Annotated in this window: 47 protein-coding genes and 2 pseudogenes (1 of these 49 running past the window's edge); 24 read left to right on the forward strand and 25 right to left on the reverse strand. The window is 72.6% G+C overall.

The genetic code is table 11. From position 1 onward, the window contains the following. The 3 genes from ACWGN5_RS10780 to ACWGN5_RS10790 all read left to right on the forward strand — a co-directional run. On the forward strand, positions 1-204 hold a 204-nt coding region (locus ACWGN5_RS10780), incomplete at its 5' end, for an acyl-CoA dehydrogenase family protein (protein WP_363292842.1). Between the two features lie 28 nt (positions 205-232). Next, positions 233-1,018, forward strand: coding sequence for an electron transfer flavoprotein subunit beta/FixA family protein (locus tag ACWGN5_RS10785; protein ID WP_453513384.1), 786 nt, complete (start codon positions 233-235; stop codon positions 1,016-1,018). A gap of 33 nt (positions 1,019-1,051) precedes the next feature. Further along, complete coding sequence (locus ACWGN5_RS10790) at positions 1,052-2,008, forward strand: electron transfer flavoprotein subunit alpha/FixB family protein (RefSeq protein WP_453513385.1); 957 nt, start codon at positions 1,052-1,054, stop codon at positions 2,006-2,008. A gap of 82 nt (positions 2,009-2,090) precedes the next feature. Here ACWGN5_RS10790 and ACWGN5_RS10795 read toward each other — a convergent pair whose 3' ends face one another. The 3 genes from ACWGN5_RS10795 to ACWGN5_RS10805 all read right to left on the reverse strand — a co-directional run bounded on the left by ACWGN5_RS10795 (position 2,091) and on the right by ACWGN5_RS10805 (position 4,162). Further along, positions 2,091-2,474: a zinc ribbon domain-containing protein gene (locus ACWGN5_RS10795; RefSeq protein WP_453513386.1), complete on the reverse strand. Its 384-nt coding sequence runs from the start codon at positions 2,472-2,474 to the stop codon at positions 2,091-2,093. A gap of 130 nt (positions 2,475-2,604) precedes the next feature. Then, positions 2,605-3,312, reverse strand: coding sequence for a TetR/AcrR family transcriptional regulator (locus tag ACWGN5_RS10800; protein ID WP_453513388.1), 708 nt, complete (start codon positions 3,310-3,312; stop codon positions 2,605-2,607). A gap of 88 nt (positions 3,313-3,400) precedes the next feature. Continuing rightward, on the reverse strand, positions 3,401-4,162 hold the full coding sequence (locus ACWGN5_RS10805) for an SDR family NAD(P)-dependent oxidoreductase (protein WP_123456073.1): 762 nt from the start codon (positions 4,160-4,162) through the stop codon (positions 3,401-3,403). Positions 4,163-4,354: 192 nt separating this feature from the next. Between ACWGN5_RS10805 and ACWGN5_RS10810 the strand changes: the two genes are divergently transcribed. Beyond that, the gene (locus tag ACWGN5_RS10810; protein ID WP_453513389.1) at positions 4,355-4,972 is read left to right on the forward strand and encodes a TetR/AcrR family transcriptional regulator; all 618 of its coding nucleotides are present in this window, start codon (positions 4,355-4,357) and stop codon (positions 4,970-4,972) included. A gap of 8 nt (positions 4,973-4,980) precedes the next feature. On the opposite strand, the gene cynS is transcribed toward ACWGN5_RS10810, so the two are convergent. Both cynS and ACWGN5_RS10820 read right to left on the reverse strand, forming a co-directional pair. Then, positions 4,981-5,451 carry a cyanase gene (gene cynS / locus ACWGN5_RS10815; protein WP_453513392.1) on the reverse strand — a complete coding sequence of 157 codons (471 nt, stop codon included), beginning with the start codon at positions 5,449-5,451 and terminating at the stop codon, positions 4,981-4,983. Between the two features lie 40 nt (positions 5,452-5,491). Continuing rightward, positions 5,492-6,118 (reverse strand): carbonic anhydrase, encoded by a 627-nt coding sequence (locus ACWGN5_RS10820; protein WP_453513395.1) that lies wholly within the window; start codon positions 6,116-6,118, stop codon positions 5,492-5,494. Between ACWGN5_RS10820 and ACWGN5_RS10825 the strand changes: the two are divergent. The 5 genes and pseudogenes from ACWGN5_RS10825 to ACWGN5_RS10845 form a co-directional block, all read left to right on the forward strand. Beyond that, positions 6,014-6,451, forward strand: a pseudogene (locus tag ACWGN5_RS10825) (LysR substrate-binding domain-containing protein); the annotation flags it as partial. The gene ACWGN5_RS10820 and the pseudogene ACWGN5_RS10825 overlap by 105 nt on opposite strands. 152 nt (positions 6,452-6,603) lie before the next feature. Beyond that, complete coding sequence (locus tag ACWGN5_RS10830; protein WP_453513575.1) at positions 6,604-7,170, forward strand: GlcG/HbpS family heme-binding protein; 567 nt, start codon at positions 6,604-6,606, stop codon at positions 7,168-7,170. Positions 7,171-7,657: 487 nt separating this feature from the next. Then, positions 7,658-8,641 carry a cyanobactin maturation protease PatG family protein gene (locus tag ACWGN5_RS10835; RefSeq protein WP_453513398.1) on the forward strand — a complete coding sequence of 328 codons (984 nt, stop codon included), beginning with the start codon at positions 7,658-7,660 and terminating at the stop codon, positions 8,639-8,641. A gap of 60 nt (positions 8,642-8,701) precedes the next feature. Then, positions 8,702-8,896 carry a hypothetical protein gene (locus ACWGN5_RS10840; RefSeq protein ID WP_453513399.1) on the forward strand — a complete coding sequence of 65 codons (195 nt, stop codon included), beginning with the start codon at positions 8,702-8,704 and terminating at the stop codon, positions 8,894-8,896. A gap of 136 nt (positions 8,897-9,032) precedes the next feature. After that, complete coding sequence (locus tag ACWGN5_RS10845; RefSeq protein ID WP_453513401.1) at positions 9,033-9,965, forward strand: S8 family peptidase; 933 nt, start codon at positions 9,033-9,035, stop codon at positions 9,963-9,965. On the opposite strand, the gene ACWGN5_RS10850 is transcribed toward ACWGN5_RS10845, so the two are convergent. After that, complete coding sequence (locus tag ACWGN5_RS10850) at positions 9,925-11,088, reverse strand: acyl-CoA dehydrogenase family protein (protein WP_453513403.1); 1,164 nt, start codon at positions 11,086-11,088, stop codon at positions 9,925-9,927. The two genes, ACWGN5_RS10845 and ACWGN5_RS10850, sit on opposite strands and share 41 nt — an antisense overlap. Positions 11,089-11,203: 115 nt before the next feature. Between ACWGN5_RS10850 and ACWGN5_RS10855 the strand changes: the two genes are divergently transcribed. From ACWGN5_RS10855 to ACWGN5_RS10865, 3 genes are all read left to right on the forward strand, one after another. Further along, positions 11,204-11,809, forward strand: coding sequence for a TetR/AcrR family transcriptional regulator (locus tag ACWGN5_RS10855; RefSeq protein WP_369147281.1), 606 nt, complete (start codon positions 11,204-11,206; stop codon positions 11,807-11,809). Between the two features lie 205 nt (positions 11,810-12,014). After that, positions 12,015-12,650, forward strand: coding sequence for a TNT domain-containing protein (locus ACWGN5_RS10860; RefSeq protein ID WP_453513576.1), 636 nt, complete (start codon positions 12,015-12,017; stop codon positions 12,648-12,650). Then, a complete protein-coding gene (locus ACWGN5_RS10865) occupies positions 12,647-12,889 on the forward strand; it encodes a hypothetical protein (RefSeq protein ID WP_453513405.1) in 243 nt (80 codons plus the stop codon). The genes ACWGN5_RS10860 and ACWGN5_RS10865 overlap by 4 nt, the downstream gene beginning before the upstream one ends. On the opposite strand, the gene ACWGN5_RS10870 is transcribed toward ACWGN5_RS10865, so the two are convergent. The 6 genes from ACWGN5_RS10870 to ACWGN5_RS10895 form a co-directional block, all read right to left on the reverse strand. After that, positions 12,886-15,213, reverse strand: a complete 2,328-nt coding sequence (locus ACWGN5_RS10870; RefSeq protein ID WP_453513407.1) for a bifunctional serine/threonine protein kinase/MFS transporter — start codon at positions 15,211-15,213, stop codon at positions 12,886-12,888. The two genes, ACWGN5_RS10865 and ACWGN5_RS10870, sit on opposite strands and share 4 nt — an antisense overlap. Before the next feature lie 45 nt (positions 15,214-15,258). Continuing rightward, positions 15,259-16,395 (reverse strand): XdhC family protein, encoded by a 1,137-nt coding sequence (locus tag ACWGN5_RS10875; RefSeq protein ID WP_453513409.1) that lies wholly within the window; start codon positions 16,393-16,395, stop codon positions 15,259-15,261. Between the two features lie 41 nt (positions 16,396-16,436). After that, positions 16,437-17,909 carry an NCS2 family permease gene (locus ACWGN5_RS10880; RefSeq protein WP_453513411.1) on the reverse strand — a complete coding sequence of 491 codons (1,473 nt, stop codon included), beginning with the start codon at positions 17,907-17,909 and terminating at the stop codon, positions 16,437-16,439. Between the two features lie 251 nt (positions 17,910-18,160). Continuing rightward, on the reverse strand, positions 18,161-20,554 hold the full coding sequence (gene pucD, locus ACWGN5_RS10885; protein ID WP_453513413.1) for a xanthine dehydrogenase subunit D: 2,394 nt from the start codon (positions 20,552-20,554) through the stop codon (positions 18,161-18,163). 2 nt (positions 20,555-20,556) lie between these two features. Further along, positions 20,557-21,150 (reverse strand): (2Fe-2S)-binding protein, encoded by a 594-nt coding sequence (locus ACWGN5_RS10890; protein ID WP_453513415.1) that lies wholly within the window; start codon positions 21,148-21,150, stop codon positions 20,557-20,559. A 2-nt stretch (positions 21,151-21,152) separates the two neighbouring features. Then, a complete protein-coding gene (locus ACWGN5_RS10895; RefSeq protein ID WP_453513417.1) occupies positions 21,153-22,043 on the reverse strand; it encodes an FAD binding domain-containing protein in 891 nt (296 codons plus the stop codon). 305 nt (positions 22,044-22,348) lie between these two features. On the opposite strand from ACWGN5_RS10895, the gene ACWGN5_RS10900 reads away from it, so the two are divergent. Next, positions 22,349-24,043, forward strand: coding sequence for a PucR family transcriptional regulator (locus ACWGN5_RS10900; protein ID WP_453513418.1), 1,695 nt, complete (start codon positions 22,349-22,351; stop codon positions 24,041-24,043). A gap of 309 nt (positions 24,044-24,352) precedes the next feature. Then, positions 24,353-25,156: a hypothetical protein gene (locus tag ACWGN5_RS10905; RefSeq protein WP_453513420.1), complete on the forward strand. Its 804-nt coding sequence runs from the start codon at positions 24,353-24,355 to the stop codon at positions 25,154-25,156. Between the two features lie 33 nt (positions 25,157-25,189). Here the strand turns inward: ACWGN5_RS10905 and ACWGN5_RS10910 are convergent, their stop codons facing one another. Beyond that, positions 25,190-26,845 carry a WD40 repeat domain-containing protein gene (locus ACWGN5_RS10910; RefSeq protein ID WP_453513422.1) on the reverse strand — a complete coding sequence of 552 codons (1,656 nt, stop codon included), beginning with the start codon at positions 26,843-26,845 and terminating at the stop codon, positions 25,190-25,192. A 243-nt stretch (positions 26,846-27,088) separates the two neighbouring features. Continuing rightward, entirely contained in the window at positions 27,089-27,880 is a 792-nt protein-coding gene (locus tag ACWGN5_RS10915; RefSeq protein WP_453513423.1) for a GntR family transcriptional regulator, read from the reverse strand. Between the two features lie 193 nt (positions 27,881-28,073). Here ACWGN5_RS10915 and ACWGN5_RS10920 point away from each other — a divergent pair, with 193 nt between their 5' ends. Further along, a complete protein-coding gene (locus ACWGN5_RS10920) occupies positions 28,074-28,940 on the forward strand; it encodes a (2Fe-2S)-binding protein (protein WP_453513425.1) in 867 nt (288 codons plus the stop codon). 204 nt (positions 28,941-29,144) lie between these two features. Further along, positions 29,145-30,257 (forward strand): DUF2637 domain-containing protein, encoded by a 1,113-nt coding sequence (locus ACWGN5_RS10925; RefSeq protein ID WP_453513427.1) that lies wholly within the window; start codon positions 29,145-29,147, stop codon positions 30,255-30,257. Positions 30,258-30,291: 34 nt separating this feature from the next. Here the strand turns inward: ACWGN5_RS10925 and ACWGN5_RS10930 are convergent, their stop codons facing one another. The 4 genes from ACWGN5_RS10930 to ACWGN5_RS10945 form a co-directional block, all read right to left on the reverse strand. Beyond that, entirely contained in the window at positions 30,292-30,696 is a 405-nt protein-coding gene (locus ACWGN5_RS10930; protein WP_453513429.1) for an ATP-binding protein, read from the reverse strand. An 87-nt stretch (positions 30,697-30,783) separates the two neighbouring features. Beyond that, the gene (locus ACWGN5_RS10935; RefSeq protein ID WP_453513430.1) at positions 30,784-32,526 is read right to left on the reverse strand and encodes a pyruvate dehydrogenase; all 1,743 of its coding nucleotides are present in this window, start codon (positions 32,524-32,526) and stop codon (positions 30,784-30,786) included. A gap of 27 nt (positions 32,527-32,553) precedes the next feature. After that, positions 32,554-34,065 carry a protein phosphatase 2C domain-containing protein gene (locus tag ACWGN5_RS10940; protein WP_453513431.1) on the reverse strand — a complete coding sequence of 504 codons (1,512 nt, stop codon included), beginning with the start codon at positions 34,063-34,065 and terminating at the stop codon, positions 32,554-32,556. Between the two features lie 81 nt (positions 34,066-34,146). Next, complete coding sequence (locus ACWGN5_RS10945) at positions 34,147-37,914, reverse strand: S8 family peptidase (protein ID WP_453513433.1); 3,768 nt, start codon at positions 37,912-37,914, stop codon at positions 34,147-34,149. Between the two features lie 232 nt (positions 37,915-38,146). Between ACWGN5_RS10945 and ACWGN5_RS10950 the strand changes: the two genes are divergently transcribed. The 4 genes from ACWGN5_RS10950 to ACWGN5_RS10965 all read left to right on the forward strand — a co-directional run bounded on the left by ACWGN5_RS10950 (position 38,147) and on the right by ACWGN5_RS10965 (position 40,794). Further along, positions 38,147-39,130: a helix-turn-helix domain-containing protein gene (locus tag ACWGN5_RS10950; RefSeq protein ID WP_453513434.1), complete on the forward strand. Its 984-nt coding sequence runs from the start codon at positions 38,147-38,149 to the stop codon at positions 39,128-39,130. A gap of 149 nt (positions 39,131-39,279) precedes the next feature. Then, on the forward strand, positions 39,280-39,714 hold the full coding sequence (locus ACWGN5_RS10955) for a hypothetical protein (RefSeq protein ID WP_453513436.1): 435 nt from the start codon (positions 39,280-39,282) through the stop codon (positions 39,712-39,714). A gap of 87 nt (positions 39,715-39,801) precedes the next feature. After that, entirely contained in the window at positions 39,802-40,284 is a 483-nt protein-coding gene (locus ACWGN5_RS10960) for a DUF456 domain-containing protein (RefSeq protein ID WP_453513438.1), read from the forward strand. A 102-nt stretch (positions 40,285-40,386) separates the two neighbouring features. After that, positions 40,387-40,794, forward strand: a complete 408-nt coding sequence (locus ACWGN5_RS10965) for a PPOX class F420-dependent oxidoreductase (RefSeq protein WP_453513439.1) — start codon at positions 40,387-40,389, stop codon at positions 40,792-40,794. On the opposite strand, the gene ACWGN5_RS10970 is transcribed toward ACWGN5_RS10965, so the two are convergent. Next, the gene (locus ACWGN5_RS10970) at positions 40,764-42,116 is read right to left on the reverse strand and encodes a DNA-3-methyladenine glycosylase 2 family protein (protein ID WP_453513441.1); all 1,353 of its coding nucleotides are present in this window, start codon (positions 42,114-42,116) and stop codon (positions 40,764-40,766) included. The genes ACWGN5_RS10965 and ACWGN5_RS10970 overlap by 31 nt on opposite strands. Positions 42,117-42,205: 89 nt before the next feature. Beyond that, positions 42,206-43,330, reverse strand: a complete 1,125-nt coding sequence (gene rsgA, locus ACWGN5_RS10975; protein ID WP_453513443.1) for a ribosome small subunit-dependent GTPase A — start codon at positions 43,328-43,330, stop codon at positions 42,206-42,208. A 425-nt stretch (positions 43,331-43,755) separates the two neighbouring features. On the opposite strand from rsgA (ACWGN5_RS10975), the gene ACWGN5_RS10980 reads away from it, so the two are divergent. The 3 genes from ACWGN5_RS10980 to ACWGN5_RS10990 are packed head-to-tail and all read left to right on the forward strand — an operon-like array spanning position 43,756 to position 46,215. After that, a complete protein-coding gene (locus ACWGN5_RS10980; RefSeq protein ID WP_453513445.1) occupies positions 43,756-44,226 on the forward strand; it encodes a hypothetical protein in 471 nt (156 codons plus the stop codon). 13 nt (positions 44,227-44,239) lie between these two features. Further along, positions 44,240-45,685 (forward strand): hypothetical protein, encoded by a 1,446-nt coding sequence (locus tag ACWGN5_RS10985; protein ID WP_453513447.1) that lies wholly within the window; start codon positions 44,240-44,242, stop codon positions 45,683-45,685. Positions 45,686-45,729: 44 nt separating this feature from the next. Beyond that, positions 45,730-46,215 carry a hypothetical protein gene (locus tag ACWGN5_RS10990; protein WP_453513449.1) on the forward strand — a complete coding sequence of 162 codons (486 nt, stop codon included), beginning with the start codon at positions 45,730-45,732 and terminating at the stop codon, positions 46,213-46,215. Between the two features lie 300 nt (positions 46,216-46,515). On the opposite strand, the pseudogene rsgA (ACWGN5_RS10995) reads toward ACWGN5_RS10990, so the two are convergent. The 4 genes and pseudogenes from rsgA (ACWGN5_RS10995) to ACWGN5_RS11010 all read right to left on the reverse strand — a co-directional run. Further along, a pseudogene (gene rsgA / locus ACWGN5_RS10995) lies at positions 46,516-46,973 on the reverse strand (GTPase RsgA); the annotation flags it as partial. Positions 46,974-47,260: 287 nt separating this feature from the next. Then, the gene (locus ACWGN5_RS11000) at positions 47,261-49,204 is read right to left on the reverse strand and encodes a pentapeptide repeat-containing protein (RefSeq protein WP_453513451.1); all 1,944 of its coding nucleotides are present in this window, start codon (positions 49,202-49,204) and stop codon (positions 47,261-47,263) included. Between the two features lie 13 nt (positions 49,205-49,217). After that, positions 49,218-50,597 (reverse strand): esterase/lipase family protein, encoded by a 1,380-nt coding sequence (locus ACWGN5_RS11005; protein ID WP_453513452.1) that lies wholly within the window; start codon positions 50,595-50,597, stop codon positions 49,218-49,220. Continuing rightward, a complete protein-coding gene (locus ACWGN5_RS11010; protein ID WP_453513454.1) occupies positions 50,598-55,100 on the reverse strand; it encodes a peptidase C14 caspase catalytic subunit p20 in 4,503 nt (1,500 codons plus the stop codon). A gap of 58 nt (positions 55,101-55,158) precedes the next feature. On the opposite strand from ACWGN5_RS11010, the gene ACWGN5_RS11015 reads away from it, so the two are divergent. Continuing rightward, positions 55,159-56,151, forward strand: coding sequence for a translation initiation factor 2 (locus ACWGN5_RS11015; protein ID WP_453513455.1), 993 nt, complete (start codon positions 55,159-55,161; stop codon positions 56,149-56,151). Here ACWGN5_RS11015 and ACWGN5_RS11020 read toward each other — a convergent pair. Beyond that, positions 56,129-56,702 carry the 3' portion of an acetyltransferase gene (locus tag ACWGN5_RS11020; RefSeq protein ID WP_453513456.1) on the reverse strand. 203 nt of this gene lie beyond the right edge of the window, so the window shows 574 of its 777 coding nt (coding positions 204-777); its start codon lies beyond the right edge, outside the window; it ends in the stop codon at positions 56,129-56,131. The genes ACWGN5_RS11015 and ACWGN5_RS11020 overlap by 23 nt on opposite strands.

Here is a 56,702-nt window from a genome sequence, read left to right on the forward strand (position 1 = left end):
CTCACCTTCTTCGGCGCCGCCGCCAAGTGCTTCGCCTCCGACGTCGCCATGGAGGTCACCACCGACGCCGTCCAGCTCCTCGGCGGCTACGGCTACACCCGCGACTACCCCGTCGAGCGCATGATGCGCGACGCCAAGATCACCCAGATCTACGAGGGCACCAACCAGGTCCAGCGCATCGTCATGGCCCGCAACCTCCCGTAACCACCAGCCTCTCGAAAGGAGACAGGCCGTGACCCTGAAGATCGCTGTCTGTGTGAAGTACGTCCCCGACGCGACCGGCGACCGCGGTTTCGCCGACGACCTGACGACCGACCGCGAGGCCGTCGACGGTCTGCTGTCGGAGCTCGACGAGTACGCCGTCGAGCAGGCGCTCCGCATCTCCGAGGAGTCCGACGACGCCGAGGTCACCGTCGTCACCGTCGGCCCGGACGACGCCAAGGACGCCCTGCGCAAGGCGCTGTCCATGGGCGCCGACAAGGCCGTCCACGTCAACGACGAGGACATCCACGGCTCGGACGTCATCGCCACCTCCGCGATCCTGGCCAAGGCCCTGGAGAAGACCGGCTTCGACCTGGTCGTCTGCGGCATGGCCTCCACCGACGGCACGATGGGCGTGCTGCCCGCGCTGCTCGCCGAGCGCCTGGGCCTCCCGCAGGCCACCCTGCTCTCGGAGCTCTCCGTCGAGGACGGTCTCGTGAAGGGCCGCCGTGACGGCGACGCCGCCACCGAGCACCTGGAGGCCCCGCTGCCGGCCGTCGTCTCGGTCACCGACCAGTCCGGCGAGGCCCGTTACCCCTCCTTCAAGGGGATCATGGCCGCCAAGAAGAAGCCGGTGCAGGAGCTCGACCTGGACGACCTGGACATCGACGCCGACGAGGTCGGCCTCGCCGGCTCGTGGACCCTGGTCGACTCGGCGGCCGCCCGCCCGGCCCGTACGCAGGGCACGATCGTCACGGACGAGGGCGACGGCGGCAAGCAGCTCGCCGCGTTCCTCGCCGGCCAGAAGTTCATCTGACCCACCGTCACACCACCTCAGGAGCAAGGAATCATGGCTGAGATCCTGGTTCTCGTGGACCACGCCGACGGTGCGGTCCGCAAGCCGGCCCTCGAACTGCTGACCCTGGCCCGCCGTATCGGCGAGCCCACGGCCGTCGTCCTCGGCGCCGGCGAGGCCGCCGCCTCGATCGCCGCCACGGCCGGCGAGTACGGCGCGGCCACCGTGTACGTCGCGGACGGCGCCGAGTTCGCCGAGCAGCTCGTCGTCCCGAAGGTCGACGCGCTCACCCAGATCGCGCAGGACAAGGGGGTGGCCGCCGTCCTGGTGACCTCCTCCGGCGAGGGCAAGGAGATCGCGGCCCGCGTCGCGCTCCGCCTCGGCTCCGGTCTGATCACCGACGCGGTGGAGCTGGAGGCCGGCGAGAACGGCCCGGTCGCCACGCAGTCCGTCTTCGCCGCCTCGTACCAGGTGAAGTCGACGGTCTCGCACGGCGTCCCGGTCATCACCGTCAAGCCGAACTCCGCCGCCCCGGAGGCCGCCCCGGCCGCCGGCACGGTCGAGAACGTCACCGTCGCCTTCACCGGCAACGCCGCCAAGGTCGTCTCGCGCACCCCGCGCGTCTCCACCGGCCGCCCCGAGCTGACCGAGTCCGCGATCGTGGTCTCCGGCGGTCGCGGTGTCGGCGCGGCCGAGGGCTTCGCGGTCGTCGAGAAGCTGGCCGACTCGCTCGGCGCGGCCGTCGGCGCCTCCCGCGCCGCCGTCGACGCCGGCTGGTACCCGCACTCCAACCAGGTCGGCCAGACCGGCAAGCAGGTCTCGCCGCAGCTGTACGTGGCGGCGGGCATCTCCGGCGCGATCCAGCACCGGGCCGGCATGCAGACCTCGAAGACGATCGTCGCGGTCAACAAGGACCCCGAGGCCCCGATCTTCGACCTGGTCGACTACGGCGTGGTCGGCGACCTCTTCGAGGTGCTGCCGCAGCTGACGGACGAGATCGGCGCGCGCTGACCTCACCCCGCACGAAGGGGCGGGTGGCACTCTGTGCCACCCGCCCCTTCGTCGTGCTCGCGCCCGATAATGGTCGTCGCGCTCAGTACCAGCCGTCGAGCGGGACCTCCTCGCAGAGCCGGACGACCGGCCTGCGCCCGGAGACGGAGGTGCCGGAGACCTTGACCCGGACGCCGGGGCGCACCGCGTGCGGCGGTCCGTCGACGCGGCAGCGGACCACGAAGCCCTCGGTCATGTGGACCGGCCAGAGGTCGGCATCGGCGGCGGCGACCCCGCGGCGTACGGAGATCACGCCCTCGCCGTCGCTGAGTTCGGGCGCCAGGTCGGTCGACCCGCAGGTCGGACAGAGCAGGCGCTGGAAGGTGGTGGTGTGGCACCAGCGGCAGCGCTGGAAGTACAGCTCGGAGTCGGGGGCCGATTCCTCGGCCTGGACGGCGGTCCCGCTCCTCAGTCCCGTGTGGAACACGATGCCTTCTCCTTGCACTCGGCGGCTCGACCGTGCATGGAGCAAAGATATGGCACTGAGTGCCATCAAATAAAGACCTGAGTTCCCTCAATTCGAGATACTGAGAACCCTGTGGCCCTTCCGTGATCCCTCAGCCCTCACCGAGGCTCGACTCCACCTCGCGCACCACGCGCCACATGGGGGTGGACCGCTTGGTGATCACCACGACGACGTCCTCGTTCTCCTCGGCCGGCGCCTCCGCGACCTGCCCGCCGCCCCAGGTGCCGCGCACGAACTCCAGGGCCCCGTCGACCTCGGCCAGCGGGTCGCCCTCGCCGCCCGAGCGCAGCCAGTGCCGCAGGGCGTGGTTGTGGGCGGCGACCACGGCCGCCGCGACGACGTTGGCGCGCAGGGTGCCGTCCTTGCGGTCGGCCCAGCGGGTGCGCAGGTAGTCGCCGAGGGTCTTCTCGTACCGCCAGACCACCGACAGCTCGTAGGTGCGCAGTCCGGTCACCTCGCGGGTGAGCCGGTAGCGCTGCACGGAGAAGGTGGGGTTCTCGGCGTACATGCGCATGACGAGCCGGGCGGCGTCGCAGACGCGGACGACGGGGTCGTCGGAGTCGGCGCTCGCGGCGAGGAAGCGGGTCATGTCGGCGAGGCACTGCTCGTGGTCGGGGAAGACCACGTCCTCCTTCGACGGGAAGTAGCGGAAGAAGGACCGCCGGCCGACGCCCGCGAGCGTGACGATGTCGTCGACGGTGGTCTGCTCGTAGCCCCGCTCCAGGAAGAGCTGGAAGGCCGCGGCGATGAGGGAGTCCCGCATCGCGGGCTTCGTGGAGTTCGTCGACGCTGTTCCCATGGCCCGAACCTAACACCCGTACGTGCCGGGCGTGGAACTCGGTGCCGGAAGAATCCGGCACCGAGTGCTGTCACGGGGGTACGGAGGCTCAGCGGGCCGACATGCGGAGGGCGCCGTCCATACGGATCGTCTCGCCGTTGAGGTAGTCGTGCTCGGCGATCATCGTCACGAGCCGGGCGTACTCCTCCGGGCGCGCGAGGCGCTGCGGGAAGGTGACGCTCGCGGCGAGACCGGCCCGGACGTCCTCACCGAACCCGGCCATCATCGGGGTGTCGACGATGCCCGGGGCGATGGTGACGACCCGGATGCCGAACTGCGCGAGGTCGCGCGCTGCGGTGACGGTCATCCCGGCGACGCCCGCCTTGGAGGCGGCGTACGCGATCTGCCCGACCTGGCCCTCGAAGGCCGCGATGGAGGCGGTGTTGACGACGAGGCCGCGCTGCCCGTGCTCGTCGGGCTCGTGGCGGGCGATGGCCTCGGCGGCGAGCCGCATCACGTTGAAGGTGCCGAGCAGGTTGACGTTGAGCACCGTACGGAAAAGGTCGAGGTCGTGCGGTCCCTTGCGGCCCAGGATGCGGGCGGAGGGGGCGATGCCGGCGCAGTTCACGGCGAGCCGCAGCTCGGCGCCGTCGGCGTCGATCGCGGCGAGCGCCTCGCGGACCTGGTCCTCGTCGGTGACGTCCGCGGCGAGCAGCCTGACGCCCTCGGGCAGCGGGCCCGCTGCGGCCACCGCCTTGTCCAGGTCCAGGCCGTAGACGGTGGCGCCGCGGGCGGCGAGCGCGGCGGCCGTGGCGGCGCCGAGGCCGGAGGCGGCGCCGGTGACGAGAGCGGCGGAGCCGGCGATGTCCATGGAACTCCTCGTTCGTGTCGTGCGGGTGCGACCCTGCCGCCGGGTTGGCCGCCGGATCGGGCGCGTGCCCGCGGAGGACCGCGCGGTCCGCGCGATCTGCGCCGCCCACCATAGAACCGTGTGCGGTGCCCCCGGAAGCGGAGGCCGAGCGCGGTCCGGAGGGAAGTAGTCGACCGGTCGTACACTCTGGCCATGGGGCGAACGAGTGACGCGCGCGAGCGCATCCTGACCGCCGCGCGGACGCTGATGCTGTCGCGCGGTTACTCCGCCCTGGGCGTGGCCGAGATCTGCGCGGCGGCCGGCGTGCCGAAGGGCAGCTTCTACTACTTCTTCGCGTCGAAGGAGGAGCTGGCCCTCGCCGTCGTCGAGGAGCACTGGGCCGGGCAGCGCGCCGAGTGGACGGCCGCGCTGGCCGGGGACGTCCCTCCGCTGCGGCGGCTGCGGCGCCTGTACGAGTCGACGGAGGCCGAGCTGCGGGCCGGCCGGGAGAGCTGCGGCACGGTCACGGGCTGTCTCCTCGGGAACCTGGCGCTGGAGCTGAGCACCCGGACGGAGAGCGTCCGCGGGCGGCTGCGGGAGATCTTCGACGAGCAGGTCGCCCTGGTCGCCCAGACCGTCGCGGAGGCCCGCGCGCGCGGCGAGGTCGGGGTGACCGACACCGACGCGGCCGCGCGGGCCCTGGTCGCCCTCCTGGAGGGCCGGGTGCTGTTCGCCAAGCTGTACGACGACCCGGGCCGCCTCGACGCCCTGTGGGCCGATTCCCTGGCTCTCCTCGGCGCCGAGGAGAGCCGGGCGGGAATCACCGGCTGAGCGGTCCGTCAGAACGGCTTCGTCGGCAGGTACTTGCCGTCCAGGGTGATGACGGCGCGCTCGCCGCCCTCCGGGTCGGCGACCTTCTTCACGTCCAGCCTGAAGTTGATCGCGGAGATGATGCCGTCGCCGAACTGCTCGTGGACGAGCTCCTTCAGCGTGGTGCCGTAGACCTGGAGCATCTCGTAGAACCGGTAGATGGTCGGGTCGGTGGGGACGGCACCGTCGAGGGAGCCGCGGGTGGGGATCGTCCGGAGCAGGCGCACCGCGTCCTCGTCGAGGCCGAGGAGCTCGGCGACGGCCTGCGCGGCCTCCTCCGGCAGGGCGTGCTGGCCGAGGACGGCGGCGGTGGTGAAGGCGACGGAGAGGCCGGCGGCGTCCGCGATCTGCTGCCAGCTCAGGTCCTTGCGGATCTTGGCGTCGACCGCGGCGATCGAAAGGGCGCGGCGGGCGGTGGGGTCGAACTGGGCGTGCACCATGAGAGGTACGTCCTTTCTGAGGGGTTCGTGCGGAGGGGGGTCAGGCGGCGAGCGCGGGGCGCGCGGTGGCGGGGAGCTCCTCGACGGTGCCGTCGGCGATGTCGAAGACCCAGCCGTGCAGCCGTACGTCGCCCGTGGCGAGGGCGCGGGCGACCGAGGGGTGGGTGGTCAGGTTCGCCAGCTGTGCGGCGACGTTCTCCCGGACCAGGGCGGCCACGTCGACCGTCCCGCCGGCGGCGGCGCGGGCGAGGGAGGCGTCTGCGTGCCGCAGCCAGGCGGCGACGGCGGGCGCGGCGCTCAGGTCGTGGCCCTCGGCGAGCGCGGTCATCGCGCCGCAGGCGGAGTGCCCGCAGACGACGATGTCCCGCACTCCCAGGACGGCGACGGCGTACTCGACACCGGCGGTGACGCCGTCGGTGCCCGGGGTGTGGGCGGGGACGAGGTTGCCGGCGGTGCGGATGACGAAGAGTTCGCCGGGATCGGTCTGGGTGATCAGTTCGGGTACGACGCGGGCGTCCGAGCAGCCGATGAACAGCGCCACGGGGAGCACCTTCCGGGCGTCGGGGCCACGGAGCTGTTCACGGAGACCCTCGGCCTCGTGGTGGGCCCGGCGCATCCCTTCGCGGGCCGGACGGAGCCGGTACGGGCCGGGGAGCTGAACGACCATCACCTGGCGCTTCTCAGCGCGGACTTCGCCACCCGGCTGCACATCGACGCGTACGTCTCCGAGCACCGCGTCCGTCCTGCGATCGCGGTGGAGGCCAATTCGGTGACCGCGCTCACCGAGATCGTCCGGCGCACCGCGCTGGCGACCGTCCTGCCCGACGCCGTCACCCGGGACCACCCCTGGCTGAGCCCGGTCCCGCTCTCCCCCGCCCTGCCGTCCCGCGGGGTCGCCCTGCTGCGGCGCGCGGCCGGCTACCGGAGCGCGGCGGCGGGGGCGTTCGCCGAGCTGGCGGCTGCATGGGGAGCCGAGGCACAGGGTCAACCGATCGGATGACCCCGGGGTCCACCGTTGCGGAAGCCGGGTGCAGCCGGGACGCCGACGGGCGGCGGCAAGGTACGGCACCAGGATGGGGAGCAGTACGGGCCACGGCATCCCGACAGCCCCCGCGGTTCCCCGAGTTCACTGGAGCAGATCCCATGAAGCACGTGAAGAAGGCCTCCTCGCGCACCCGTGTCGTGACCGGTGGCGCGATCGTCGCCGCCCTCGCCCTCGGCGGCTTCGGGGCCTACTCCGCGAGCGCCACCGGCGAGGAGACGGCTGCCGCGCCGGCCGCCGCCACCGCCAAGGCGGACGCCAAGAACAAGAACACGAACCGTTCGACGCACCTGACGATCGAGGCCGCCACGAAGGCCGCGCAGGCGACCCTGGACGCCGCAGAGAAGGAGAACCAGCGGGTCTCCGTCGCGGTCGTCGACCGCAACGGCAACACCCTCGTGACCCTGCGCGGCGACGGCGCGGGCCCGCAGTCCTACGAGTCGGCCGTCAAGAAGGCGTACACCGCCGTCTCCTGGAACGCCCCGACCTCCGAGCTCGCCAAGCGCCTCACCAACGCCCCGACCCTGCGCGACATCCCCGGCACCCTCTTCCTCGCCGGTGCCGCCCCCGTCACCGCCAAGGGCGCCCCCATCGCGGGCATCGGTGTCGCGGGTGCCCCCTCGGGCGACCTCGACGAGAAGTTCGCCCGGGCCGGCGTCGACGCCCTCGCCAAGTAGCCCGGGAGGAGCGGGGCCCGGCCCGCGTGCGGGCGGCGCCGTTCGGGAGGAGCATGGAAGGGGGTGGGAGTGCGCCGTCGGCGCCAACGGCCCAAGTCCGGGATGTGAGCAGGATGGTTGACCGCGCAACGAGCAGTCGGGGTGAGGCCCGGAAGGGAACGGCCCGCGACTCCCGTGGCAGCCGTCGCCACGACGACCCCCGGCATCGGGTCCGCATCCCCGGCTTCGCGCGTCCCGGCGGTGAGGGTACGGAGATCGGGCTGGGCGACGCCGTCGCCCGGGTGACCTCGGCGGTGGGGATCCGTCCCTGCGGTGGCTGCGGCCGCCGGGCCGAGGCGCTGAACCGGTGGATGACGATCGGTGGCGGGCCGGACCGCTGAACCGCCGTGCCAGGTACCCCCGGCGCCCTGAACAGAGCCCGCCGGCCGGTCCCCTGAACGCGCTCCCGCTTCTGACGGCCCGACAGAGTCCCTGTGAGGAGTGACTGATGAACCCCGAGATCATCGACACCGCCCCCGCCGCGGGACTCTCGCCGGAGACCGACGCCCAGCCCGCTCCGCCCGACCCCGTGCTCGCGGCGGAGGATCCCGGGCCCGTGCGCGATCCCGGCCCCGCGCACGCCGACGAGGCGACCGTCGTCCCGTCGTCCTGCGGCTGTACCGCGCCCGCCTCCTCCGGCGGCGGAGGCGACAACGACGACGGGGGCTACGTCTACGTGCTCGGCCGCGTCCGCGCCGTCTTCCCCAACGTCTCGATCCAGCACGAGTTCTTCCAGGTGGCGGGGGCCGGCGGGCAGACCGACAGCACCGACGCCGACGCGATGTACCGCGTGCTCTCCGCCCCGGAGAACCGCTATCTCGCCCGGCAGATGTGCTTCGTCCTGTCCGTCCAGGGCGTCGACACCTACATCCTCGAAGCCACGGACCCCACCGGCCTCGACGAACTGGTGGAGGCGCTGCGTCCGGTGGACGACGGGCGCGACCTCGCCGTGGTGGTGGGCGCGCTCGGCCCGGTCGCGCCCCCGAGCGCCTGCCAGGGGCTCTCCGTCCCCGTCGTCGGCGTGGTGAAGACCTGGGGCTTCGACCGCAAGGAGCTCATCGGCGCGATCGAGCGCCCCCAGGGCACCTCCCGCAAGGAGTTCGAGAAGGTCGTCGGCGCCCTGCTCGACCGGCTGCTCCAGCTCAGCGACAACGCCGGCACCGACCCGGTCGGCCGGGTCCTCAACTACCTGACGGTGCGCTGCCAGGAGATGTACCAGAAGACCAACGAGAAGCGCGCGGAGGGCTCCGTCCTCACCTCGGTGGAGGCCGGTCCCTCCCGGCTCAGCAGCCGGTCGCAGACCGTCATCACGGTCGTGTTCTCCTACACCAACCTCCAGACCAACGTGGTCGAGAAGTACTTCGTCCGCGTGGGTCTCGCCGGGTACTTCCCGTTCCCGGTGACACCGTTCCAGGAGTACTTCGCCCGCTGACCCGGGCAACGCCGGCCCGGGCGACAGAGAGAAGGAAGAGAGAAGGAGGCGAACGGACACATGAGCATCCCCGGATTCGCCGTCGAGGCGCCGACGCGCGACACACGGACCGGCGATCTGATCCGCCCTCAGGACGCACTCTGCGAGCTGGAGTTGGGACCGGTCTGCCGCAACAACTGCAAGGGAAGCCATGACTTCCGCACGTGCGTGAGGAAGTGCCTGAAGGCATTCTGCTCGGAGGACCCGTGGTGGTGACGCCCTGAGGGGCGTCCACGGATCCGGACCCGCGCACGAGAGTGCCCACGAGAACGCTCGCCCGGCCCTGGCAACGCCGGGCGACCGGCTCCCGCTCCGCAGCGGGCGACCGCCCGCTCCCCCTGAAGAGGTACGCATGGACCCCCTGGACCTGGTCGGCCTCACGCCGCTCATGGCGCGCACCTCCGGCCGGTCCTCGGTCGTGGTCGCGGTCATCGACGGCCGTGTGGCCCCGAACCACCCCGCCTTCGCGGGCCGTCCGGTCCGGGAACTGCGTCCGGACGCCGAGGCGGCCGCCGGAACGGGGTCCTGTGCCCACGCGGACGTGTGCTGTGCCCACGGCACCGCCGTCGCCGCGCTCCTCGCCGGGGACCGGGGCGTCTGCCCGCGCTGCACACTGCTGTCCCGGCCCCTCTTCGCGGATCATCCGGCCGACGGCGGCCCCGCGACCTGTCTGGCCGGCGTCCGCGTCGCGGAGCTGGCGGAGGCGATCACGGAGGCCGTCGACGCGGGCGCCCACGTCCTGAACCTGAGCCTGGCCCAGCCCGCGCCCTCCGGTGTCCGCGACCGCGCGCTGGACGCGGCGCTCGGTCACGCCGCCGACCGGGGCGTGATCGTCGTGGTGGCCGCCGGGAACCAGGGCCGGACGGGCTCCTCCCCGCTCACCGACCACCCGTGGGTCATCCCGGTGGTCGCGTACGACCACGCCGGACGCCCCCTGGCCCACTCCAATCGGGGCATCTCGATCGGCCGCAACGGAGTCGGCGCTCCCGGCGACCGCGTCCCCGGTGTGGGCCTCGACGGCCGCCCCGTCCTCCTGAACGGTACGAGCGCCGCCGCGCCCTTCGTCACGGGGGCGGTCGCCCTGCTCCGCTCGGCGTTCCCGGACGCCACCCCGGCGGCCGTGCGGTACGCGGTGACGCACGGGCCCGGACGCCGGCGGTCGGCGATGCCGCCGCTGCTCGACGCCTGGGCCGCGTACACGGCGCTGCGTGCGGCGGCCCCGGCCGTGATCCGCCGGACAGGCCCTACCGCACGCCCTTCTCGGCCGTCGCCAGGCCACGGCTGATGACGAGCCGCTGGATCTGGTTGGTGCCCTCGAAGATCTGCATGATCTTCGCCTCGCGCATGTAGCGCTCGACCGGGAAGTCGCGGGTGTAGCCGTAGCCGCCGAAGACCTGCACGGCGTCCGTGGTCACCTTCATCGCCGTGTCCGTGGCGATGAGCTTGGCCGCGCTGGCCTGGCGGCTGAACGGGCGGCCGAGGTCGCGGCGGCGTGCCGCGTCCAGGTAGGTGGCGCGGGCCGCGTCGACGGCGGCGGCCATGTCGGCGAGGAGGAAGCCGAGGCCCTGGTGGTCGACGATCCGGCGGCCGAAGGTGGTGCGCTCGTTGGCGTACGCCACGGCCGCGTCGAGCGCGGCCTGGGCGAGGCCGGTGGCGCAGGCGGCGATGCCGAGGCGGCCGCTGTCGAGCGCGCTGAAGGCGATCTGGAGGCCCTGGCCCTCCTGGCCGATGAGCCGGTCCTCCTCGATGAGGGCGCCGTCCCAGTACGCGGCCGTCGTCGGCACGGCCTGGAGGCCCATCTTGCGCTCGGGCGCGCCGAAGCTCAGGCCTTCGGTGGCGCCGGGGGCGAGGAAGCAGGAGATGCCGTGGCTGCCGGGGGCGGTGCGGGCGAAGAGGGCGTAGAAATCGGCCTTGCCGCCGTGCGTGATCCAGGCCTTCGTGCCGGTGACGCGGTAGCCGCTGCCGTCGTCCTGGCGCTCGGCCTTGCAGCTGAGGGCGGCGGCGTCGGAGCCGGCCTGCGGCTCGGAGAGGCTGTAGCCGCCGATGGTCCGGCCCTCCAGCATCGCGGGCAGCCGGCGCTCCTTCTGCTCCTGGGTGCCGAAGGTGTGGAGGGGGTGGCAGGCGAGGGTGTGGACGCTGGTGGCGACGGCGACGGCGGCCCAGCGCGCGGCGAGCTCCTCCAGGACCTGGAGGTAGACCTCGTAGGGCTGGCCTCCGCCGCCGAACTCCTCCGGGTACGGAAGGCCGAGGAGCCCGGCCTCGCCGAGGGTCGCGAAGAGCCCTTCGGGATAGGTCTCGGCGGCCTCGTGCTCGTCCACCCGCGGAGAGAGCTCCTTGTCGGCGATCTCCCGGGTGAGGGCGATGAGGTCCGCTGCCTCGGGGGTGGGAAGCAGGCGGTCGACATCCATGGCGACTCCAGCGGCGCGCAAAGTGGTACTGAGGAAGGTACTGCAGTACCGCTGAGAGTAGCGCAGAAGGGTGCCGCCGTAACCCCCCGAAGGGGCGGCCTGGAATACTGGCGGGGTGATCGAGACCTCCGCCGCCGACGCCCCCAAGCTGACGGGCCGCGGAGCGGCGCGCCGCTCCGCCCTCTTCGAGGAGCTCGTCGCCCTGCTCGTCGGCGAGGGCTTCGCCCGGCTGACGCTCGACGACCTCGCCGCGCGGCTGCGCTGCTCGAAGCGGACCCTGTACGGCCTGGCGGGCAGCAAGGAGCAGCTCGTCCGGGCGGCGGTCGTGCACTTCTTCCGGCGCGCGACCGCCCGGGTCGAGGCGGTGCTCGCCGCCGCGACGGACCCGGCCGAGCGGCTCGCCGCCTATCTGCGGGCGGTTTCGGCCGAGCTGGCGCCGGTCTCCCCGGCCTTCTTCGACGACGTGGCGGCCTTCGAGCCGGCGGCCGAGGTGTACGAGCGGAACACCCGCGCGGCGGCGGGCCGGGTGCAGCAGCTCATCGAGGAGGGCGTGCGGGCGGGGGTGTTCCGCGAGGTGCACGTGACCTTCGCGGCCGACGTCATCTCCTCGGTGATGGTCCGCATCCAGCGCCGCCAGGTCGCCGCCGCGACCGGTCTCGCCGACGCCGAGGCGTACGAACAGCTGGCCGAACTGCTGCTCAGCGGCCTCCGCAAGGCCTGAACGACCCCCGGACCGCGCCCGAGCGGCCCCCCGGGGCCCTGACGCTCGCCGGGTGAAGCGCGTCTGGCCGGATTCCGTCCCGCGTTCGATCACTCTGCGCAGATGATCCACTACTGTGTGCCGCGCCACTGACCACCCCACCCCAGGGAGCCTCCGCGTGGAGCGCAGCCGTACCGTCCTCAGGATCCGTGCCGTCCTCGCCGCCATGGGCGTCACCGCCGCCCTCGCCGCGGCCCCGGCGGCGCAGGCCGCCCCCGCCGAGAAGCCAATCGCCGCTCCCCCGGCCCCCTGCACCGGGGAGTTCGAGGGCGACAAGCGGCTCGGCCCGAAGTTCCTGCCGAAGAAGTGGCAGGAGCCGGTCGGCCCGCTCCTCAACCGCTACCACCGGACCGGGCAGCTCTCCTCCGCCGACTTCCTCAAGAAGTACTGGGAGGGCCCGGCCGACACCGGCAGCTGGAAGTACCCGCCGAACGACGGCTTCGCCGAGGTCAACGGCACCGTCGACAAGGCGCCGGATCTCCTGGAGGAGGGCGAGCGCCTGGACCGCTTCGGCTCGGAGTACGGCGGCTACCTGGCCCCGGCCGGCGACGCCTACGCGAAGCGGGCGCTGCCCCCGCAGAACCTCAACACCCGGGACGCGGCCTTCCCCTGCGACTACCACCTGTACGAGGTGACGAAGAGCTTCGTCGTCTGGGAGGGCTCCATCGCACCCTGGTTCGAGCAGCCGGGCGGCGGCCGCCAGATCAAGCTGGACGCGGCGTTCCTGAACCCGGGCGAGGGCCAGCGCCTCAACGTCAAGTGGCTGCTGGACAACGGCTACCTGGTGCGCGTCCCCGCGTGACCGACCGCCACGCGCTGGAGCGGGCACTCCGGGAGGCCGGGGTGCCCGCCGCGTACTACTGGATCGAGGGCGTCCACGAACCGGCGCCCACCCCGCCCGACTTCGTCTATCTCCGGACGAGGCCGGGCGGGCCCGGCTGGGAGACCGGGGTGTACGAGCGGGGCGCGTACGAGCCGGTCGCCACGCACGAGTCGGAGGCGGCGGCCTGCGCCCACCTCCGGGGCCTCCTGGGCCTCTAGGCAGCCCTGGTCGTCACCATCAGGCCCGCGACGAGCCCCGCGAGCAGCAGGAGGACGACCGACGGCCACGGCGGCCCGCCGTAACCGAAGCCGAGTGCCGCGCCGAAGCCCGTGCCCAGCGTCTGGGCCGTGACGACCGCGGCGGCGGCCGCGCCGGTGTGCCGGCCGAGGCCGGCGGCGACCACGGTGGCGAAGAGCGGCATGAAGGCCAGGCCGATCCCGAGACCCGCGAGGACCGTGGCCGGGAGCAGGACCGCGTATCCGGCACCGTTCTCGATCCCGACGATGGTCAGGGCCACGCCCAGCGGGGTGAGTACCAGGCCCGCGACCGCGAGGACGCGGGGCGCCACGCCCCGGCGCAGCAGCCGCGGGGCGATCTGGACCGCGGCGACGGCGAGCGCGGCGACCATGGGCAGCAGGGCGAGACCGGTCTGGGACAGGGAGTACCCGAGGTCCCACGTCAGGATCGACATCAGAGGCGGCAGCAGGGCGAGGCCGCCCGCGCCGGCGAGGAGCACGGCGAGGAGGCCGCCGAGCCGGTTGCGGTCCTTGAGGACGTACGGGGGCAGCAGCGGGTGCGCCGCGATGCTCTGCCACCCCAGGAAGGCCGCGAGCAGGACCGCGCCTCCCGAGAGCAGGCCCGTGGCCAGGGGGGTGCCCCAGCCGTGCGTCAACTTGACGGTGCCGTACAGGAGCAGGGCGATCGCGAGGGCGCCGAGCAGGGCCCCGGGCAGGTCGAGGCGGGTGCCGGTGCGGTCCGGACGGTGCTGCGGCAGGACGCGTGCCCCGGCCAGGGCGATCAGGGCGAGGACGGCGGCGATGCCCAGGACCGGGCCCCAGGCCAGCTCCGCGAACTGGAGCGCGACGACGGGCGCGCCGATGCCGGCGGTGGCGTAGACGCCGAAGGCCCTGGCCCGTGCACCCGGTTCGGGGAAGGCGGTGGCCACCAGGGTCAGCGCCGCCGCCGTCACGAGGGCGCCGAACCCGCCCTGGAGGGCGCGGGCCGTGATCAGCGCGGCGGGGGTGGGGGCGATCGCGTCGGCCGAGCCGCCCAGCACACAGGCCGCCGCGAGGCCCGACAGGCCGACGACCAGGGTCCGCCTGCCGCCCAGCCGGTCGGCGAGGTGCCCGCCGAGCAGCAGGAAGGCCGCGAAGGGGACGGCGAAGGAGTACAGCTCCGGGTTCTCCCGGTCGAGGCCGAAGGGGTCCTGCGTCACCGCCCCGAACAGCACCGCCAGTTGAGCGAGCACGATCACCGCCAGGCCCCGGCCGCGGCCGGTCGACGGGGCGGGGACCTCGTGGGCCGGAGCGGTCGGGGTGTAGGCGGGTGCGGGTGCCGGTGCGGGTGCCGAGTCGCGGGGCGCCGTCTCCGTGACGGGCTGTACGGACGGCCGGTCGACCGCCGCCTCCGCCCGCGCCGCCGGTACGTAGTCCAGCAACTGCGCCGCGTGCCGCCCCAGTTGGACCAGGACCTCGCCCGGCAGCCAGACCCCGTCGCCGTCCCCGGCGGTCAGGGCGGCGATCCGCTCGGGCGTGGGGCGAGCGGCCGGGTCCTTCTCCAGGCAGGCGCGGACGAGGCCGAGCAGGGATTCCGGGACGCCCGTGAGGTCGGGTTCCTCCTCGGCGACCCGGAAGAGGTGGGCGTTCAGACCGGTGTCGGTGGCGCCGAAGAGGAGGCGGCCGGTGGCGGCGTACACGAGGACGGCACCGAGGCAGAACACATCGCTGGCGGGGGTGAGTTCGAGTCCGCGGACCTGCTCGGGGGACATGAAGCCGGGCGAGCCGATCAGCATGCCGGTGCGGGTGTGCAGGCTGTCCCCGGCCAGGCTGTCCATGGCGCGGGCGATGCCGAAGTCGATGACGCGGGGCCCGTCCACCGTGACCAGGACGTTGGACGGCTTGAGGTCGCGGTGGATCAGGCCGGCGTCGTGCACGACCCGCAGCGCGAGGGCGAGGCGGTTGGCGAGGACGCGGACGGAGTGCTCGGGCAGCGGGCCGAAGTCCCGGGCGACGACGGTGGTCAGGTCGGGCCCGGCGATGTACTGGGTGGCGACCCAGGGCACCGCGACTCCGGTGTCGGTGTCCGCGTCGAGGACGTCCGCGGTCCAGCTGCCGCCCACTCTTCGCGCGGCCGCCACCTCGCGGGCGAAGCGTCTGCGGAACTCCGGCTGGGCGGCGTACTCGGACTGGACGACCTTGACGGCGACCGTACGGCCGACGTCGTCGCGACCGAGATAGACGAGGCCCATACCGCCCGCCCCGAGGCGGGCGATGAGACGGTACGGGCCTACGTGTGTCGGGTCTTCGGCAGTCAGCTGGTCCACGTCGAGAATCTATCCGTCGGTACCGGCGCGGTCCGGGAAACGGAGCTATGCGACCGAACCTATGCGTCCGTCCGGTTCGCGGGGTCCGTCGTGGTGGATGGGGGTGTGGGCGCCGGTGAGGGAGACGCCGCTGCCGCCGCGGCGGTTGGCGACGATCTCTGCGCCGATCGACAGGGCGGTCTCCTCGGGCGTGCGCGCGCCGAGGTCGAGGCCGATCGGGGAGCGGAGGCGGGCGAGTTCGAGCTCGGTGACGCCGACCTCGCGGAGGCGCTCGTTGCGGTCCTCGTGGGTGCGGCGGGAGCCCATCGCGCCGATGTAGGCGACGGGAAGCTTCAGGGCGGCCTGGAGGAGGGGCACGTCGAACTTGGCGTCGTGCGTGAGGACGCAGAGCACGGTCCGGCCGTCGACCTCGGTCGACTCCAGGTAGCGGTGGGGCCAGTCGACGACGATCTCGTCGGCCTCGGGGAAACGGGCGGGGGTCGCGAAGACCGGCCGGGCGTCGCAGACGGTGACGTGGTAGCCGAGGAACTTGCCGACCCGGACGAGGGCGGAGGCGAAGTCGATGGCGCCGAAGACGATCATGCGGGGGGCGGGGACGGAGGACTCGACGAGGAGGGTCAGCGGCTGTCCGCAGCGGCTGCCGTCCTCGCCGATCTCCACGGTGCCGGTGCGGCCGGCGTCGAGCATGGCCCCGGCCTCGGCGGCCGCGGTGCGGTCCAGCTCGGGGTGGCCGCCGAGCTTCCCCTCGTACGAGCCGTCGGGCCGGACGAGGAGGGCCTGCCCCAACAGGTCCTCCGGTCCGTCCACGATCCTCGCCAGGGCCGCCGCCTCCCCCGAGACGGCGGCGGCCAGCGCGGCGGGGAAGACCCCGCCGCGGACCGGGGTGACGAGGATGTCGATGATGCCGCCGCAGGTCAGGCCGACCGCGAAGGCGTCCTCGTCGCTGTAGCCGAAGCGCTCGACGACGGTCCTGCCGTCTTCGAGGGCCTGGACGCACAGGTCGTAGACCGCGCCCTCCACACACCCGCCGGAGACCGACCCGATCGCCGTGCCGTCACTGTCGACGGCGAGTGCGGCTCCCGGCTGCCGGGGCGCGCTGCCGCCGACGGCCACCACGGTGGCGACGGCGAAGGTGCGTCCCTGCTCGACCCACCGGTGCAGCTCTTCGGCGATGTCCAGCATGTCGGTCTCCTTGGGGGTGTACGGAGGGTGATTGTCGGACGTCAGCTGACGCCCAGCCAACCCTCGATCGGGTGAAGGGCGAAGAACACGATGAAGATCGCGGTCAGGGCCCACATGAAGGCGCCGACCTCACGGGCCTTGCCCTGCGCCACCTTGATGACGGTGTAGGCGATGACGCCGGCCGCGACACCCGGGGTGATGCTGTAGGTGAAGGGCATCAGGACCACGGTCAGGAAGACCGGGATCGCGACGGAGCTGTCGCCCCAGTTCACGTGCTTGGCGTTCATCATCATCATCGCGCCGATGACGACCAGGGCGGCGGAGCCGACCTCACGGGGCACGATCTGGGTGATCGGCGTGAAGAAGAGGCAGGCCGCGAAGAACAGACCGGTGATCACCGAGGAGAAGCCCGTGCGGGCACCCTCTCCGACGCCGGTGGCGGACTCGACGAAGACGGTCTGGCCGGAGGCGCCGGAGACGCCGCCGATCGCGCCGCCCGCGCCGTCGATGAACAGCGCCTTGGAGAGGCCGGGCATGCGGCCCTTGTCGTCGGCGAGGTTGGCCTCGGTGCCGACGCCGATGATGGTGGCCATCGCGTCGAAGAAGCCGGCGAGGACGAGGGTGAAGACGATGACGCCGACGGTGATGAAGCCGACGTCGCCCCAGCCGCCGAAGGAGACGTCGCCGAAGAGCGAGAAGTCCGGCTTGGAGACCGCGCTGCCCTTGAGCTCGGGAGCGCCGTTGGCCCAGGCGCCCGGGCCCTTGGCCGGGACGTCCGCGACCGCGTTGACGATCAGCGAGATGACGGTGCCGGCGACGATGCCGATGAGGATCGCGCCCGGGACCTTGCGGGCCTGGAGGGCGAAGATCGCGAGCAGGGTGACCGCGAAGATCAGGACGGGCCAGCCGACGAGTTCACCGCCGGAGCCCATGGTGACGGGCGGGCCGAACTGGGGCCCGGCGCCGACGAAGCCGGCCTTGTTGAAGCCGATCAGCGCGATGAAGAGGCCGATGCCGATGGTGATGCCGTGCTTGAGCGGCAGCGGGATGGCGTTCATGATCATCTCGCGGAGGCCGGTGACCACCAGGAGACAGATCACCACGCCGTAGACGACGCACATGCCCATGGCCTGCGGCCAGGTCATCTGCGGCACGACCTGGGTCGCGAGCACACCGGAGACGCTGAGTCCCGCCGCGAGGACGAGCGGGACCTTGCCGACGAAGCCCATCAGCAGGGTGGTCACCGCCGCCGCGAAGGCGGTCGCCGTGATGACGGCGGAGGAGGCGAGGACGTGCTTGTCGACGTCCGGGCCGCCCAGGAGGATCGGGTTGAGCAGGAGAATGTACGCCATCGCCATGAAGGTGGTGACGCCGCCGCGGATCTCCGTCGCGACGGTGGATCCTCTCTCCGAGATGTGAAAGTACCGGTCGAGCCAAGAGCGCCCGGCGGGGGTGCGCGAGCCGGAGCCCGCGTCCTCAGCGGTGGTCTTGGGCTCCACAGACGACTGGGTCATGGGGCCTACTCCCAAGGTTCAAAGGGGCACCCGCATCAGACTTCTCAAGCTCTGACGTGAAGCTGCGGGATTTGGGATATTGAGTTGGCTGCACGACCCGGGGGACGGCCCGAGACGAACGGGGTACTGCCGTGGTACGGGGGTACTGCTGGTACTGCCGGTGATGCGGGTACTCCGTCGAGGGAGTGCTCCGGGCGGTGCGGGCGGTGGAAGTGTGACGTTCCTGGGAGGCACGCACCGCCCGGAGAGTCCTACAGGGTGCCGGTGAGCGCCTCGGGGCGGACCGGCGTCTTGTTGAGCTCCAGGCCCGTCGCCGCCCGGATCGCCGCGAGGACGGCCGGGGTGGACGACAGGGTCGGGGCCTCGCCGATGCCCCGGACGCCGTACGGCGCGTTGGGGTCGGCCAGCTCGAGGTAGTCGACCGGGATGGTCGGCGTGTCGAGGATCGTCGGGATCAGGTAGTCCGTGAAGGAGGGGTTGCGCACCTTCGCGGTCTTCGGGTCGACGATGATCTCCTCCATCACCGCGACGCCCAGGCCCTGGGTGGTGCCACCCTGGATCTGGCCGACCACGGAGAGCGGGTTGACCGCCTTGCCGACGTCCTGCGCGCAGGCCAGCTCGATGACCTTGACGAGACCGAGCTCGGTGTCCACCTCGACGACCGCGCGGTGCGCGGCGAAGGCGTACTGGACGTGGCCGTCGCCCTGGCCGGTGACGAGGTCGAAGGCCTGGGTCGGACGGTGCCGCCACTCCTCCTCGACCTCCACGGCCTGGTCCTCCAGGACGTCCGCGATGGACGCGAGGGCCTCGCCGCCGTCGGTGACGACCTTGCCGCCCTCCAGCAGGAGTTCGGCGTTGGCCCAGGCCGGGTGGTACGAGCCGAACTTGCGCCGGCCGATCTCCAGGACCTTCTCGCGGACGATCTCGCAGGAGTTCTTGATGGCGCCGCCGGTCATGTACGTCTGGCGGCCCGCGGAGGTCGAACCGGCCGAGCCCACCTGCGTGTCGGCGGGGTGGATGGTGACCTGCTGGACACCGAGCTCGGTACGGGCGATCTGCGCGTGGATGGTGACGCCGCCCTGGCCGACCTCCGCCATGGCGGTGTGGACCGTGGCGACGGCCTCGCCGTTGATGACCTCGATGCGGATCTTGGCGGTCGAGTAGTCGTCGAAGCCCTCGGAGAAGCCGACGTTCTTGATGCCGACGGCGTAGCCGATGCCCCGGACGACGCCCTCGCCGTGCGAGGTGTTGGACAGGCCGCCCGGCAGCGCGCGGACGTCCGCGCCCTCGCCGGCGGTCTCCCACTGGCGCTCCGGCGGGAGCGGGCGGGCCTTGACCCGGCGGAGGAGCTCGGCGACCGGGGCCGGGGAGTCCACGACCTGGCCGGTCGGCATGATCGTGCCCTGCTCCATGGCGTTGAGCTGGCGCAGCTCCACCGGGTCCATGCCCAGCTTGGCCGCGAGCTTGTCCATCTGCGCCTCGTAGGCGAAGCAGGCCTGGACCGCGCCGAAGCCGCGCATGGCGCCGCAGGGCGGGTTGTTGGTGTAGAGGCCGATCGCCTCGATCTCGACGTCCTCGATGACGTACGGGCCGACCGAGAGGGAGGAGGCGTTGCCGACGACCGAGGCCGTGGACGAGGCGTACGCGCCGCCGTCCAGGACGATCTTGCACTTCATGTGCGTGAGCTTGCCGTCCTTGGTGGCGCCGTGCTCGTAGTAGAGCTTCGCCGGGTGACGGTGGACGTGCCCGAAGAAGGACTCGTACCGGTTGTAGACCATCTTGACCGGCTTGCCGGTGCGCAGGGCGAGGATCGAGGCGAGGATCTGCATGGAGATGTCCTCGCGGCCGCCGAAGGCGCCGCCGACACCGGCCATGGTCATCCGGACCTTCTCCTCGGGCAGGCCGAGGCAGGGGGCGATCTGCTTGAGGTCCGAGTGCAGCCACTGGGTGGCGACGTACAGGTCGACGCCGCCGTCCTCGGCCGGTACGGCGAGGCCGGACTCGGGGCCGAGGAAGGCCTGGTCCTGCATGCCGAAGGTGTACTCGCCCTTGACGATGACGTCGGCGCGCTTGGCGGCCTCGTCGGCGTTGCCGCGGATGATCGGCTGGCGGTGCACGATGTTGGGGTGCGGGACGTGGCCGGAGTGGTGGTCGTCGCGGTTCTCGTGGACCAGGATCGCGTCCGGGGCGAGGGCGGAGGCCTCGTCCGTGATGACCGGGAGCTCCCGGTACTCGATCTTGATCTTGGCGGCGGCGCGGCGGGCGGTCTCCGGGTGGTCGGCGGCCACGAGGGCGACCGGCTCACCGTGGTGCCGGACCTTGCCGTAGGCGAGGACCGGGGTGTCCTGGAACTCCATGCCGTAGTTCTTCGCGGCCGGCAGGTCCTCGTGGGTCAGCACGGCGTAGACGCCGTCCATCGCGAGGGCCTCGGAGGTGTCGATGGACACGATCTCGGCGTGCGCGACGGTGGAGCGCAGGATCTGGCCCCACAGCATGTCCTCGTGCCACATGTCCGAGGAGTAGGCGAACTCGCCGGTGACCTTGAGGGTGCCGTCCGGGCGGAGCGTGGACTCGCCGATGCCGCCCTTGACGTGGTTCTGCGTGACGTCGGTGGGCGTGCCCACCGGCAGTGTGTTCTGAGCCATCGTCAGACCGCCTCTCCCTGACGCTCCTGGCGAGCGGCCGCGAGGCGGACCGCGTCGAGGATCTTCTCGTAACCGGTGCAGCGGCAGAGGTTGCCGGAGAGCGCCTCGCGGATGTCCGCGTCCGTCGGGGACGGGTTGCGCTCCAGCATCTCGTCGGCCGCGACGAGCAGGCCGGGGGTGCAGAAGCCGCACTGGACCGCGCCGGCGTCGATGAACGCCTGCTGGATCGGGGAGAGTTCGACACCCTCGCCGGTCTGCGAGTCCTGGGGCTTCGCCTCCCACTTCTTGGCGGCGTCGATCGAGGTGCCGCAGGCGCCGGAGGCGCAACCGCCGTGCTCCTCGCGCTGCTTGGCGAACTCCGCCAGGCCCTCGACGGTGACGACCTCGCGGCCCTCGACCTGACCGGCGGCGACCAGACACGAGCAGACCGGCACGCCGTCGAGACGGACGGTGCAGGAACCGCACTCGCCCTGCTCGCACGCGTTCTTGGAGCCGGGCAGACCCAGGCGCTCACGCAGAACGTAGAGGAGGGACTCGCCCTCCCAGACGTCGTCGGCTTCCTGCGGACGACCGTTGACCGTGAAATTGACGCGCATGGTTATGCAGCTCCCTCAAGCGTGCGGCCGGCGCCGCGGTACTGCTCCCAGGTCCAGCCGAGCTGGCGGCGAGCCATGATGCCGACGGCGTGGCGCCGGTACTTGGCGGTGCCGCGGACGTCGTCGATCGGGTTGGCGGCGGCCGAGCAGAGGTCGGCGAACTGCTTCGCGATCGAAGGGGTGATGATCTTGCCGTTGTCCCAGAAGCCGCCCTCTTCCAGAGCCGCGTTCAGGAAGGCCTCGGCCTCCTTGGCGCGGATCGGGGTGGGCGCGGCGGAGCCGATGCCGGTGCGCACGGTCCGGGTCTCCGGGTGCAGGGCCAGGCCGAAGGCGCAGACGGCGATGACCATCGCGTTGCGGGTGCCGACCTTGGAGTACTGCTGGGGGCCGTCCGCCTTCTTGATGTGGACGGTCTTGATGAGCTCGTCGGGCTCGAGCGCGTTGCGCTTCACGCCGGTGTAGAACTCGTCGATCGGGATGAAGCGGTTGCCGCGCACCGACTCGACCTCGACCTCGGCGCCCGCGGCGAGCAGGGCCGGGTGGGCGTCGCCTGCGGGCGAAGCGGTGCCGAGGTTGCCACCGACGCCGCCGCGGTTGCGGATCTGCGGGGAGGCGACCGTGTGCGAGGCCAGCGCCAGACCCGGGAGCTCCGCGCGCAGGTTCTCCATGATCTGCGTGTACGGGACGGAGGCGCCGAGGCGGACGTTCTCCTCGCCGACCTCCCACTCGCGCAGCAGCTCGATACGGTTCAGGTCCAGGAGGTACTCGGGGCGCCGGTGGTCGAAGTTGATCTCGACCATGACGTCGGTACCACCGGCGATGGGCACGGCCGTGGGGTGCTCGGCCTTGGCGGCGAGCGCCTCCTCCCAGCTGGCGGGGCGAAGGAAGTCCATGGTGGCTCTCTTCTAGTGATTCTGGTGATCGGGGGTCGAGCTAGTGGGTCCGGGGGGACGGCCGGCCCTCGACATCGTGTTCATGTGCTGTTCACGCGGTGTGTGGCCTAGTACACAAGCCACGATCGCCCGGGTGCAGTCACCGAAAACATGAAGGAGTTGGCTGGTGCCCGTCGTCGTCTTGTAGATTCGAACGAAAGGCGGGGAACAGTAACCTCGCCGTTTTCCCCTGGAAACGGTGGCACCACCCCACCGTCGACAACGCGACACCCACCATCACCGAACGAAGGAACGGCGGCGACACGATGCGGCTGCGCGCACTGCTGGAGAACGACGCGCTCGGGCTGCGCCTGCTCGGCGGCGACGACGAGCTGGACCGGACCGTCCGAGGCGTCATGACGACGGACCTCAAGGACCCCAGCCGGTACCTGTCGGGCGGCGAGCTGGTGCTGACCGGGCTCGCCTGGCGGATGGAGCCGGCCGACTCCGAGCCCTTCGTCCGGATCCTGGCCTCGGCCGGCGTGGCCGCCCTGGCCGCGGGCGAGGCCGAGCTCGGCCCCGTCCCCGACGATCTCGTGGCGGCGTGTTTGCGCCACCGCCTCCCACTGTTCGCAGTGAACGAGTCCGTTGCTTTCGCGACGATCACCGAGCATGTTGTTCGACAGGTCTCCGGCGAGCGGGCCGGCGACCTCGCGGCCGTCGTGGACCGCCACCGGCGGCTCATGACCTCGGGCCCCGCGGGCGGCGGCCCCGAGGTCGTCCTCGACCTCCTGGGCTCCGACCTGGACCTGCGGGCCTGGGTCCTCTCCCCCACCGGCCGCCAGATCGCGGGTGCGGGAGAGCCCCTGGAGGCCGGGCTCGCGGCCACCCTGGCCGGTGAGCACCTGGCCGCCACCCGCACCGGCCGGCGCGGCCCGCACCGGCTGAGCGTCGCCGGGGCCACCTACTCGCTCTTCCCGATCCGCAACACCGGCCGGGGCGCCGCGCCCGCCTCCCGGGACGTGCGCGAGACGGTCCTGTCGGACTGGCTGCTGGCCGTCGAGGCGGACGCCGGGGACTGGCCGGCCGCCCGGCTCGACCTGCTCCAGGGCGTCACCCAGCTGATCGCCGTGGAGCGGGACCGGCGCGACGCGGCCCGTACGGTACGGCGCCGGCTCGCCCAGGAGGTCCTGGAGCTGGTGCAGACGGGCGCCGCGCCCGCCGAGATCGCCGCCCGCCTGCGGGTCGCCGCCCCGGTGCTGCTGCCCGGGCTCGGCACGGCCCCGCACTGGCAGGTGGTCGTCGCCCGCGTGGAGTGGGACCAGGAGGCCGGTCAGGCCCCCGTGGACAGCGGTCCGGTCGCGCAGGCGCTCCTGGAGGAGATCCTCGTCGACCCCGCGACCGTCGGCGCCGAGTCGGCGGACCGGATCGCGGTCGCGCACAGCGGCGACGAGGCGATCGCCCTGGTCCCGCTGGCGGCGGGCCCGCTGCCGGAGAGCGAGGACGACGGCCCGGCGCCCGCCCTGGGGCTGCACGCGGACGCGCTGCTCGCCTCCGTACGGGCTCCGCTCTCCTCGGGCCTCGACGGCGACGGGCGCGTCACGCTGGGCGTCAGCGCGGCCGTGGCGTCCGCGGAGGGCCTGCGCGGGGCCCTGGAGGAGGCCCGGCACGCCCGCCGGGTCGCCGCCGCCCGTCCGGGCCGGGTCTGCGCCGCCGGGCACCACGAGCTGGCCTCGCACGTGCTGCTGCTGCCGTTCGTCCCGGACGACGTGCGGCGGGCCTTCACGGCCCGGCTGCTCGACCCGCTGCGCGACTACGACCGGCGCCACCGGGCGGAGCTCATTCCGACCCTGGAGGCGTTCCTGGACTGCGACGGCTCCTGGACCCGCTGTGCGACCCGCCTCCACCTGCACGTGAACACGCTGCGCTACCGGGTGGGCCGGATCGAGCAGCTCACCGGCCGTGATCTCTCCCGTCTGGAGGACAAGCTCGACTTCTTCCTCGCGCTGCGGATGAGCTGAGCCGCGCGAGCCGGTTCGAACGGTCCGGGGCCCCGGCGCTTCACTCCTTCGGGCGAGTCCGGAGGAGTGGCGCCGGGGCCTTCGTCGTCCCCCGCGCGCCGCGCCCCGCGGACCGGGTCCGGGGCTGATCACCGGCGTGATCACGGGCCGGTCGGCCCTCCGGCGGCCCGTCGCGCCGGATCGGGGCCGGGCTCTCCACCCCGGCGCGAGTTTGTGAAATTTTTCACCCGACCCCTTGGCCGGGTGCTGCCGTTCGTGCTGAGATGCCGTCCTACTCAACAGCTCAATGGCGCGCTCGGGGAGGGCAATGTGGCGGATACCGCCATGTCTGGTTCCGAATCAAGGGGTGGCGAAGATCCGTCCCTCGCCTACGGCAAGGAGACACCCGTGGAGACCGCCATATGGCGGCTCCGCTCCCGAGGTTGCTGGACGGACGCGGCGGCGCTGCTCGCGCCGCACGCGGCCGAACCGGCAGCCGCACTCGAACGGGCCGCGCTGCTCATCGAGCGCTGCCTCTACACCGAGAAGGGCTGGGCCGACGCCGAGGAGGCCCTCCGGGCGGCCGAGGCGGTCGCCGGCACCGACGAGGAACGCGGGGCAGCGGCCTGCGAACGCGGCTATCTCGCCTACGCCTCCACGCTGTTGGGCGTCCGCGACCGGGCCGACGAGGCCCGGATGGCGCTCGGCCGTGCGGCGGCGCTGATCGGCCCGTCCGCCGGCGGGCGGCCGCTGCTCGACTTCCGGCGCGGGCTCATCGCCCAGAACCTCGGCGACTCCCCGCAGGCGGCCCGCGCCGCGTACCGCAGGGCGCACGCCGGGGCGACCGCGCAGGGGGACTCGCTGCTGCTCTCCTTCACCTGGCGGCACCTCGCCGGACTCGCCCTGCGCGAGGGGGAGTTGGCGGAGGCACGGCACGGCTTCGCGGAGTCCCTGCGGATCCGCGAGGAGCTGGGCTACCTGGTCGGCACGGCCCCGGCGCTCACGGCCCTGGCGACCACGGAGACCGAGCCGGAGGCGGGCCGCCTGCGGGCCGAGGCGAGACGCCTCTTCCAGCTCCTGGGCGGCGTCCCGACCTGGCTGTCGGGCCAGCTGACACCGCGGGCCGCGACCTGAAGTCACCTGCTCCGAAAGCCTGGTGACGCCTCGTCACCAAGAGGTGGGGGCGAGGCACACCAGGCTGTCGTCGGTGCCGACGAGGAGGTTGCCGGCACCGGTGACGGCGACCGCGCGGACCGGGGGGCCGGGGCGGAAGGAGAGCGTCGGTCCGCCCTCCGGCCGGTGGAGCTCGACGAGGCCGTCGGCCCAGGCCGCGGCGACCAGCGGCCCGTACGGGGTCTCGGTCGCGTGCAGGGAGACGACCGGCGAGGGGCGTTCGGCGAGGGGCTCGGGGCGCGTGGCGCGGCCGGGGGTCCAGAGCCGGACGCTCCCGTCGGCGCCGCCGGAGCAGACGAACGGGGTCTCGGACTCGACCGCCGCGACGGCCGTGACCCGGCCGCTGTGCGAGGCCGACTGGTGAAGGCCCGTCAGGCCGAAGGCGTGGACGGAGCCCAGCCGGTCCCCCACCACCACCGAGCCGGCGATCGCCGCGAGCGCCGTGCCCGGGTGGCGGGCCAGGGTCGCCGAGACCGCCTCGGTGAGCCGCTCCAGGTACGGGGGCCGGGGCGCCGTGCCCCGTACGGCGTGCAGCCGCCCCCGGTCGTCCAGGAGCAGCACCGTGCCGTCGGGGGCGGGCGCGAGCGCGGTGATCCGGCCGGGGACGCTGTGCGCGAGGCGCCCGAGGGAGCTCGCGTCGGCCTCGTGGAGCAGCCGTACGGTGCCGGTGGGGTCGCCGACGAGGAGGGTGCCCTCCAGGGGGCCGCCCGCCGCGCCGAGCACGGCGACCGGGCCCGGCCAGGGCGGGTTGAGGTCGCCGCGGTGACGGGCCCACCGCACCCGCCAGGGCGCGCCGTCCGCGAGTGCGGCGAGGGCGGGGCGGAGCCGGGGGTCGGCGCCGTCGCCGAGCGCGGCCAGGAGGACCAACGCCCGTTCCGCCGGGGCCTGTTCACGACAGAGCGACTGTCCGGCGCGCATCCAGGCGGTCCTCAGGCCGCCGTGCTCGTCGGCGCTGCCCTCGCCGGGCCGGCCGGACGGCTCGGGCCCGTCGAGGGTGCCGGGCACCCCGGCGAGCGCGGCGCCCGTCACGTACGCGGTGGTGACGAGCAGCGGGTCGGCCGCGCAGACGGCCGCCGGGTCGGAGAGGTCCGGCAGCGGCGGCGCCGGCTCCGCGGCGGCGCCGTCGGCGGTCTCGGGCGCGCCGTCGAGGTCGACGACGGCGACCCGGCGTTCGGCGCGCAGCACGGCGGGGGCCGGGGTGCCGCTCCGGGCCTCGACCACGAGCCGGATCCGGCCGACGCCGGCTAGTTCCGCGATGAGCCGGGTGAGCGCGGCGGGTTCGGCGGCGGCGTGGAGGTCCGTGAGGAGGAGGACGGCCCGGCCGGCGGGGCGCACCTCGCTGGTCGCGAGGGCGTGCACGAGGTCGCCGGGCGAGCGGGCCACCACGCCGAGGCGGTCGGCGATCGTCCAGGCCGCGCCGAGCGCGCTCTGCCCGGCGAGCGGGACGAGCAGCCGGGCGGTGCGGCGGCGGGCCCGGCCGGAGCGGGGGCCGTACGCGGCGAGCCAGCCGAGGAGGGCCGTCTTGCCGCTGCCGGGGGCGCCGGTGACGAGGCAGAGCCGGGGCGCCTCGGGATCGGTGAGCCAGCCGAGCAGCTCGGCGGCCTCGGCTTCCGTGCCGTCCCAGGCCGGGGACGAGGTCGCGTACGTCATGGGACACCTCACGGGCGACGCGGTACGGACGGCTGACGCCTCCGACCTTAGTCGTCCGGTGCGGTGACTACCCCGATCCGGTGAACTCCGAAACCGGCCCGGGCCCCGCCCACGCCCCCGATCCGGTGACGCCCGAACCCGGGCGGTGACGTCCGGGCCCGAGCAGGGAGCCCGCCCACGCCCCCGATCCGGTGACGCCCGAACCCGGGCCGGTGACGTCCGGGCCCGAGCAGGGAGCCCCGGTCAGGACTCCGAGCCGGTGAAGTGTTCTCGTACCAGGGTCTGGACGACCGGCAGGTCCTGGGCGATCAGGGCGTCGAGCAGGGCCGTGTGCTCGGCCGCGTCGGCGACCAGGACGCCGTGCCGGAGGACGGGGGCGCTGATCAGGGGCCACTGGGAGCGGCGGTGCAGATCGTCGGCGACGGCGAGCAGCTGCTCGTTCCCCGCGAGGGAGAGGACGGCCCGGTGGAAGGCCCGGTCGGCCTCGGCGTAGTGGGCGCGGTCGCCCCGGGCCGCCGCGGCCGCGGTCGCCTCGGCGAGCGGCCGGAGCTCGGCCCAGCGGGCGGCCGGGATCGTGCGGGCGAGCCGCAGCATGACGGGGACCTCGATGAGCGCGCGGACCTCGGCGAGCTCGGCGAGCTCCCGTGGGGTGCGCTCGGTGACGCGGAAGCCGCGGTTCGGCACGACCTCGACGGCGCCCTCGACGGCGAGGCGCTGCATGGCCTCGCGGACGGGGGTGGCGGAGACGCCGAAGCGCTCGGCGAGGGCGGGGGCGGAGTACACCTCGCCGGGGCGGAGCTCGCCGCCGACGAGGGCGGTGCGGAGGGCTTCGAGGACCTGGCCGCGGACGGAGTGCCGCTGCACGGTGCGGGGTCCGAGGGGCGCCGGGTCGTCGTGGGTGTGCTCGCCGCGGGCCGGTTCCGTGCCGCGTGCCTGCTCGGGCACCCGTACGGACGCGCCGGGACGTCCCGCGGCGTCGCCGAAGGGCGGGGACGGTCTCTCCGTCGCCCGCTCGCGCGCTGCGCCCTGCTCCACCCGGGTCCTCCTGCGGCCTCGTGCCGGGCCCGGCTCGCATCGCCCGGGTCCCCTGTGCACCATAGGCGAACGGACCGACATCCGGGGCATACGGGCTGCCCCGCAGGTGGGAGGGGGTCCGCGGTGGTGAGAGGCCACCCCGAATCGGGTAAGGTAAGGCTAACCTGCCAACGCTCGCGATTCGGTGGTCCGCATGACCGTCCCCGCCCTGTTGCCCACGCCCCTCACCTCGCCCGTCGCGGCCTCCTACGCCCGGCTCGCCGAGGTCTTTCCCGGCCTGCGGATAGAGGAACCCTCCCGGGGCGAGCGGCTGCCGCGCGGCGCCGGCTGGGTCGGCGCGGAGGAGCTCGCGGCCGGCGGCCCCGCCCTCGACGCCTTCCTCGCCTGGGACGACGCCCAGGTACTGCGGGACCACGGCGCCCGGGCCCGCCCCGACGTCGTCGCCAGTTTCGGACTCCACCGGTACGCCTGGCCCACCTGTCTCCTCGTCACCGTCCCCTGGTTCCTGGACCGTCGGGTACCCCGGCTGCCCGTCCGGAACGTGGCCTTCCAGCGCGTGCGGGGCCGACTGTCGGTCCGCGTCGAGGAGTTCGCCTGCCTGCCGGACGACCCCGCGGCCGCCCTGCCCGGCGCCCGGGTCGTCGCCGACGAGGAGGCGCTGCGGGCCGAGGTGCGCGCCTCGCTCGCCGAGCACTTCGAGGCCCTCCTCGGCGGCTTCGGGCCCCGGATGCGGCGCGGCCGCCGGGCCCTGTGGGGGATGGCCACGGACGAGATCGTCGAGGGCCTCTGGCACATCGCGGCCCTGCTCGGCGAGGAGCCGCGGGCACTGGCCGAGCTGGAACTGCTCCTGCCGGGCACCCCCAAGCCGTACAAGCCGTACGCGGGCGGGGCGGGCTTCCGCGAGCTCGCGGGGTCCGCGGGGCCGGACGGCGCCGCGCGCGCCACCCGCGACCGGGCCACCTGCTGCTTCTTCTACACCCTGCGCCCCGAGGACACCTGCCTCACCTGCCCGCGCACCTGTGACGCCGAGCGGGTCCGCCGGCTGGCCGCGACCGCCTGAGGATCGCGAGGGATTACGCCACCCGTCCGGGTGGCGTAAATCGAACACACACCCCCTTCCCTGTATGTGCGTTCGACCAGATCGCACCTATTCGTATGCCCTGCGACCCCGATGGCGTGCTCTTGCCCGGAAACCCCTTGAGCGCCCCACGGGGTCGGCCAGTATGGGCCGCCAAACGCCCTACTGCGATGCAAGGGACACCGCATGAGACTGACCGACATATCGCTGGACTGGCTGCTTCCGGGTGGCGTGATGGTGGCCGGAGTCCTGACGGCGGTGGCGGTGCTCGCGCGCGGGAAGCGCGCCGGTGACCAGGCCGCGGCCGACGACTCCTGGGAACGCAGCGAGGAGCGTCGCAGACGCAAGGAGGCCGTCTACGGATTCGCCTCGTACGGGCTGCTCTTCCTCTGCGCGGCCGTCGCGGCGGCGCTCTCCTTCCACGGCCTCGTGGGCTTCGGCCGGCAGAACCTGAACCTCTCCGGGGGCTGGGAGTACCTCGTCCCCTTCGGCCTCGACGGCGCCGCCATGTTCTGCTCGGTGCTCGCGGTCCGCGAAGCCAGCCACGGCGACGCGGCCCTCGGCTCGCGCCTGCTCGTCTGGCTGTTCGCGGGCGCGGCGGCCTGGTTCAACTGGGTGCACGCACCGCGCGGCATGGGCCACGACGGCGCTCCGCACTTCTTCGCCGGCATGTCCCTCTCGGCGGCGGTCCTCTTCGACCGGGCGCTGAAGCAGACCCGCAGGGCCGCGCTGCGCGAGCAGGGCCTGGTGCCCCGTCCGCTGCCGCAGATCCGGATCGTGCGGTGGCTGAGGGCGCCCCGGGAGACCTTCGCGGCCTGGTCGCTGATGCTCCTTGAGGGCGTACGGACCCTGGACGAGGCGGTCGACGAGGTGCGCGAGGACCGGCGGGAGAAGGAGCAGAACAGGCTCCGCCGGCGCGACCAGGTCAAGCTGGACCGGGCGAGACTCAAGGCGATCAACCGTCAGCACCGGGCCTTCGGGCTCGGCCGCGGCGGCGGACGCCAGGTCGAGATGGCGGCGCTCGGCGCCGCTCCCGGCACCGGCCAGGGCCCGGGCGCGGGCAGTGGTTCGGGCTCCGCGACGGCCGCCGTGCAGGCCGCCGTCGCGGAGCCCGCCATAGCGGACCCCGGACAGCTGCCGCTTCGACACCGGCCCTCCCTGCAAGCCGTCAGGGGCGATGAGCCCCGCCCCGGCGAGTCCCGGACGGTGGACCTCACCGCCGAGGACGACACCCAGGCGCTGCCGCGTCTCGACTCCCTGGAGCGCAAGCTCAAGGATCTGGAGCAGCAGTTCGGCTGAGGCACGCGTCACGGAAATCCGGCGGGGCCGTCTTTCAGGCGGCCCCGCCGTTCAGTTCGAACCACACCACCTTGCCCACCCCGTGGTTCTCGACCCCCCAGGAGTCGGCGAGGGCCTGGACGAGGACGAGTCCCCGGCCGTGCGTACCGTCGTCGGCGGGCGGTACGGGCGGCCGCTCGAGTCCGGACACGAAGTCCCGGACCTCGACCCTCAACTGCTCGGGGACGACCGTCGCGGTCACGACGGCCCCGTGCTCGGTGTGCACCAGGGCGTTCGTCACCAGTTCGCTGGTGAGCAGTTCGGCCACGTCGGAGGCGCCCGGCCCGCCCCACTTCCGCAGCAGTTCACGCAGGGCATGTCGCACCTCCGGCACCGCGGTGAGATCCGCGCATCCCACCTTTCTGAGCAGTTGAGTCGGCTGTCGTGCCTCCCCGGCCATATCCCCCACCCACAGGTCGCGTCGAACAGGCTCACGGGGATGCATGCCCCGTGTCACCGTCCGCATTCATGAGGTGGTGGCAGACGGTCAGGGTCTGGGCACGTTGCGCAGGTTGGAGCGGGCCATCTGGAGCATCCGGCCCACTCCCCCGTCCAGGACGATCTTGCTGGCGGAGAGCGCGAAGCCGGTCACCATGTCGGCGCTGATCTTCGGCGGGATGGAGAGCGCGTTGGGGTCGGTGACGACGTCGACCAGGGCGGGTCCCTTGTGCTTGAAGGCGTCCTTGAGCGCGCCCGCGAGGTGCTTGGGCTTCTCGACCCGCACGCCGTAGGCCCCGGCGGCGCGGGCGATGGCGGCGAAGTCCGGGTTCTTGTTCGTCGTTCCGTACGAGGGAAGTCCGGCGACCAGCATCTCCAGCTCGACCATGCTGAGCGAGGAGTTGTTGAAGACGATCACCTTCACGGGCAGGTCGTACTGGACGAGGGTGAGGAAGTCGCCCATCAGCATCGAGAAGCCGCCGTCGCCGGAGAGCGAGACGACCTGGCGGCCCGGGTCGGTGAACTGGGCGCCGATCGCCTGCGGCAGGGCGTTCGCCATGGAGCCGTGGCTGAACGAGCCGATGATCCTGCGCCGCCCGTTGGGCGAGAGGTAGCGGGCCGCCCAGACGTTGCACATGCCGGTGTCGACCGTGAAGACCGCGTCGTCGTCGGCCAGTTCGTCGATGACGGAGGCCACGTACTCGGGGTGCACCGGGACGTGCTTCTCGACCTTGCGGGTGTACGCCTTGACGACGCCCTCCAGCGCGTCGGCGTGCTTCTTCAGCATCTTGTCGAGGAAACGGCGGTCGGTCTTGGCGCGGACCCGCGGGACCACACAGCGCAGGGTCTCGCGGACGTCTCCCCAGACGGCCAGGTCGAGCCGGGAGCGGCGGCCGAGGTGTTCGGGCCGGACGTCCACCTGCACGATCTTCACGTCGTCGGGCAGGAAGGCGTTGTACGGGAAGTCGGTGCCGAGCAGGATCAGCAGGTCGCACTCGTGGGTGGCCTCGTAGGCGGCGCCGTACCCGAGCAGCCCGCTCATCCCCACGTCGTACGGATTGTCGTACTGAATCCATTCCTTGCCCCGCAGGGCGTGGCCGACCGGTGCTTTGATCCGCTCCGCGAACTGCATCACCTCGGGGTGCGCCCCCGCCGTGCCGCTGCCGCAGAAGAGCGTCACCCGGTCGGCCTCGTCGATCATCCGGACGAGGGCGTCGATCTCGGCGTCGCCGGGGCGGACGGTGGGCCGGGTGGTGACGAGCGCGGTCTCCGCCGACTTCTCGGGGGCCGGCTGGGAGGCGATGTCGCCGGGCAGCGAGACGACGCTGACGCCGCGTCCGCCGACGGCGTGCTGGATCGCCGTGTGGAGCAGCCGGGGCATCTGCTTCGGGTTGGAGATGAGTTCGCTGTAGTGGCTGCATTCGCGGAACAGCTGGTCGGGGTGGGTCTCCTGGAAGTAGGAGAGGCCGATCTCGCTGGACGGGATGTGCGAGGCGAGCGCGAGGACCGGGGCCATCGAGCGGTGGGCGTCGTACAGGCCGTTGATGAGGTGGAGGTTGCCGGGCCCGCAGGAGCCGGCGCAGGCGGCGAGGCCGCCGGTGATCTGGGCCTCGGCGCCCGCGGCGAAGGCGGCGGTCTCCTCGTGCCGCACCTGGATCCAGTCGATCGCCCGGGTGCGGCGGATCGCGTCGACGACCGGGTTGAGGCTGTCGCCGACCACTCCGTACAAGCGCCGGACGCCCGCGCGGACGAGGATGTCGACGAACTGTTCCGCCACGTTCTGTTTGGCCATGGCTCCATCAACACACGGCCCGCCGGGTTACGCCTCCCAGACGGCCACCCCCGTACGGTCGTCGGCGTAACCGGTCACCCTCAGCTGGGTGTCGGCGAGGAAGGCGGCGAGGCCCGGCGGCTCGGCGTCGGCCCAGCGGGCGGCGAGCTCGTGGGCGAGGGCCGGTTCGCCGCGCATCGGCTCGGCGAGGCCGGGCGAGGCGAGGAGGAGGGTGTCGCCGGCGCGGGCCACGGAGGCGCGGAAGCGGAAGGGCTCGGCGGGCGGCGGTACGGGCTCCTCGATGAGCGGCGGGGCGGTGGTGATGCCGAGATCCATGGTGAACCTGTCCCCCTCCTCGGTGGCTTCCGGCGCCGGGGGCGGCGAGCCGAAGCCGACGACGGGGGCGCCGGTGACGGCGGCCGGTTCGGGCAGGAGCGGTTCGAGGTCCTGCCAGGAGCCGTCGCGGAGCCGGAAGAGTCCGCCGCCGCCGATGCCGAAGAACACGCGCGTGCGGCATTCGGGGTCGGCGGGGACGAGGAGGCAGCGGAGCGTGGCGGTGTACTCGTCGGGGGCGAGGCCCCGCTCGGCCGCGCGGGCCCGCAGCTTGCCGTAGGTCCGGTCGGTGAGCCGGTGCAGTCCGGACTTGAGGTCGCCGCGGCGGCCGGACCTGATGTCCTCGGAGAGCCGGGCGTGGCTGCGGCAGACGGCCTCGGCGATCCACTGGCAGGCGTCGGCGGCGGCGAGGTGGGCGCCCTCGGCGGCGCGGGCGCCGGCGGCGACGGCGACGAGGACGAGCGCGGTCTCGTCGTGGCCGAAGCGGGCGGTGAGCAGGGCGTCGCGCCGGGGTTCGCCCCGGTAGCGGGCGGAGTCGCCGCGCACGGAGGCGGCGCGCAGGGTGCAGGTGCCGTACCGGGCGCCGTCGAGGACGGTGTCGGCGACGAGCTCGGCGAGCTCGCCCGGCCGGGCGACGGGCAGCGCGGTGGGCTCGGCCTCGTAGGTGGGCGGCCGGCTCCCGACGAAGCCGGTCCTGGGCCGGGGCACGGAGACCTCGACGGTGAGGTCGGGGGCGGACCCGGTGTCTGCGTCCGGCTCCTCGGGGGCGTCCGGTTCCCGGAGCACGGGCACCTGGACGGTGGGCGTCTCGACGGGAGGGGCGGCCGGGCGCGGGGGCGGGCCCGGGAAGGTCCGCGGCCGGGGATCCCGGGGCGCCTCCCAGGGCGCCGGTCCCGGCACGGCGGCCGGCGGCGGGGCCGGGGGCGTCGGCGGGACCTGGGGCGGCCCGGGCGGGGGTGGCGGCGGGACCTGCGGCACCGGGTCGCACGCGACCGGGTCGTACGGGACCGGGTCGTACGGGACCGGGACCTGCGGTAGCGGGTCCCGGTCCGGCACCCGGATCGGCACCGCGCGCGGGGTCGTGTCGAAGTGGTCGTCGAGTGTGTCACCCGAGTCCGTCGGGGCCGTGTCCGGCGCCGCGTCGTCGTAGAGCTTGTCCCACCAGTTGTCCCCCTGCTGAGTCATGCCCTTATTGTCCACCGCGCACGGCGTCCGAAAACGGGACATCAGGAAAACCGTTGCTGCAAATGGGTGGTCCGCCGGGCGACCCCACCCCCCACGGGAAGGACGCCCGGCGGACCGGCGTGGTCAGCGCACGTCGTAAGCGCGGACCACGGTCTGGGTGACGGAGTTGCCCTCGGCGTCCGTCAGTTCGGTCTTCAGGGTGACCTGCCTGCCGGTCGCGCCCGTGTGGTTCACGGTCGCGGTCCAGCCGTCGCCCTGCTGGGAGACCTGCGCTTCGGTCCAGGTCGTGCCCCCGTCGTAGGAGTACGAGAGCTTCGCCGAGGTGAGCGCTGCGGGGGTGTAGCCCGCGTGACCCGTCGCGGTGAGGCCGATGTGCTGGCCGTCGGTCGCGGCGAGGGTCTTGAGTCCGTCCTCCGGAAGGTCGTACCGGGGGAAGAGAATGGGGATGCCCTGAGAATAGACGCTCTCGTCAAGCTTGGAGGTGAATTTCCACACCGAGTTGACGGATGTGGAGCGGGCCCACACCTTACTGCCTATCTTCATGGTGTTCTGTTCCAGCGTGTACGTCCCGGCTTCGGCCGGTACCTCGAAGACGCCGAACGGCCAGCCGGACTCGCCGAGGACCTCGCCGTCACGGCTCAGGCGCACGTTGCCGATGTCGCCGAAGGAGCCGGGCTCGGCGTGGTGGGTGGAGTCGCCCCACATGGCGTCGGCGAAGCCGATGAGGTTGCCCTGCCGCTCGGCGACGAGGACCGGCTTCCCGGTGGTGTCGCGCGGGGCGGTGGGGGCGATGACGCCGTCGTACCACTGCTCGGTGCGCCGCTCGCCGGGCGCGTACGCGTGGCGGACGCCCATCATGATCTCCCCGAACGGGAAGCTGCTGTTGACCATCTGCTGCCAGGCGGTGTCACCGGCGGAGTAGTACTCGGTGCGGGTGCCGGGCGCGGGGACGGTCTCCAGGGAGCCGAAGGAGATGCCGAGGCCGTTGGGGCGGTAGGCGGCCGGGAAGTCCGTGAAGTCGGTGGTGATGCCGGCCGAGCCGTAGGTGGAGTCCGTCCGGCCGAGGCGGGCGTCGCGGACCCGGTACTCCTCGTCGTCGCGGATCGCGCCGGTCTCCGGGAAGGCGAGGTTGTAGAGGTAGGGGGTCTTCGCGGTGGCGTTCCAGGCGAGCGTGACCTCACCGGCGGCGAGCTTGCCGAGGAGCGCGGTCGCCTCCGTGGAGGGGACCGCGAGGACCGGGAGGCCGAGGCCGGTGAAGCCGCCGGTGGGGTACCAGCGGCCGGGGGCCGCGTGGTACGTGACGACGGCGACGGCACCGGCGGCCTTGGCGTTGCGGGCGAGGGTGCCCGCGCCGGTGGAGCCGTCCGGGAGGCGGACGAGGGCGATGCGGCCCTGGACCCCGGCGGCCTTGAGCTCGTCCGGCGTGCCGGTTCCGGCGTCGACGAGGCGGGCGGAGCCGGTGCCGTCGAGGTTGTCGGAGCCGAGGGAGGCGGTGAGCGGGTGCAGGGCCAGTCCGTCGCCGGTGGTCAGCGAGGTGATCTGCGGGGCGGCGGCCCGCCAGTAGCTGCCGAACTCGAAGTCGCCCTCGTCGGCGCCGCCTTCGACCGAGGCGTAGTAGCCGCGGAGGGTGCGCGGGCCGGTGGCGGTTCCGGCGTGCAGCCAGAAGTCGTCCCAGGAGCGGGCGAACGCGAGGGTGGCGCCGCGGAGTTCGGAGGGCTTGTCGGTCTTCACCGACAGCCGGTGGGCCTTGCGGGCGTCGAGGACGACGGTGGTGTCCTTCGTCAGCTCGACCTGGGGGCGGCCGAGGTAGCTGAGCGAGTCGTTCAGCGTGGCGCCCTCGCCCGCGTCGGGCGTGGTGACGAAGGAGGAGAGGAAGTAGCTGCCGGGGCGCAGGCGGTAGACCTGGTCGGCGGCTCCTTCGTTGAAGCGGCGCTCGCCGGTGGCGGTGTCGGTGCCGATGACGTCGAGGGAGGAGGCGCCGGAGGCGGGCTTGCCCTGACGGTCGATCAGCTTGACGCGCAGGGTGACCGTCTCGGCCTCCACGTACAGCGAGAACGGGGTGGAGACGTGGAGGCCGCCGGGGCCGGTGGCGACGACGCGGCCGGTGACGTCGCCGTACTGGGCGCGCTCCAGGCGGGCGTCGGGGGCGAGGTCGAGCGGGACCTGGACGGTGGCGCCGGCGGAGACGGTGACGGTGCGCGTGCCGAGGCGGGCGACCGTGGAGCGGACGGCGGAGCCGTCGTTGCCGGTGACCTTCTCGACGGCGAGGTTCAGGGTGACCGGGGCGTCGGAGGTGTTGGTGTACGGCACGGAGACCGTGGTGCGGTCGCTCTTGTCCTGCGGCCAGTTGAAGGTGCCGCCCTGGACGGCGGGGGCGCCGAGGACGGTCTGGTCGATGGCGGCCTTGACGTCGAGGCGGCCGCCGCCGACCTCGCGGACGTCGCCGGGGACCGCGCTGTCGGCGGAGGCGACGAGCGCGGACTTGATCTCCTGGGCGGTCCAGTCGGGGTGGCGCTGCTTGACGAGGGCGGCGGCGCCCGCGACGTGCGGGGTGGCCATCGACGTACCGGACATGGACTGGTAGGCGTACACGCCGCGGCCGCCGGCCGCGGCGGCGGAGATGCCGACGCCCGGCGCGGCGATCTCGGGCTTGAGGGTGTGGTGCACGATCGTCGGGCCGCGGCTGGAGAACCAGGCGGTGGAGTCGTCGCGGTCGGTGGCGCCGACGGTGAGCACGCCGGGCGCGCATCCGGGCGAGGAGACGGTGTTGTGCGTGGGGCCCGAGTTTCCGGCCGCGATGACGAACAACGTGCCTTCGTTCCGGGCGAGTTCCTCGGCGGCGACGCTCATCGGGTCGGTGCAGTCGGTGGGTTCGGGGCTGCCGAGGCTCATGGAGACGACGTCGGCGCCCTGGGCGACGGCCCATTCCATGCCCGCGATGATCCAGGAGGCGGCGCCGGAGCCGGAGTCGTTGAGGACCTTGCCGTTGAGGAGGTCCGCGCCGGGGGCGACGCCCTTCTTCCTGCCGTCGCTCGCGGCGCCGGAGCCGCCGACGGTGGAGAGGGTGTGGGTGCCGTGGCCCTGGTGGTCGCCCGTCGTGTCGGAGTCGGTGAAGTTCTCCGCGGCGACGATGCGGCCCTTGAGGTCGGGGTGCTCGGCGTCGGCGCCGGTGTCGAGGACGGCGACCTTGGTGCCCTTGCCGTCGTAGCCGGCGGCCCAGGCCTCGGGGGCGTGGATCTGCTTCGTGGACTGCTCCAGGGTGGCCTGGACCTTGCGGTCGAGCCAGAGCTTCTTCAGGCCGGAAGCGGAGCGGGCGTTCGGGGCGCTGATCTCCGCCCAGAAGGTGGCGGCCTGCTTCTTCTCCGCCGTGAGCGCGACGCCGTCGACGGCCTTGAGCACCTGGCCGCGGCGGGCGCCGCGGGGGGCGGCGGGGACGGAGCGGGCGAGGTCGGAGCCGTAGACGGCGATGAGGGGCAGCGTGGTGGTGGCGGAGTCGTCGTAGCCCTGACGGATCAGGCCGGTGACGTTGAAGAGCTGCTCGTCGACGCGTCCTGCGGCGAGCGCGGCGGTGGCGTCCTCGGGGTAGACGTACAGGTCCTGGCCGGAGCGGCGGGTCTGGACCAGGGGGACGGTCCCGTCCTCGCGGGGCAGGGCCGTGGCCGCCGGATTGCCCTCGGCGTCACGGGTGACCAGGACGCGGTCGCCGGTGACCAGGGTGACCGTGGCGGTCCTGGCTCCGTCGCCGGTGCGGGCCGCGGCCTCGCTGCCGACCAGCGGTCGCTTGCCGGCCGTGTCGTCCTTCGGCTCATCGGCCATGGACGGCGCGACCGCGGTGACGGCCAGGACGACGGCGGTCGCCGCCCCCAGGGCCGTACGCGAAATCGGGCGCATCGCTCTCCCCATCTGAATCCGGAAAATGGGCACAAATCACCCTTCGCCGGAGGCTGTTGGTGCTGCGGTGGCGCCACATTGGCAGAGGTGAGGGCGGTACAGGGATGATGGGTGAGGCGGGAATACGCCGTGGCCGTTTCCCGCCAGGTCACCAACGGAACGAATGCCTCCGGTGAACGTCCCCGGAAGATCCGGGACGCCCATCGGAGGTGCGGCGAGGGGTGGGGCATCCATGCTGGGAGCGATAGGTCTCGACGAACGCCAGGAGTCCGCGTACCGCGCCCTGGTCGCGCTGGGCGCGGCCGAGGTCACCGATCTCGCGCACCGGCTCGCCCTGCCCGAACGGGACACCGAGCGGGCCCTGCGCCGCCTGGAGTCCCAGGGGCTCGCGGCCCAGTCCTCGGCCCGCACCGGCCGCTGGGTCGCGGCGCCGCCCGGGGTCGCGCTGGGCGCGCTCCTCACCCAGCAGCGCCACGAGCTGGAGCAGGCCGAGCTGGCGGCCAAGCTGCTCGCCGAGGAGTACCGGGCGGAGGCCGAGGAGGCGGCCGTGCACGACCTGGTGGAGGTGGTGACCGGCGCGAGCGCCGTGACGCACCGCTTTCTCCAGCTCCAGCTGGGCGCCCAGGAGGAGGTCTGCGCCCTGGTCACCGGCAAGCCGATCGCGGTCTCGGGCATGGAGAACGACGCGGAGGAGCAGGCGGCGGGGCGCGGCGTCCGCTACCGGGTGGTCCTGGAGCGCGAGGTGCTCAGCCTCCCGACCGGGCTGCTCGAACTGTCGGCGGCGCTCGGCCGCGAGGAGAAGGTCCGCGTGGCCGACCGGGTCCCCACGAAGCTGGTCGTCGCCGACCGGTCCCTGGCCATGGTGCCGCTGACCGGGCGGGGCGCCGAGCCCGCGGCGATCGTCGTGCACGCGAGCGGGCTCCTCGAATCGCTGATGGGCCTCTTCGAGTCGGTGTGGCGGGAGGCGCTTCCGCTGCGCCTCGGGGCGGGCGCGCAGATCACCGAGGACGAGGCGCCGGGCCCGGACGTGATGGACCTGGAGATCCTGTCGCTGCTGCTCGCCGGGATGACGGACGCGAGCGTGGCGAAGCAGCTGGACCTGGGGCTGCGGACCGTGCAGCGGCGGGTCAAGGGGCTGATGGAGCTGACGGGGGTGACGACCCGGCTGCAGCTGGGCTGGCACGCGTACGAGAAGGGCTGGGTCGCCCGCGGCTGAACCCCGCCGGTACGGGAAGGGCCGGGTCGGTCGCGGCTGAGCCGGGGCGGTATGGGAAGGGCTGGGTCGCCCGCGGCTGAGCCGGGGCGGTATGGGAAGGTGAGCGGCCGGTTCCGCTTGCTGCTCATTCCCCAGGAGTTCCCGCCCCCATGAACGGACGACGCCGTCGCGCCCTGCTGGCCACCGTGACCCCCATGCTGGAGCCCGGTGAGCGGGTCGAGGTGACCTGCGTCGTCGGCCTGAGCACGGTCTCCGTACGCCGGACCGCCGCCTTCGGCGTGGCCTCCGCCGTCCTCAGCGGTGGCGCGATGGCGGTGATACCGACGCCGGTCCCGATGTACCTGGCGATGACCGACCGCCGGCTCTTCGTCTTCCGGGCCGATCCGGTCTTCGCGAAGCCCGTCGAGCACACCATGACGATCGCGCGCGACGGCCTGTTCCGTTCGGCGATCAAGGAGCGGATCCTGAACTCCTCCCTCGTCCTCTCCTCGCCGAACAGCGAGCACGCCCTCAAGCTGATCTTCCCGCTGATCAGCCGCAAGGAGCGGAACCTCGTGGCCGCCGCCCTGCCCCTGGCCGCCTGACCGCCCCGTACCCCGTACCCCGTACCCCGTACCCCGTACGCCCCGCGCGACCTGCGGGAATCCGCGCGGTCGTGCACCCTGGGCAGCGTGGGTGTGTGGCAGCTCCTGATGATCGCGACGGTGATGCTGCTCGGTCTGTTCGGGGTGCTCGCGCCCGGCGTGCCGGGAACGTGGCTGGTGTGGGCGGCGATGCTCTGGTGGGCGCTGCACGAGCGGACGGACCTCGCCTGGATCCTCCTCGCCTCCTCGACCGGCCTGCTGCTCCTCACCCAGGTGATCGTCTGGCAGCTGCCGCCGCGCCGGATCCGCGGCGTCGGCATCACCCGGCGCATGGTGACGTACGCGGGGGTGGGCGCCGTCCTGGGCTTCGTCCTGCTCCCGGTGGTCGGCGCGATCCCCGGCTTCGTCGGCGGGATCTACCTCTCGGAGCGGCTCCGCCTCGGCGGACACGGCCAGGCGAGGGCGGCGACCCGGGCCGTGATGCGGGCCGCCGGCACGAGCGTGCTGGTCGAGCTCTTCGCCTGCCTGCTGATCGTGGGCGCGTGGGCGGGCGCGGTGATCTGGGGCTGAGGACCGGATGCCGCCGACCGGACGGGTCCTAGGTCGGACGGCGGAGCCCGTACCCGTCCCCGTGCCGATCCGCCGGGGCCCGGGCCGCGCGACCCTGGACCCATGAGGGATTTCGATGGCTTCAGCGAGGTCGAGCGCGCCTATCTCACGGAGAGCCGTCGGCTCGGACGGCTGGCGACCGTCGACCCGTCCGGTCAGCCGCAGGCCAGCCCGGTGATCTTCTTCCCGCAGGACGACGACACCATCCTGGTGGGCGGGATCGCCATGGGCCGGACGAAGAAGTGGCGCAACCTGTGGCAGAACCCGAAGCTGGCGCTGGTCGTCGACGACCTCGCGAGCGTCCGCCCCTGGCACGTGCGGGGCGTCGAGATCCGCGGCGAGGCGGAACTCCTCGTGGGCCCGCACACCCTCGGCCCGCACTTCAGCGAGGAGGTCATCCGGATCCATCCGCGCCGGGTGCACAGCTGGGGCCTGGAGGACTACGTCCCCGGGAGCGCCGAGGCCAGGTAGCGGGTGGCGTACGAGCGCCAGGGCCGCCACTCCTCCGCCTCCCGGCCGTCCGCGAGGGCGACGTCCGGGTCGCCGAGGGCCCGCATCCGGATCAGCGCGGCGGCCTCGGGGGTCACGCCGGGGACGGCGAGCAGGGCGCGCTCGGCCTCGTCGCGGTCGGCCCCGGGGTCGAGGCGTACGGCTCCGTCGGCGAGGGCGCGGGCCAGCGGCCCCGCGACGGGGTGACCGGTCAGGGCGGCCGGCTCGGGGAAGACATGGGTGAGGGTGCCGCACGCGGTGGCCAGCGGGGTGCCGTACGGCTCGACGACCCGGGCCGACTCCTCGGCGCCGAGGACCGTCCGCAGCGCGAACTCCTCGGGCTCGGCCGTCCCTGGGGAGCGCAGTCCCGGCCGGGCGGCCACCTCGGCGGCGAGCCCGGGGGCCGCCCCGAGCCGCTCGGCGACCGCGTACGGGTCGGCGTCGAGGTCGAAGAGGCGGCGCAGCCGGTGCACGGCGGTGGTCAGGTCGCGCAGCTCGGTGAGGTGGATGCGGGCCTCCAGCCAGCGGCCGCCGGAGCGCTCGTCGACGGAGACGACGCCGGTGCCGTACGGGAGGCGGAGCGTACGCCGGTAGGTGCGGGCGCCGGGGGCGCCGACGACCTCCTCGACGCGGGGCACGGCCTCGGCGGCGAGCAGGTCGAAGACCTCGACGGCCGCGTACGGGCCCCGGTGGGCGAGCCGCAGCGGCACCCCGGCGGCGAGCGCGGTACGGGCTCCCGCGCCGCTGCCCGCCTCGGCGCGCAGGGCGGTGGGGGTGCGGGCGTAGACGGCGCGGATGGTCTCGTTGAACTGGCGGACGCTGGCGAATCCGGCCGCGAAGGCGATCTCGGTGACGGGCAGCCCGGTGGTCTGGAGCAGCAGCCGCGCGGTGTGCGCCCGCTGGGCGCGGGCGAGGGCGACGGGTCCGGCGCCGAGTTCGGCGGTGAGCTGGCGCTGCACCTGGCGGGTGCTGTAGCCGAGGCGCCCGGCGAGTCCGGGCACGCCCTCGCGGTCGACGACGCCGTCGCCGATCATCCGCATGGCGCGCCCGACGACATCGGCCCGGACGTTCCACTCGGCGGAGCCGGGCACGGCGTCGGGGCGGCAGCGGCGGCAGGCGCGGAAGCCGTGGCCCTGGGCGGCGGCGGCCGTCGGGTAGAAGGAGACGTTCTGCCGTTTGGGGGTGACGGCGGGGCAGCTGGGGCGGCAGTAGATGCCGGTGGTCCGGACGGCGAAGAAGAACTCTCCGTCGAACCGCGCGTCCCTGCTGCTGACCGCCTCGTAGCGGGTGTCGTCGTCCCTCATGGCTCCCAGTGTGCGGGAGCCGCCCGACCCCGGCTCGCGGTTTTCGGACACCACGATGGGGGTCGGGCGGCGGAGTGGAGAAGGCGCCCCTAACGTCCGCGGCCACCCCGCTTGATCTCCATGGCCGTACGCCCTTCCCGGCCCATGCGCTTCCACTCCTTGAGCATCTCGGAGCGGACCCGGGCGTCGGTCTTGGCCACGATCCGCCGGTTCTCGCGGATCAGCTTGTGGTAGCTCTCCAGACGGCGCACGGGCAGCGAGCCCTCCTCGATGGCCGCGGCCACGGCGCAGCCGGGCTCGGCCTCGTGGGCGCAGTCGTGGAAGCGGCACTCCGCGGCCAGCTCCTCGATCTCCGAGAAGACCTGGCCGACGCCGGCCTCGGCGTCCCAGAGTCCGACGCCGCGCAGTCCGGGGGTGTCGATGAGGACTCCCCCGCCGGGCAGCACGAAGAGGTTGCGGGTGGTCGTCGTGTGCCGGCCCTTGCCGTCGACGTCACGGGCGGCCTGGACGTCCATGACGTCCTCGCCGACCAGCGCGTTGGCGAGGGTCGACTTGCCGGCGCCGGAGGCGCCGAGCAGCACGGTGGTGCCGCCCGCGACGGTCGCCGCGAGCACGTCGATCCCTTCTCCGGTGGCGGAGCTGACGGGCAGCACCTGCACGCCGGGCGCGACGGTCTCCACGTCCTCGACGAGGTAGGAGAGCCCGACCGGGTCGGGCACGAGGTCGGCCTTGCTGAGGACGACGGTCGGCTGGGCGCCGGACTCCCAGGCCAGGGCCAGGAAGCGTTCGATCCGGCCGAGGTCGAGCTCGACGGCGAGCGAGACCGTGATGACCGCGTGGTCGACGTTCGCGGCGAGGATCTGACCCTCGGACCGCTTGGACGAGGTGGACCGCGCGAAGGCCGTACGCCGCGGCAGGCACGCCCGTACGTACCGCGGGTCACTGGCCCCCTCGGGGTCGACGGCGGCCCAGTCGCCGGTGCAGACGACCCGCAGCGGGTCGTGCGGGGTCACGAACGCCGTGTCGGCGCGGACGACCCCTTCGGCGGTGGCGACGTCACACTGACCGCGGTCGACACGGACGACCCGCCCCGGGACGAGTCCCTGGGCGGCATACGGCGCGAACGCGGCCTCCCAGCGCTCGTCCCAGCCGTGGCCGGCGAGCGGGTGCTGGGCAGTGAGAGAGGAAGACGGGTGGAGCGAAGCGTGAAGCAAGGGGAACCCTTCGAAGGGCGGCCCCGGCGGCGCGCTCCGAGCGCGCGGGAACAGGTGTCAGCCGGAGGCCACGGAGGTGGGAACGATGAACTCCTGAATGCGGGCAGAGCCCGTCACCGTGACAGTCATCAATGTCCTCACCTCCTGCTTCTCAACGAACCGACGCCGCCCCTCGGGAGCGGATACGCGTCACCATAGCCCCGCCCCAGGGCACAGCACCACCGATTAAATCCGAGACCTCACCCGCCCGGCATCGGCTCCGGACGCTCCGCCGTTACGCCGCGAGTCGCGCAGTGTCCCGGGCCTCCACCTGGTGGCTCCGCCGTGAACCTTCGGCATTTCTCCGCCATGACAACCGACTTCCCCTGCTGCCAGGGACTCCACACTGCGAGAGGAACCTCGCGGCGCCGTGATCCAATGGTGTGATGGCATGGGATGAATGGGACCGCGCGAAAGCAGACGTGACCGCCCGACAGCAAGCGTCGATGCGCCTCAACCAAGTGCCAGGCGGCCCAGGAGGCAACCAACAAGCCGACCTCGTCGTGAACCAGGACGACCTCGGCGCGGTAGGCCATGAGGCGTTCGTGCTGCACAGTCAGTTACAGAAAGCGGCCGACATCGCCGGCGCCGACGCCGACGCGGAGGGGGCCGGCTCCACGATGCAGGCGGCGGCCTTGAAGGGCAGCAGCTTCGCCCTCGGGAGTGAGCTGGAGACGACGGTGTCCACCTGGACCTCGCAGGTCAAGAGTGTCCTTCAGGCATGTGCACACATCTCGAACCACCTGGACTCCTCGAAGAAGACACACGCGGAGAACGACGCCGCGATCGCCGCGTCCCTCAGGAACCGGGACGGCTCGGCCGTGCCCGTCTCCCGCCTCGCCGAGTACTTCAAGTAGGGAGGAGCGCTTCATGAACTACACCGAGCTCATGGAAGTCGACCTCGGCAAACTGGGGACGGCAGTCGCCGACTGGCGGCGCATGGCCGAGAAGATGCAACGGCTCGGCGGCGAAGCCCGAGACGGTATGAAGACGAAGGCTGACAAGGCCCGTTGGGACGGTGTCAACGCGAGCGTGACGCGGGACTTCGTCGGCAAGACAGTGAAGGAGTTCAATGACCTTCACGAGGAAGCGCAGAGCATCTTCAGTGTCCTCGATGACGCACTCACCGAGCTGAAGAGCCTCCAGCAGCAGGCCAGGAGTGTGACCGCCGAGGCCAAGGAGAAGGGCTTCAGCGTCACCGGCCACAAGGACGGAACAATTGCGATCGCGGACGCCCTCATCTGCGAGGTGGACGGGCCCGGTCAGAAGAAGCGCGACACGATGCAGTGGTACGCCGACACACTGACCGGGATCGTGAGCCATGCCACCGAGGTCGACGCGGCCACAGTACGGGCGCTGCGCGCGAGCCACGGCGGTGATCCGACCAACGCAGGCCACGCCTCGTACACGTCGCTCGACCAGGACATGCTCCCCCGCGCCATGAAACTCGCCGGGCTGGGGAAAGACGCCGATGACAAACAGCGCGGAGAACTGCGGCGGCTGTGGACGTCCCTGAGCCCCGAGGCCCGGGCACAGCTCTGGACTCAGCACAAGGACGACCTGCTGGCGGTCGGCCTGTTGACGCCGTCGGTCAAGCGAGTGGCCGCCGACGACGGGGCAGGACCATACGACGTCGATTCACCTGGCTTCGGGGACTACTGGATGGAGTTGCAGGCCAACGGGATCTCGAACAGCGGTGACTTCATCGGCAAAACGGACGCGGCCCGGCACATGGACCACTACCTGAACGGGACCGGCAGCACTCTCGACCTCGACGTCGACAGGATGCTGAGCGACGAGAACGACACCGTCCTGCGCGACGTATCGGCGCTGACGCGTGCCAAGCAGGAGGACGAATGGCGCCGTCAGGCGCTTGAGGCATACGCGCAGTCAGGCGGCAAGCCCGTCGCCATCCCTGTGGAGACCGCAGGGGTTGGGTACACCCATGACAAGGGGCCGGATGGTGTAGCGAACTGGTACCTAGCGGTGGGCAGTGCCATGACGAACACCACGGGTGTCGTCACCGCGGCACCGGGCCCGGACGGCAAGCCGCACGTCACCATCGACTACCAGGTCAACGTCTGGGACCGGTACAACTGGGACCCCGGCAAGTCCACACCCATCGGCCCGACCACGGTCACCGACGCCGACATGGCCCGCATGCACACGACGGGACAGGCCAGAGAGTTCGACATGAGAGGGAGCAGCTCGGTGCAGCAGCACGACATGACGTCGGGCGGCGCCTGGCCCGACCCGAAGGAACCTGGACGGGACGGCACACGTACCGACATCGGCCGGAACGGGGACGCCCGATGAACAGGGAGCCGCGAAGTGGGTGGCATGTCGCGCTGACCGGCGGGATGACCGTGCTCGCCGCGTTGCTGGTAACCGGATGCTCGGGTGCGGCGGGGAGCCGTACTCCGGCAGCGGACCGCACCTCGCGGCAGGTGTCGCACTGGGTGGACACGGCAACCGTGGAGTCGGTGGCCAAGACGCTGCACGTGCGGGTACCGGCGACGGCGACGGAGGCGAAGGCTGCACACTTGGCGGGGCTCCAGGACGACGGTCTGATCATGGCGTTCGTTCTCCCCACGGCCGAGGTGGACAACTTCGTCGCACAGCTGAAGCCGGAGGAACCGCTCAGCCTGCGGGAACAGCCACTCGCCCGTAACACGAACCCGTCGACGCCATTCTCGCACCTGGGGCTGCCCGAACCCGACCTGTCGGCGAAAGTCCGTGAAGGTCAGGTGTGCGCACCCTGCGAGGACAACCTCGACTGGCTGAAGATCGCGGTGACACAGGTCGACGCACACTCCAGCCGGGTCTACCTCAGCGGCGCCGACTGACGACTGCCCGCTGAGTTCTTTCCGAATGGCCACTGATCGGGGGACGGGGGCGCCACGTCCAGGCCGTGCTTCAGGAAGCGCGAGCGGCCAGCCACTTGGTGAGGTCGCCCGCGATGCGGTCGGTGCTGGTCTCGACAGTCACGTCGTGTTCGCGGCGAGTGGTGTCGCGGCGCACGACCTCGTATCCGTGTGTACCCCCACTGTCACCGGCCTCAACCTCGGCTCCCCGCCCGCACAAAAGCGAGGTCTGCACGAGCCTGGGCTGCGCGCTGAGGAAATCTCTCTCCGCTGCATGTTCGTGCCGGACTCCCAGGCCAGGGCCAGGAAGCGTTCGATCCGGCCGAGGTCGAGCTCGACGGCGAGCGAGACCGTGATGACGGCGTGGTCGACGTTCGCGGCGAGGATCTGACCCTCGGACCGCTTGGACGAGGTGGACCGCGCGAAGGCCGTACGCCGCGGCAGGCACGCCCGTAAGTACCGCGGGTCACTGGCCCCCTCGGGGTCGACGGCGGCCCAGTCGCCGGTGCAGACGACCCGCAGCGGGTCGTGCGGGGTCACGAACGCCGTGTCGGCGCGGACGACCCCTTCGGCGGTGGCGACGTCACACTGACCGCGGTCGACACGGACGACCGCCCCGGAATGAGTCCCTGGGCGGCATACGGCGCGAACGCGGCCTCCCAGCGCTCGTCCCAGCCGTGGCCGGCGAGCGGGTGCTGGGCAGCGAGAGAGGAAGACGGGTGGAGCGAAGCGTGGAACAAGGGGAACCCTTCGAAGGGCGGCCCCGGCGGCGCGCTCCGAGCGCGCGGGAACAGGTGTCAGCCGGAGGCCACAGAGGTGGGAACGATGAACTCCTGAATGCGGGCAGAGCCCGTCACCGTGGCAGTCATCCTCACCCCCTGCTTCTTCTCAACGAACCGACGCCGCCCCCTCGGGAACGGCGTCCCTCAGGAACCGGGATGGCTCGGCCGTGACCGTCGTGGCACTGGTCGCGCTGTGCCGGTCGGCGACCCGACGCCATCGCAGGCCCGGCGAGGGCCGGGGCGCGTCATCGCTTCACGCGGCTGCGCACGGCGAGGACGGCAAGCCCGAGCAGGGCCGGCTCGACGAGGCGGGCAGTCATCTCGACGTATGTCCCGATGGTGGTCAGGTCCTGTCCGGAGGCCCGGAAGATCACCGAATTGGCCACCACCCTCAGGGACTTCTCGAACCTCGCGGTCGACAGACGCTTCGTGTACGGCCCTTTCGGGTCGACGGGTTCCGGCTTCTTGGTCGTCAGGGTTATTCGACGGCCGTCGGTGGTCCCCGCACTGACCGGGTCAGGGTCGGTTTGCGGCAGGCCCCACAGCATCATCGCAAGCACGGTGGCCGTCATCGCCAGGACCAGCCAGGCCAGGGCACGCACGGCGCGCAGGCCGTATCCGGAGAGTGCCCAGTACAGCCGCAGCAGCGTTCGCTCACCGCGGGACGCCGTGGCGTCGTGGCGGCGCATCTCCATCTCGCCGTAGTAGAAGTCGGCCGCGCCCGGCTCGTTCCGGCCGTCCTCGAGCGCCTTCCGGAGCTGCCGGTAGACCGGCGCGAGCACGCCGGGTTCATGCTTCTCGACACCCGGTGGCGCGGGCGTCCAGCCGCCGCCGTACCGGGTGGCCCGCCAGTGGTGCTCCTCGGCGAGGGTCCGGCGGCGTATCCAGCGCGGCCCGGCGGGAGGTGGCGACAGGAGGCAGCGGCCTTCGAGGCGCAACTGGTCCAGGTGCACCGTCTCCACGAAGAGACAGCTGGTCAGGTCGACGTCGGCCAGCACCAGGTGCGCGGCGTCCACGCCCTTGACCGAGGTGACGCGCACCCGGTCATCGGTGAGCCCTGGTTCGGCGATCACCTCGCCCTCCGGCGAGACGAACGGGCGGGGCCGGCCGACGACGGTCACCGGGAACTCCATCACGGCGTCGCTCAGATCCACCTCGGCGTACCGCAGTCGCAGCGCGGCGGTGGACGCCCACCGTGTCTGCCGGCAGCGCACCTCCCCCGCGGCGGCCTCCAGCGTCACCGCGGCCTCGAACACAGCGTAGGAGAAGTCCACCGTCCCCGGGCAGACCAGCGGGCCGATCCGGGCGGTACGCCGGAACACCGCCCGCCGAAAACCCACGTCGGCCTCCAGCCGGGCCCCGGAGAACGACAGGTCACCGCCGATCGTGGCCCCGTCGAACGTGGCTTCGGCCTCGAAGTGCGCCTCGGCGAAAGGCATGTCTCCGGCGATGTCCGCTCCGTCGAAGCGGGCGGCGCTCTGGTGAAAATGCGTACCGTCGAAACAGGCACGGCCGACGACCCGAATCTTCTCGAAGTCGGCACCTTCCCCGAAGACCGCGCCGTCGAAGGCGGCTTCCCCGTCGATGACCGCCTCGTTGAAGGAAGCGACGCCACATACGCGGGCACCTGAGAAGTAGGCATCCCCACACGTCATGCCCTTGAACGTCGCACTGCCGACGACCTTGCGGACGCAGAACCGCAACGTGCCCTGGATCCGGGCCTCGTAGAACCAGGCATCACCGCCTACTTCGGTGTCATCGAGCCACACATCTCCCGCGACCTGCGCCGCACTGAGGCGGAAATCACCCCCGGCACGCACATCCTGGACGTACACGCCCCCGCCGAACACGGCCGACTCAAAGGAGCAGAAGCCGCCGAAGTCGATCCCCTCGAGCTCCGCGTCTCCGGTGAACCGCACCTCGTCGAACGACGCCTCCCCCACCCGCGCCCGACCGCTCCCCGGATCCCTGAGCGGTGCGAGGAGCTCGTCGAACAGGCTCTGGGTGAAGGGTGTGCCCCGGTGGTCGAGGTCGGCGCCAGGGGGCAACGAGGCCAGATGGGCGGCCCGTTCGGCGCTGTCCAGATGCGCAAGGCAGACCCGGTACGAGCCGACTCTGCGCCCCCGGCAGCGTTCCCCGGTGTCGAGGTGTCCGCACTGCGGCCACGCGGGAGCGTCGGTTCCGGTCATCCCAGCTCCCGTCTCATGCCGCCACGACCGTCACGTCCCTCCGGTCACGCCCCTTCGGCCGGTCGACCAGCGCCTCGACCACCCAGCGTCCGGGGATGACGTCCAGTTCCGCCCGATAGCGGTCGGGCTCGTACTGCCGGAAGGCGACGGGTTGTTTGTCGGGACGACCCGAACGCCATATGAACGTCCGCAGATTACGCCGCAGCAGGTCGTGCCCCAGCAGCTCGATCACGAGCGGGCGGCCGGCGGCGGCCGGGTCCCGGGGGAAGTGCAGGACGATGCCCTCCTCACCGGCGAGCGGGGCGCCGGGCGGGCGTCCCGCGCGGATCGCGAGCATCGCGTCTCGGAGCGCGGGACCGCTCGCCAGATCCGCGTTCCGGAAGCCGGTCCACAGCATGGGGTCCGTACCGGTCCAGTCCGCGACGGCCGACCGGCGCGGCACCGTCCCGTCGCCGGGCCCCGGCAGGATGTCGGTGATCCGTGACCCGTCGGAGGAGAGCACGAGCGTCTCGGGGCTCGGGAAGTCGACGCTGCCGAGGCAGTGCACGGTGTACGGGAGGGGGCCGGCGCTCCGGTGCTCGTCGCACGCCGAGCGGAACTCCTCCCGGAAGGCCGACGCCTCGCGGAGGGCGTCGCGCGGCAGCCCGGGAACCGGGTAGCGGTTGTCGGTGATCTGCCGCTCGCGGCTCTTTCCCTCGACCCGCACGGCGGGGTACTCCGGCAGCATCTCGACGACCGCCGGGAGGTTGAGCGCCCAGTCGCGCAGCGCCTCGTTCAGCCGGGCGGCCACGTCAGCGCCGGGGCCCATGTCGCCGGGGATCGCGTGACCTGCCAGCAGCCGGGCGGCTTGGAGCAGCCCCTTCTGCGGGGTGCCGAGGGTGACCAGGGTCCGGGCGGTCTCCCGACCGTCCTCGCACTCCAGATAGTGCCGTCCGATCAGACCGCCCGTCGCGTGGCAGACCAGAATGACGCGCGGATCATCGGTCCGGTCCGGGTAGTACGCGTCGACCTCCGCATGCCACCGGTCGAGCTCGCGCGCCACCCGCGTCTTCAGCTGCCGGGCCACCAGCCGGTGGGACAGCCGCCAGTCGTACCCGAACGGCACGAACTGCGCGTCGAGCGGGTCGCCGAGGGCGGCACGGATATCGGGATAGCCCATGCAGGACAGCAACCCGGGCACGGAGTCCGGGACCTGCAGCAGCGCGTCGGCGTCCAGCCGGAAGGGGCCTTCGGGCGATGCGTCCCCCAGCCCCGGCGGGAGGGCCACCTCGGTGAGCGCCGAGGCCACCGAGCCCATCAGCTGCTCACCGCATCGCGCCCAGACGTCCTGGCCGTCCCGGCACAGCCGGGTGCCCAGAAAACCTGGGACGAAGACCACCAGATCGTGTTCCATTCACCCTCCCCATGTCCCGGCGCCGAAGAACGTGTGCGGCAGCCGGATCAGATCGCAACGGTCCTCCCCCTGCAACGCCATCACGAGACCCTCCGGGTCCATCGCGGTACGGACGGCGTGCACGTCGTACCCCCGCGTGGGAATCCCCGGCCCGTCCAGCCATTCCCGGGACCAGACGTCCCACGCGCGTGACACCGTCTCCGGCGTGCACAGCAACAGCACGGGCCGCTCCACAGGGCCGGCGAACACGAGGGACGTCACGTCCGGGAAGTCCCCCGGCAGCCGCTCCGGGGGGTGAATGCTCCCGTCGCCGGAGCAGTCCTTGACGTACACGCTGCCGTGGTCCGCCCAGGCCAGCAGGGGCATCGAGGCGTCGTCCTCGTCGTCGTACAACTCCCCGAGGGCGAGGCAGGAGGGAACAGCCGTGAGGAGGACACGCTGCTCGACGCCGTGCTCGCCCTCGATCCAGACCCGCAGCTGGTCACTCAAATCACCGGCCATCCAGTACGAACCGTCTCGCAGGACCCGCGTGTCGATCCCGCAGAACCCGCGGTCGGTCCGGATCTCGCGCAGCGTGATCCCGCCGGACGAGACATCGGCCGGGACCTCGTGGCGTAACAGCCGCCGGCCGTCCGCCATACTCAGCCGCAGCGTGAGGGCGGTCGGGTCACCGACCAGGCTCAGCGCGCGGGCCGGCTGTCCGGCGTCCCCGCTGAGCGGGATGTCCCGGTGGGTGACGACCGACAGGCTGTCGTCGAGCCGCCACAGCCGTACGGTCCGGCCGGCCGCGGCGGCCACCGTCCAGCCATCCGCGGCCCGCACCGCGGCCAGCGCCGTCACCGCACACCCGTCGTGGGCGAGCTCCGTAGCCGGAAGGACGGCCGGATCCCCCTGCTTCGGCCGGGAGATCCGGATCCGGTCGTGCCAGGCCCGGCACAGCAGCGGCGGACCGTCCGGTGCGCCGGCCAGGGCAAGGACCGGGCGCTCGTTGCTCGGCCGCCGCTGGGTCCCGTAGCCGGCCTCCAGCGCGGGGACCACGTCCACCACCCGGATGTAGGAGCCGTCGGCGACCGCGAGCAGTCCCTGACCGTCCGGTTCGAACGCCATGGCGCCCTCCCGGGGGGCGTTCAGAGCGAGCGTGGCCTCGCGTCCGGACCGGCCGAAGGACCAGATCCGGACGGCCATCTCCTCGTATCCGGCGAGCAGCAGTTCATCGCCGTACCGCCCGAAGGCCAGGCCGCGCGCGTTCGAGGGGTACGTCACCACCCTTGTCATGACCGGCCGACCGGACACGGCCTCGCACCGCCAGACGTACACGGCGGTCCCGTCGGCCACGGCGAGGAAGCCCTTCTCGGGCGAGACGGTGAACGCGGCGGCGTCCAGCGCGGGCCCCGCCAGGGTCACGTCGGGATCGGTCCGGCAGGCGCGCAGACCGCCGTCACCGTTGTGGGTGTGGTGCACTTCGAACAGCTCCACCCTCTTGTCGCCCGCCGCCAGGACGAACATCCGCGTGCCCAGCGTGAGGGCCGCGAGCCGCCGCACATCCGCCGTGCGGACCTCCTTCAGCCGCGTGTCCAGGTGCGTGCCGCTCTCCCAGAACCACATCCACACCCGGTGGCCGTCGGCCGCCAGGGCCACGCGCCTGCCCTCCAGCTCGGCCACCGACAGGGCGCGCACAGTGCCGCCCCACCGGAACTCCTGATCGGGTGTCCGGGCACCCGCGCGCCAGAAGTACACGGCCTGATCGTCCCGGGCGACGGTGGCCCAGCCGGCTCCCACGCCCACCTCACACGTTTCGCTGAGCGGGCTTCCGCGCTCCCCGCCGGTCCGGGGCAGCCGACGGGTCAGCAGCCGTGCGCCCGACTTCGGGTGCAGGACCTGAATCTCACCCAGTCCGCCGGCGGTAAGGGTGTCCGCGTGGGTCAGCCCCACCGCTCCGGTCCCGGCGCGCCAGCTCAGCGCCCGCGCGCCGCCCGCAGGTGCCGCGCGCCGCCACTCCGGGGGATCCGGCGGGACATCGGTCCAGTACTCCTGCCAGGGCAGGAAGCCGTCGGTGTGCCGCAGCGTCCGGTACGTCGCGTCGCGATGGCTGACGAAGGCGGTGGCGCTGAGCAGGGCCTTGCGCTCCAGCAGGACCGATGCCGGCAGCGGGCCGGACGCGCGGGGGAACGAGTTCGCGACCCTGCCGTACAACGCGGCGCCGTCGCAGTCCCGGGCCAGGCCCGCCGCGAGCGGCAGCATGACATCGGGGTTCGTACGCAGGAGGAATCCCACGTCCTCGAAGAGCTCCAGCAGGGCGTCCAGCCCCACCTGGGCCGCGTGGGCGCCCAGGTATTCGAGGGTGTACTCGTCGGCCCCCTTCCAGTCGCCGCCGGCACGGGCGCGCAGCGCGTCGAGCACGTGGCGGTGTGCCTCCCGGGCGGTCAGTCCGGCGTCGGAGAGGAAGAATTCGCCGTAGCTCGGATGGGCCAGCTGATGACGGATCCGCCCGTCCGTCCGCCGCGCGCCGCCCTTCTGGGTGGCGACAATGCCGCCGTCGGCGCTCTGGCACACCTGTCGCAGATCCTCCAGCGTGAGCTCCGGCGAGCCGGCCTCACGCAGCGCGTTGGCGAGCGTCAGCCAGGTCGAGTCCGGGGTCAGCCCGGGGCCCTGGATCACCGCCAGGGCCCGCAGCACCTCGTGGGCTCGCTGTGCGCCGGGCTGCTCGCTCAGGTAGTGCGTCTCCTCCGCCAGACGAGTGCGGAGATCCGTGCCGCCGTCGCGCAGCCACGCCAGCAGTTCGGCCTCGGCGGCGACCGTGGTCCTCCGGGCGAGCCCGGTCGCCACCAGCCGGGCCACCAGGAACGAGCCATGACTCTGCGCCGCGACGATCTCCGCCGTCCAGTCGCGGTCCTCCCGCCGCGCCTCACCCCGGTACGGGGAATGCTCGGTGTCCAGTACGGACAGCACCATGCCGGTGATGCTCGCGCGCGCCTCGTCGTCGTCCCCGAGGACCACGGGTTCGACGCTGAGTTCCAGGGTGTCCAGGAGCGACTCCTCCTCCGCGGGCGCGGTGATACGCCGACGGGGCTGCGTCCGGGTACCGACGATCACCCGAACACCGGGCGTGTTCGCCAAGGGGCTCAGGACGTGCCGGGCGATCGCGTACGCCTGGTCCGGGAGAGCCTCGTCGAGCGCGTCGAAGACCAGGTTCACCGAACCCGCCCGGCCGACCAGCTCCTCGAACGCGTCGGTGAACTTCTCCGACATCACCGGCTCCTCCGGCAGCGACGGCGCCCCGTCGATGTCCGCCAGCACCTCCCGCAGATGCGCGGCCAGCGAATGGGCGGACTGGCCCCGGCAGCTCAGCGCCGCGTGAATGGTCCCCGCCCGGGGCAGCGTCGTCGGGTCGAGATCCGGGCCGAGGGTCTCCCGCCAGCTCGGAAGGGAGGTGAGCGCCAGCCGGCCGAGCAACGCTGTCTTGCCCGTGCCCGCCAGGCCCGTCACCGCGAGCAGCCCCTTCGGGTGGGTGTCCATCCAGCGCACGATCCGGCTGAGCGCGTCCCGCCGGCCCGCGAAGTGGCGGCTGAGATGGCTGTTCTCCTCGAGACCGAACTGCTCGGCCTCGATCCAGGGCTTCCGTCGCGTCAGCACGGCCGGCGTGTACACGGGCGGGTCGGACTGATGGTAGTGGGGGTTGTCGAGGAAGTTGTTGGGGAGCGCCCGGACCTCCCGGCAGTCCGGTCGCTGCGCGGGTTCGTCCAGACCGTCGTCCGCGGCACGTGCGTCCACTGCACGGCAGAGATACGGAAGCGGCAGATACAGCGCGGAGGGCTCGAACGGGCGGGCCTGGTCGTCCGCCACGAAGTCCGGCTTCGCCAGCGCCTCCTCCAGCCATGTCACCCAGCGGCCGGCCGGCACCTGCGCGTCCGCCCCCGAGGTACCGATGACGGCGAAGCCCTTCCGTCGGCTCTCTCGTGCCCGGATCACCGCGGGGTCCCGCTCCAGCTCCACGGCGTGCCGCACCGCTTCGCCCAGAGAGTTGTAGCTCTGTGAGGAGCAGGCGTCGATGATCAGCAGGGTGTCCGTCTCGTACTCCGGCCGCAGCAGGAACCCCACCAGTTCGAGTAGCGGGACGGCCCGGGCGGGGTCGAACTCACCCGACTGCCATGAGTCCGCGCAGGCGAGGAAGTAGCCCTCGTCGCCGCGCTGGACGCCGTGCCCCGTCCAGTAGAGGGTCTTCCGCCGGGCGCCGTCGGCCAGGAACTCCTCCAGCCCGGCCCACAGCTGTTGCCGGGTCGCTCCGCCCCGGTCGACCCGGAGGGTCTCCCCGAACCCCAGCTCTTTCTGCATCGTCTCCGTGAAACGGTCACGGACCTCGGCCAGCTGCGGGCGGCGCAGCCTCTGCCGCTCCTCCGCGTCCGGATGGAGGTACTCCGGTACGGCGATCGTGCCCACCAGGGAAGAAGATCGTCGCTCGGCCTTCAGCGACGACAACCGGTCGTCCGAGGCGTTTCGTACCATGAGATCGGCAGCACCCCCCCGAGTGTCCATCACGGCTTATTCACCAGTGGAGTTGGCGATGCGCGACAGGTTCACCGTAGTCGGCCGGGCGACCGGCTGTCACCTCTTCGAGGGTGACGGGACCCGGCCCATCGACGAGGAGAACGTCCACGTCAAGTACACGTCGAAGCGCGTGCAGTTCCCCGAGGAGATCGCCGCCTGGCGGCGGTCCATCGAGGCGGAGGAGGAGCGCAAGGAGGCCGGCGGGCTGCCGCACCGGTGGAACAACGCGCGTTTCGCGGTCGAGCGGGTCGTGGTCACCCGTACGCATCTGGCCGAGGAGCCCGTGGTGTCCCTCTCCCTGCTGGACGCCGACTACTTCGACTTCCTCACCACCTCGCTCAACCTGTCCGACCGGCGGCAGCGGAACGGCCTCACGCTGCGCGAGCAGTATCTGGAGGGCGGCGACCCGGCCGACGCGCCCTCCTGGATGAACTGCAGCTTCGGCGTCAACGTGGCCCTGGAGACCGGTAAGGACGGCAAGATGCTGTTCTCCCGGCGTAGCGCCCAGGTCGCCGGGCCGAACAGCGCGCGGTGGAACTCCTCGGCCAACGAGGGCCTGGCCAAGCAGCACGACCTGCCCCTGGACGGCAGCCCGCTCAGCCTGCACGCGGTGGCGCGCCGCGCCCTCTTCGAGGAACTCGCCGTGCACGACGGGGACAATCCCAAGGTGGAGCTGCTCGGGTTCGGGCTCGACCTGGACAACCACCAGTGGGCGGCGTTCTTCCGCGCGGTGGTGCCCGAACTCGACGAGCCGGCGCTGCGTCTTCGCTGGACGCGCGGTGTCGCCGACAAGTGGGAGCACGACCGGTTCGAGTTCGTGGACGCGGACCCGGAGTCGGTGCTCGGCTTCATCGCGGACGAGCCGGAGGAACGGTGGACACCCTGCGCGCCGGCCCTCTTCTATCTCGCCCTGGTACGCGGCGCCGTGGAGCGCGCGGGTGGCGACCCGGCCGGCCGGGTCACCGTGGAGCGGGCCGAGCAGAAGGTCATGTCGGACCGCGGCCTGTGAGCCGGGAGGTCGGGGCGAGACGCCTGAGGGGGTTTCCCGCCCACGTCTCCCCCCGAGGAACGTGGCCGAGGACGAGTGACCCCATGCCGACGACGGACCCCGACCCCACGGAGGCATACTCCCTGACCTTCGCCCCGGCACCGACGTACGCGTCCTCCTCGACCACGGCACGCCGCCCGAGGAACGCCTGGGCCGCGACGGTGCCGTAGTCCCGGACCACGACGTCAGCCGCCATCATGGTGTGCGGTCGCACGATCACGTGATCGCCGATCGTCACGCCTGGCAGGACACACACCATCGGCATCAGCACCGTGCCGTGTCCCATGGTGCAACTGGGATCGACCACCGCTGTGCGGTGGACGATCGTCGGGTACCGGTGCGGCGGGAGTCCCAGCGCCTCAACGATCCTGCGGCGTGCGCCCTGATGGTCGACGTGGCAGATCGAGATCACCAGATCCGCGCTCGGGTGTCTGCCGACGGCCTCCAGTCCGCCGAGGACCGGCAGACCGTCGACCCGGGTGCCGTGGAGTCTCCTGTCCTCGTCGATGAAG

The organism is Streptomyces sp. NPDC055815 (assembly GCF_053616475.1).

Coding starts and splice junctions, on each gene's coding strand:
- ACWGN5_RS10840 (WP_453513399.1), top strand. CDS start 8,702: ATGAGCATCCCCGGATTCGCCGTCGAGGCGCCGACGCGCGACACACGG.
- ACWGN5_RS10910 (WP_453513422.1), bottom strand. CDS start 26,845: ATGACGTACGCGACCTCGTCCCCGGCCTGGGACGGCACGGAAGCCGAG.
- ACWGN5_RS11015 (WP_453513455.1), top strand. CDS start 55,159: ATGCGCGACAGGTTCACCGTAGTCGGCCGGGCGACCGGCTGTCACCTC.
- ACWGN5_RS10860 (WP_453513576.1), top strand. CDS start 12,015: ATGGGCGTCACCGCCGCCCTCGCCGCGGCCCCGGCGGCGCAGGCCGCC.
- ACWGN5_RS10945 (WP_453513433.1), bottom strand. CDS start 37,914: ATGCGCCCGATTTCGCGTACGGCCCTGGGGGCGGCGACCGCCGTCGTC.
- ACWGN5_RS10955 (WP_453513436.1), top strand. CDS start 39,280: ATGAACGGACGACGCCGTCGCGCCCTGCTGGCCACCGTGACCCCCATG.
- ACWGN5_RS10790 (WP_453513385.1), top strand. CDS start 1,052: ATGGCTGAGATCCTGGTTCTCGTGGACCACGCCGACGGTGCGGTCCGC.
- ACWGN5_RS10970 (WP_453513441.1), bottom strand. CDS start 42,116: ATGAGGGACGACGACACCCGCTACGAGGCGGTCAGCAGCAGGGACGCG.
- ACWGN5_RS10850 (WP_453513403.1), bottom strand. CDS start 11,088: ATGGATGTCGACCGCCTGCTTCCCACCCCCGAGGCAGCGGACCTCATC.
- ACWGN5_RS10980 (WP_453513445.1), top strand. CDS start 43,756: ATGGCATGGGATGAATGGGACCGCGCGAAAGCAGACGTGACCGCCCGA.
- ACWGN5_RS10895 (WP_453513417.1), bottom strand. CDS start 22,043: ATGGACTTCCTTCGCCCCGCCAGCTGGGAGGAGGCGCTCGCCGCCAAG.
- ACWGN5_RS10985 (WP_453513447.1), top strand. CDS start 44,240: ATGAACTACACCGAGCTCATGGAAGTCGACCTCGGCAAACTGGGGACG.
- ACWGN5_RS10900 (WP_453513418.1), top strand. CDS start 22,349: ATGCGGCTGCGCGCACTGCTGGAGAACGACGCGCTCGGGCTGCGCCTG.
- ACWGN5_RS10950 (WP_453513434.1), top strand. CDS start 38,147: ATGCTGGGAGCGATAGGTCTCGACGAACGCCAGGAGTCCGCGTACCGC.
- cynS (WP_453513392.1), bottom strand. CDS start 5,451: ATGGTGCACGCCCAGTTCGACCCCACCGCCCGCCGCGCCCTTTCGATC.
- ACWGN5_RS10935 (WP_453513430.1), bottom strand. CDS start 32,526: ATGGCCAAACAGAACGTGGCGGAACAGTTCGTCGACATCCTCGTCCGC.
- ACWGN5_RS10965 (WP_453513439.1), top strand. CDS start 40,387: ATGAGGGATTTCGATGGCTTCAGCGAGGTCGAGCGCGCCTATCTCACG.
- ACWGN5_RS10925 (WP_453513427.1), top strand. CDS start 29,145: ATGAGACTGACCGACATATCGCTGGACTGGCTGCTTCCGGGTGGCGTG.
- ACWGN5_RS10845 (WP_453513401.1), top strand. CDS start 9,033: ATGGACCCCCTGGACCTGGTCGGCCTCACGCCGCTCATGGCGCGCACC.
- ACWGN5_RS10890 (WP_453513415.1), bottom strand. CDS start 21,150: ATGCGCGTCAATTTCACGGTCAACGGTCGTCCGCAGGAAGCCGACGAC.
- ACWGN5_RS11010 (WP_453513454.1), bottom strand. CDS start 55,100: ATGGTACGAAACGCCTCGGACGACCGGTTGTCGTCGCTGAAGGCCGAG.
- ACWGN5_RS10800 (WP_453513388.1), bottom strand. CDS start 3,312: ATGGGAACAGCGTCGACGAACTCCACGAAGCCCGCGATGCGGGACTCC.
- ACWGN5_RS10940 (WP_453513431.1), bottom strand. CDS start 34,065: ATGTCCCGTTTTCGGACGCCGTGCGCGGTGGACAATAAGGGCATGACT.
- ACWGN5_RS10820 (WP_453513395.1), bottom strand. CDS start 6,118: ATGGTCGTTCAGCTCCCCGGCCCGTACCGGCTCCGTCCGGCCCGCGAA.
- pucD (WP_453513413.1), bottom strand. CDS start 20,554: ATGGCTCAGAACACACTGCCGGTGGGCACGCCCACCGACGTCACGCAG.
- ACWGN5_RS10930 (WP_453513429.1), bottom strand. CDS start 30,696: ATGGCCGGGGAGGCACGACAGCCGACTCAACTGCTCAGAAAGGTGGGA.
- ACWGN5_RS10920 (WP_453513425.1), top strand. CDS start 28,074: ATGACCGTCCCCGCCCTGTTGCCCACGCCCCTCACCTCGCCCGTCGCG.
- ACWGN5_RS10810 (WP_453513389.1), top strand. CDS start 4,355: ATGGGGCGAACGAGTGACGCGCGCGAGCGCATCCTGACCGCCGCGCGG.
- ACWGN5_RS11005 (WP_453513452.1), bottom strand. CDS start 50,597: ATGGAACACGATCTGGTGGTCTTCGTCCCAGGTTTTCTGGGCACCCGG.
- ACWGN5_RS10875 (WP_453513409.1), bottom strand. CDS start 16,395: ATGCTGGACATCGCCGAAGAGCTGCACCGGTGGGTCGAGCAGGGACGC.
- ACWGN5_RS10880 (WP_453513411.1), bottom strand. CDS start 17,909: ATGACCCAGTCGTCTGTGGAGCCCAAGACCACCGCTGAGGACGCGGGC.
- ACWGN5_RS10990 (WP_453513449.1), top strand. CDS start 45,730: ATGACCGTGCTCGCCGCGTTGCTGGTAACCGGATGCTCGGGTGCGGCG.
- ACWGN5_RS11000 (WP_453513451.1), bottom strand. CDS start 49,204: ATGACCGGAACCGACGCTCCCGCGTGGCCGCAGTGCGGACACCTCGAC.
- ACWGN5_RS10835 (WP_453513398.1), top strand. CDS start 7,658: ATGAACCCCGAGATCATCGACACCGCCCCCGCCGCGGGACTCTCGCCG.
- ACWGN5_RS10805 (WP_123456073.1), bottom strand. CDS start 4,162: ATGGACATCGCCGGCTCCGCCGCTCTCGTCACCGGCGCCGCCTCCGGC.